Annotated in this window: 54 protein-coding genes, 1 tRNA gene and 1 pseudogene (1 of these 56 running past the window's edge); 15 read left to right on the top strand and 41 right to left on the bottom strand. The window is 52.0% G+C overall.

Annotated elements, in window-relative coordinates; all coding sequences use genetic code 11:
- The 3 genes in view from IT527_RS03445 to IT527_RS03435 are tightly spaced (at most 25 nt apart) and all read left to right on the top strand, a layout consistent with a single transcriptional unit that may run on beyond the window.
- On the top strand, nt 1-2,001 hold the 3' portion of the coding sequence (locus tag IT527_RS03445; protein WP_292966601.1) for a TonB-dependent siderophore receptor. 186 nt of this gene lie to the left of the window's left edge; the window shows 2,001 of its 2,187 coding nt (coding positions 187-2,187); its start codon lies beyond the left edge, outside the window; it ends in the stop codon at nt 1,999-2,001.
- A 25-nt stretch (nt 2,002-2,026) separates the two neighbouring features.
- On the top strand, nt 2,027-2,710 hold the full coding sequence (locus IT527_RS03440) for a Fe2+-dependent dioxygenase (protein ID WP_292966598.1): 684 nt from the start codon (nt 2,027-2,029) through the stop codon (nt 2,708-2,710).
- Nucleotides 2,711-2,730: 20 nt separating this feature from the next.
- Complete coding sequence (locus IT527_RS03435) at nt 2,731-3,819, top strand: alpha-hydroxy acid oxidase (RefSeq protein ID WP_292966595.1); 1,089 nt, start codon at nt 2,731-2,733, stop codon at nt 3,817-3,819.
- Here IT527_RS03435 and IT527_RS03430 read toward each other — a convergent pair.
- The 9 genes from IT527_RS03430 to tal all read right to left on the bottom strand — a co-directional run bounded on the left by IT527_RS03430 (nt 3,816) and on the right by tal (nt 12,330).
- Nucleotides 3,816-4,862, bottom strand: coding sequence for a sulfite exporter TauE/SafE family protein (locus IT527_RS03430; RefSeq protein WP_292966592.1), 1,047 nt, complete (start codon nt 4,860-4,862; stop codon nt 3,816-3,818). The two genes, IT527_RS03435 and IT527_RS03430, sit on opposite strands and share 4 nt — an antisense overlap.
- A gap of 27 nt (nt 4,863-4,889) precedes the next feature.
- Nucleotides 4,890-5,462 (bottom strand): CDP-diacylglycerol--glycerol-3-phosphate 3-phosphatidyltransferase, encoded by a 573-nt coding sequence (gene pgsA / locus IT527_RS03425; RefSeq protein WP_292966589.1) that lies wholly within the window; start codon nt 5,460-5,462, stop codon nt 4,890-4,892.
- 46 nt (nt 5,463-5,508) lie between these two features.
- Nucleotides 5,509-7,059 (bottom strand): glycerol kinase GlpK, encoded by a 1,551-nt coding sequence (gene glpK / locus IT527_RS03420; protein ID WP_292966586.1) that lies wholly within the window; start codon nt 7,057-7,059, stop codon nt 5,509-5,511.
- Between the two features lie 30 nt (nt 7,060-7,089).
- Nucleotides 7,090-7,503 (bottom strand): nucleoside diphosphate kinase regulator, encoded by a 414-nt coding sequence (rnk, locus tag IT527_RS03415; RefSeq protein WP_292966584.1) that lies wholly within the window; start codon nt 7,501-7,503, stop codon nt 7,090-7,092.
- 509 nt (nt 7,504-8,012) lie between these two features.
- Nucleotides 8,013-8,735, bottom strand: a complete 723-nt coding sequence (gene phoB / locus IT527_RS03410) for a phosphate regulon transcriptional regulator PhoB (protein WP_292966582.1) — start codon at nt 8,733-8,735, stop codon at nt 8,013-8,015.
- A 242-nt stretch (nt 8,736-8,977) separates the two neighbouring features.
- Nucleotides 8,978-9,070 (bottom strand) — tRNA-Ser (locus tag IT527_RS03405).
- A 45-nt stretch (nt 9,071-9,115) separates the two neighbouring features.
- Nucleotides 9,116-10,363: an aspartate kinase gene (locus IT527_RS03400; protein ID WP_292966580.1), complete on the bottom strand. Its 1,248-nt coding sequence runs from the start codon at nt 10,361-10,363 to the stop codon at nt 9,116-9,118.
- A 92-nt stretch (nt 10,364-10,455) separates the two neighbouring features.
- Nucleotides 10,456-11,019 (bottom strand): peptidoglycan-binding domain-containing protein, encoded by a 564-nt coding sequence (locus IT527_RS03395; RefSeq protein ID WP_292966577.1) that lies wholly within the window; start codon nt 11,017-11,019, stop codon nt 10,456-10,458.
- A gap of 246 nt (nt 11,020-11,265) precedes the next feature.
- Entirely contained in the window at nt 11,266-12,330 is a 1,065-nt protein-coding gene (tal, locus tag IT527_RS03390) for a transaldolase (protein ID WP_292966574.1), read from the bottom strand.
- Nucleotides 12,331-12,557: 227 nt separating this feature from the next.
- Between tal and IT527_RS03385 the strand changes: the two genes are divergently transcribed.
- Nucleotides 12,558-13,838, top strand: a complete 1,281-nt coding sequence (locus IT527_RS03385; RefSeq protein ID WP_292966571.1) for a cytochrome c peroxidase — start codon at nt 12,558-12,560, stop codon at nt 13,836-13,838.
- 122 nt (nt 13,839-13,960) lie between these two features.
- Here the strand turns inward: IT527_RS03385 and IT527_RS03380 are convergent, their stop codons facing one another.
- The 3 genes from IT527_RS03380 to pepP are packed head-to-tail and all read right to left on the bottom strand — an operon-like array spanning nt 13,961 to nt 16,158.
- The gene (locus IT527_RS03380) at nt 13,961-14,479 is read right to left on the bottom strand and encodes a DUF3617 domain-containing protein (protein WP_292966568.1); all 519 of its coding nucleotides are present in this window, start codon (nt 14,477-14,479) and stop codon (nt 13,961-13,963) included.
- 21 nt (nt 14,480-14,500) lie between these two features.
- Complete coding sequence (locus IT527_RS03375; protein WP_292966565.1) at nt 14,501-14,854, bottom strand: hypothetical protein; 354 nt, start codon at nt 14,852-14,854, stop codon at nt 14,501-14,503.
- Nucleotides 14,830-16,158: a Xaa-Pro aminopeptidase gene (pepP, locus tag IT527_RS03370; protein ID WP_292966562.1), complete on the bottom strand. Its 1,329-nt coding sequence runs from the start codon at nt 16,156-16,158 to the stop codon at nt 14,830-14,832. The genes IT527_RS03375 and pepP overlap by 25 nt, the downstream gene beginning before the upstream one ends.
- 163 nt (nt 16,159-16,321) lie before the next feature.
- On the opposite strand from pepP, the gene rpe reads away from it, so the two are divergent.
- From rpe to trpE, 3 genes are all read left to right on the top strand, one after another.
- The gene (gene rpe, locus IT527_RS03365; RefSeq protein ID WP_292966559.1) at nt 16,322-17,002 is read left to right on the top strand and encodes a ribulose-phosphate 3-epimerase; all 681 of its coding nucleotides are present in this window, start codon (nt 16,322-16,324) and stop codon (nt 17,000-17,002) included.
- A gap of 19 nt (nt 17,003-17,021) precedes the next feature.
- Nucleotides 17,022-17,750: a phosphoglycolate phosphatase gene (locus tag IT527_RS03360; RefSeq protein WP_292966556.1), complete on the top strand. Its 729-nt coding sequence runs from the start codon at nt 17,022-17,024 to the stop codon at nt 17,748-17,750.
- Nucleotides 17,751-17,847: 97 nt separating this feature from the next.
- A complete protein-coding gene (gene trpE, locus IT527_RS03355) occupies nt 17,848-19,335 on the top strand; it encodes an anthranilate synthase component I (protein ID WP_292966553.1) in 1,488 nt (495 codons plus the stop codon).
- Nucleotides 19,336-19,464: 129 nt separating this feature from the next.
- Here the strand turns inward: trpE and IT527_RS03350 are convergent, their stop codons facing one another.
- Together IT527_RS03350 and IT527_RS03345 are read right to left on the bottom strand one after the other, a co-directional pair.
- Nucleotides 19,465-19,890, bottom strand: coding sequence for a DUF2231 domain-containing protein (locus IT527_RS03350; RefSeq protein ID WP_292966550.1), 426 nt, complete (start codon nt 19,888-19,890; stop codon nt 19,465-19,467).
- A gap of 22 nt (nt 19,891-19,912) precedes the next feature.
- Entirely contained in the window at nt 19,913-20,251 is a 339-nt protein-coding gene (locus IT527_RS03345; protein WP_292966547.1) for a hypothetical protein, read from the bottom strand.
- 68 nt (nt 20,252-20,319) lie between these two features.
- Here IT527_RS03345 and IT527_RS03340 point away from each other — a divergent pair, with 68 nt between their 5' ends.
- Both IT527_RS03340 and IT527_RS03335 read left to right on the top strand, forming a co-directional pair.
- On the top strand, nt 20,320-21,006 hold the full coding sequence (locus IT527_RS03340) for a helix-turn-helix domain-containing protein (protein WP_292966544.1): 687 nt from the start codon (nt 20,320-20,322) through the stop codon (nt 21,004-21,006).
- An 81-nt stretch (nt 21,007-21,087) separates the two neighbouring features.
- A complete protein-coding gene (locus IT527_RS03335) occupies nt 21,088-22,275 on the top strand; it encodes a porin (protein ID WP_292966542.1) in 1,188 nt (395 codons plus the stop codon).
- An 82-nt stretch (nt 22,276-22,357) separates the two neighbouring features.
- Here IT527_RS03335 and lpdA read toward each other — a convergent pair whose 3' ends face one another.
- The 9 genes from lpdA to IT527_RS03290 all read right to left on the bottom strand — a co-directional run bounded on the left by lpdA (nt 22,358) and on the right by IT527_RS03290 (nt 32,675).
- The gene (gene lpdA / locus IT527_RS03330; protein ID WP_292966539.1) at nt 22,358-24,139 is read right to left on the bottom strand and encodes a dihydrolipoyl dehydrogenase; all 1,782 of its coding nucleotides are present in this window, start codon (nt 24,137-24,139) and stop codon (nt 22,358-22,360) included.
- Nucleotides 24,140-24,143: 4 nt separating this feature from the next.
- Nucleotides 24,144-25,412 carry a glutamate-5-semialdehyde dehydrogenase gene (locus IT527_RS03325; protein ID WP_292966537.1) on the bottom strand — a complete coding sequence of 423 codons (1,269 nt, stop codon included), beginning with the start codon at nt 25,410-25,412 and terminating at the stop codon, nt 24,144-24,146.
- A gap of 45 nt (nt 25,413-25,457) precedes the next feature.
- Complete coding sequence (locus IT527_RS03320) at nt 25,458-26,120, bottom strand: tetratricopeptide repeat protein (RefSeq protein WP_292966536.1); 663 nt, start codon at nt 26,118-26,120, stop codon at nt 25,458-25,460.
- A gap of 24 nt (nt 26,121-26,144) precedes the next feature.
- The gene (locus tag IT527_RS03315; RefSeq protein ID WP_292966535.1) at nt 26,145-27,401 is read right to left on the bottom strand and encodes a glycosyltransferase; all 1,257 of its coding nucleotides are present in this window, start codon (nt 27,399-27,401) and stop codon (nt 26,145-26,147) included.
- Nucleotides 27,395-28,267: a hydrolase 1, exosortase A system-associated gene (locus tag IT527_RS03310; protein ID WP_292966532.1), complete on the bottom strand. Its 873-nt coding sequence runs from the start codon at nt 28,265-28,267 to the stop codon at nt 27,395-27,397. The genes IT527_RS03315 and IT527_RS03310 overlap by 7 nt, the downstream gene beginning before the upstream one ends.
- Nucleotides 28,264-29,109, bottom strand: a complete 846-nt coding sequence (locus tag IT527_RS03305) for a hydrolase 2, exosortase A system-associated (protein ID WP_292966529.1) — start codon at nt 29,107-29,109, stop codon at nt 28,264-28,266. The genes IT527_RS03310 and IT527_RS03305 overlap by 4 nt, the downstream gene beginning before the upstream one ends.
- Before the next feature lie 6 nt (nt 29,110-29,115).
- Nucleotides 29,116-29,406 (bottom strand): acyl carrier protein, encoded by a 291-nt coding sequence (locus IT527_RS03300; protein WP_292966527.1) that lies wholly within the window; start codon nt 29,404-29,406, stop codon nt 29,116-29,118.
- A 591-nt stretch (nt 29,407-29,997) separates the two neighbouring features.
- Complete coding sequence (locus tag IT527_RS03295) at nt 29,998-31,506, bottom strand: GNAT family N-acetyltransferase (RefSeq protein ID WP_292966525.1); 1,509 nt, start codon at nt 31,504-31,506, stop codon at nt 29,998-30,000.
- On the bottom strand, nt 31,506-32,675 hold the full coding sequence (locus IT527_RS03290; RefSeq protein WP_292966523.1) for a hypothetical protein: 1,170 nt from the start codon (nt 32,673-32,675) through the stop codon (nt 31,506-31,508). The genes IT527_RS03295 and IT527_RS03290 overlap by 1 nt, the downstream gene beginning before the upstream one ends.
- 225 nt (nt 32,676-32,900) lie before the next feature.
- Here IT527_RS03290 and lpxK point away from each other — a divergent pair.
- Nucleotides 32,901-33,884, top strand: a pseudogene (gene lpxK, locus IT527_RS03285) (tetraacyldisaccharide 4'-kinase); the annotation flags it as partial.
- A gap of 24 nt (nt 33,885-33,908) precedes the next feature.
- Nucleotides 33,909-34,091: a Trm112 family protein gene (locus tag IT527_RS03280; RefSeq protein WP_292966629.1), complete on the top strand. Its 183-nt coding sequence runs from the start codon at nt 33,909-33,911 to the stop codon at nt 34,089-34,091.
- Between the two features lie 71 nt (nt 34,092-34,162).
- On the opposite strand, the gene IT527_RS03275 is transcribed toward IT527_RS03280, so the two are convergent.
- From IT527_RS03275 to IT527_RS03225, 11 genes are all read right to left on the bottom strand, one after another.
- Complete coding sequence (locus IT527_RS03275; protein ID WP_292966521.1) at nt 34,163-34,456, bottom strand: hypothetical protein; 294 nt, start codon at nt 34,454-34,456, stop codon at nt 34,163-34,165.
- A gap of 130 nt (nt 34,457-34,586) precedes the next feature.
- Entirely contained in the window at nt 34,587-38,024 is a 3,438-nt protein-coding gene (locus tag IT527_RS03270; protein WP_292966519.1) for a UvrD-helicase domain-containing protein, read from the bottom strand.
- 296 nt (nt 38,025-38,320) lie between these two features.
- Nucleotides 38,321-38,458, bottom strand: coding sequence for a hypothetical protein (locus IT527_RS03265; protein WP_292966517.1), 138 nt, complete (start codon nt 38,456-38,458; stop codon nt 38,321-38,323).
- Between the two features lie 278 nt (nt 38,459-38,736).
- On the bottom strand, nt 38,737-39,480 hold the full coding sequence (locus tag IT527_RS03260; RefSeq protein WP_292966514.1) for an HDOD domain-containing protein: 744 nt from the start codon (nt 39,478-39,480) through the stop codon (nt 38,737-38,739).
- 24 nt (nt 39,481-39,504) lie between these two features.
- A complete protein-coding gene (locus IT527_RS03255; RefSeq protein ID WP_292966512.1) occupies nt 39,505-39,978 on the bottom strand; it encodes a hypothetical protein in 474 nt (157 codons plus the stop codon).
- Nucleotides 39,978-40,802 (bottom strand): GGDEF domain-containing protein, encoded by an 825-nt coding sequence (locus IT527_RS03250; RefSeq protein WP_292966509.1) that lies wholly within the window; start codon nt 40,800-40,802, stop codon nt 39,978-39,980. The genes IT527_RS03255 and IT527_RS03250 overlap by 1 nt, the downstream gene beginning before the upstream one ends.
- A gap of 259 nt (nt 40,803-41,061) precedes the next feature.
- Complete coding sequence (locus tag IT527_RS03245; protein ID WP_292966506.1) at nt 41,062-43,431, bottom strand: GspE/PulE family protein; 2,370 nt, start codon at nt 43,429-43,431, stop codon at nt 41,062-41,064.
- Between the two features lie 11 nt (nt 43,432-43,442).
- The gene (locus IT527_RS03240) at nt 43,443-44,207 is read right to left on the bottom strand and encodes a 3',5'-cyclic-nucleotide phosphodiesterase (RefSeq protein WP_292966504.1); all 765 of its coding nucleotides are present in this window, start codon (nt 44,205-44,207) and stop codon (nt 43,443-43,445) included.
- 85 nt (nt 44,208-44,292) lie between these two features.
- Nucleotides 44,293-44,718: a universal stress protein gene (locus IT527_RS03235; RefSeq protein ID WP_292966502.1), complete on the bottom strand. Its 426-nt coding sequence runs from the start codon at nt 44,716-44,718 to the stop codon at nt 44,293-44,295.
- A gap of 82 nt (nt 44,719-44,800) precedes the next feature.
- Nucleotides 44,801-45,529: a TerC family protein gene (locus IT527_RS03230; RefSeq protein ID WP_292966501.1), complete on the bottom strand. Its 729-nt coding sequence runs from the start codon at nt 45,527-45,529 to the stop codon at nt 44,801-44,803.
- Nucleotides 45,530-45,534: 5 nt separating this feature from the next.
- The gene (locus IT527_RS03225; RefSeq protein WP_292966627.1) at nt 45,535-46,689 is read right to left on the bottom strand and encodes a patatin-like phospholipase family protein; all 1,155 of its coding nucleotides are present in this window, start codon (nt 46,687-46,689) and stop codon (nt 45,535-45,537) included.
- Between the two features lie 259 nt (nt 46,690-46,948).
- On the opposite strand from IT527_RS03225, the gene pip reads away from it, so the two are divergent.
- The gene (pip, locus tag IT527_RS03220; protein ID WP_292966624.1) at nt 46,949-47,899 is read left to right on the top strand and encodes a prolyl aminopeptidase; all 951 of its coding nucleotides are present in this window, start codon (nt 46,949-46,951) and stop codon (nt 47,897-47,899) included.
- Between the two features lie 34 nt (nt 47,900-47,933).
- Here the strand turns inward: pip and bioD are convergent, their stop codons facing one another.
- From bioD to bioB, 5 genes are read right to left on the bottom strand one after another with little or no spacing between them, the layout of a single operon-like run.
- Complete coding sequence (gene bioD / locus IT527_RS03215) at nt 47,934-48,617, bottom strand: dethiobiotin synthase (RefSeq protein ID WP_292966500.1); 684 nt, start codon at nt 48,615-48,617, stop codon at nt 47,934-47,936.
- A 25-nt stretch (nt 48,618-48,642) separates the two neighbouring features.
- The gene (gene bioC, locus IT527_RS03210) at nt 48,643-49,539 is read right to left on the bottom strand and encodes a malonyl-ACP O-methyltransferase BioC (RefSeq protein WP_292966499.1); all 897 of its coding nucleotides are present in this window, start codon (nt 49,537-49,539) and stop codon (nt 48,643-48,645) included.
- Complete coding sequence (gene bioH / locus IT527_RS03205; RefSeq protein ID WP_292966498.1) at nt 49,529-50,287, bottom strand: pimeloyl-ACP methyl ester esterase BioH; 759 nt, start codon at nt 50,285-50,287, stop codon at nt 49,529-49,531. Before bioH ends, bioC begins: the two co-directional genes overlap by 11 nt.
- A gap of 1 nt (nt 50,288) precedes the next feature.
- A complete protein-coding gene (gene bioF, locus IT527_RS03200) occupies nt 50,289-51,452 on the bottom strand; it encodes an 8-amino-7-oxononanoate synthase (protein WP_292966497.1) in 1,164 nt (387 codons plus the stop codon).
- On the bottom strand, nt 51,452-52,489 hold the full coding sequence (gene bioB / locus IT527_RS03195; protein WP_292966495.1) for a biotin synthase BioB: 1,038 nt from the start codon (nt 52,487-52,489) through the stop codon (nt 51,452-51,454). Before bioB ends, bioF begins: the two co-directional genes overlap by 1 nt.
- A 70-nt stretch (nt 52,490-52,559) precedes the next feature.
- Here bioB and IT527_RS03190 point away from each other — a divergent pair, with 70 nt between their 5' ends.
- The 3 genes from IT527_RS03190 to IT527_RS03180 are packed head-to-tail and all read left to right on the top strand — an operon-like array spanning nt 52,560 to nt 54,422.
- Nucleotides 52,560-53,342, top strand: a complete 783-nt coding sequence (locus IT527_RS03190) for a phosphoribosyltransferase family protein (protein WP_292966494.1) — start codon at nt 52,560-52,562, stop codon at nt 53,340-53,342.
- 9 nt (nt 53,343-53,351) lie between these two features.
- Nucleotides 53,352-53,822 carry a tRNA (uridine(34)/cytosine(34)/5-carboxymethylaminomethyluridine(34)-2'-O)-methyltransferase TrmL gene (gene trmL / locus IT527_RS03185; RefSeq protein ID WP_292966493.1) on the top strand — a complete coding sequence of 157 codons (471 nt, stop codon included), beginning with the start codon at nt 53,352-53,354 and terminating at the stop codon, nt 53,820-53,822.
- 51 nt (nt 53,823-53,873) lie between these two features.
- Entirely contained in the window at nt 53,874-54,422 is a 549-nt protein-coding gene (locus IT527_RS03180) for a DUF488 domain-containing protein (RefSeq protein WP_292966492.1), read from the top strand.
- An 89-nt stretch (nt 54,423-54,511) separates the two neighbouring features.
- Here IT527_RS03180 and IT527_RS03175 read toward each other — a convergent pair whose 3' ends face one another.
- Nucleotides 54,512-57,250, bottom strand: a complete 2,739-nt coding sequence (locus tag IT527_RS03175; RefSeq protein ID WP_292966491.1) for a DEAD/DEAH box helicase family protein — start codon at nt 57,248-57,250, stop codon at nt 54,512-54,514.
- On the bottom strand, nt 57,247-57,671 hold a 425-nt coding region (gene rhuM, locus IT527_RS03170; RefSeq protein ID WP_292966489.1), incomplete at its 5' end, for a RhuM family protein. The genes IT527_RS03175 and rhuM, both read right to left, overlap by 4 nt.

Below are 57,671 nucleotides of genomic sequence, written 5' to 3'. Positions count from 1 at the left end.
AAAACATTGCAGGATCCGCACGACATCCCGCAGGCAGTCACGACTGTTACCAGCCAGCTGATGCAGGATCAGCAGGTCAGCTCACTCAAGGATGCACTGCGCAACGTCGCCGGCCTGACTTTCAATGCTGCCGAAGGCGGACGTGCCGGGGACAACATGATGCTGCGCGGCTTCTATACCTTTGGTGACATGTATCTGGATGGCATCCGCGATACCGCCCAGTACAACCGTGAAACATTCTACCTGGAGCAGATTGATGTACTGCGTGGTGCCGGTGCGATGCTGTTCGGGCGTGGTCAGGCCGGCGGAGTAATCAACCAGGTCAGCAAGGTGCCACATCTGGGAGACAAGGGCAGGATCACCGGCAGCGTCGGCATGTACGGTTATTATGAGATGACCGGTGATTTCAACAAACAGATCACTGACACCATCGCCTTCCGTTTCAATGGGATGAAACGTACCGAGGGCAGCTGGCGTAAAAATCCGGCTGCCAACGACAGTCCGGGTCTGGATCGCGATGGCTTTGCCGCCAGTTTGGGGATCGGGCTCAACACCAGTAACGAATTTATTTTGAGCCACATCCGCACAACAGTGGATGACAAACCAGACTACGGTGTAAGTTTCGACAGCGCAACACGCAGACCACAGGAAAAATTCCCGGTGAAATATTACTGGGGTACCAACAACAATTTTGACAAAGGCACGGCCAATATCTCGACTGCCACTTTTACTCATCGCTTTTCACCCGCCAGTGAATGGCGCACACAGGTACGTTACGCCGATTATGAACGCAGCTACTGGGCAAAAACTCCGCAAACCACTCTCCCTCCCAGTGCATTAGCTGTCACTGGGGGCAATCAAACCCGTTACTCAGATTACAAAACAATAACCGTACAAACAGATTACAACCATCGTTTCAAGCTGTTCGGCATGAATCATGAATTTCTGGTTGGCGGGGAATACCTCAATGAAGACAGTTTTCGCAGCACCTTATTGAATTTTGGGGGAACAACCGTAGCTAACCCGCCACTGTTCCGGCCTAACAAAACTAACCCTGGCGCAGTGCCAGTCGAATTCAATTCTAATTCTTATGCGGTGTACGCACAGGATACGATCGAATTTATCCCCAAATGGAAAGTCACGCTGGGTGGGCGACGCGATCAGATGGACGCAAAATATAGCAGCACTACCTCTCCCAAACTGAATTATGGTGAATGGAGCATGCGTGGCGCTCTGTCTTACCATTTTTCAGATCAGTCACATTTCTATATCGCATACAGCGATTCATTCAGCCCAACCGCCGATCTGTATCAGCTCAGCGTTACGCCTCTCCCGCCGGAACGCAGTCAAGTCAAGGAAGTTGGCGCAAAATGGCTGCTGTTTGATGGTGATCTGGCCCTGCGTACCGCCCTGTATCGTGCCGACAAACAATGGGAACGTAATACTGACCTCGAATCTACAGCGGCCATCCTTACCAAAAAGCGCCGCACCGATGGCATCGAGCTGGAGCTGGCAGGTCGCATTACCTCAAACTGGGAAGTCTTTTCCGGTCTCGCTATAATGAACCCGGAAATCCGGGAAGTAGCTGTCAATGTCAACCCCACAACAGGTGCTCTTACCTCAGCAAACCCGGAATATAAGGGAAAACGCGCACGCAACACGCCTCCTTATGCTTTCAACCTGTGGACTACCTACAAACTGCCTTACGGCTGGAAAGTGGGAGGTGGTGTTGAGGTCAAAGGCAAGCGTTATGGTTACAGCCCGACCGGTACCGGACCGATTCCCACACTGCCGGGTGGAACCAAATTCCATCCCAATACCGCGCCTGCCTACATGCGCTGGGATGCAATGGTTGCCTACGAACAACCAAAGTGGGCCATGCGACTGAATGTGCAGAATATATTCAATACGACTTACTATGATGCCATCTATGACAACGGGCCATTTGTGATACCAGGGCTGCGTCGCAGGGTTATCATGACGGCTGAGTACAGGTTTTAATTTAACCGGAAATAGAGTCAATCAGGTGCTCCTGACTATCGACAGCGTTTTAACCGCAGAAGAACTGGCTACAGCACAAAAACTGCTGACTGAGTCTGCCTGGGTGAGTGGTCTGATAACCGCCGGCACCCAGGCGGCACAAGTCAAAAACAACCAGCAACTGCCGGAAGATGCCCCGCAAATAGCAGCGTTACGCAGACTGGTGTTAGGGGCATTGAACCGTAATGCCCTGTTCTTCACGGCAACTCTGCCAAACAAAATCATGCCGCCATTCTTCAACCGCTACAGCGGCGCAACCAACCATTATGGCTTCCATGTAGATAATGCCATGCGCATTTTGCCGGAAGATGGCGGCTATATTCGCTCAGACATCTCCGCTACCTTGTTCCTGTCTGATCCCGACACATACGAAGGTGGTGAACTGGTAGTCAACGACACCTTCGGTCAGCATGGCGTGAAGCTGCAGGCCGGCAGCATGGTGATCTACCCTTCTTCTTCTGTTCATCAGGTCACACCGGTCACGCGCGGTGAACGGATTGCCTGCTTCATGTTTATTCAAAGCATGGTGCGTGACCCCAATCAGCGCCGTCTACTGTATGAAATGGATATAGCCCTGCTGCAACTGCGCCAAAACATTGGTGAAACCGAAGCTGTTGTCAGCCTGACGGGCACCTACCACAATCTGCTACGACAATGGGCTGAAAGCTGAAAAATAATATGCCGGCCAGAATGAACGAGCTCTTACCCAAACTCTCAGCCATCCCGGACGGGATACACAGCGCAGCCGATTACCTGCCTTTAGCCAGAGAGCGCCTGCAGCCGGAAATATGGCGTTACCTGGAAGATGGCAGTGGTAATAACACAAGTCTGCAAGCCAATCTCCGGGCATTTGATCCTATTCATCTCATGCCGCGTCCGCTGGCCGATGTGCGCGGTGGCCATACCCATATCACCCTGTTTGGTCAGGCACTGGCCCACCCGATCATCCTCGCTCCCCTCGCCTATCAGCGCCTGTATCACTCACATGGAGAATCTGCCAGCGCTATGGCCGCCAGCGCACAGGAAGGGCAGTTCTGCGTCAGCAGCCTGGCCAGCCAAACACTGGAAGATATTATCAGTGCAGCCGGGCAACCTTTATGGTTTCAACTGTACTGGCAGGAAGATCGCCAGAGAACACTGAAACTGCTGCAGCGAGCCGTTGCCGCAGGCTATCGGGCAATTGTGTTTACGGTAGATGCGCCGGTCAAACAGGCTACCATCCGGCTGCCTGCCGGTGTCCGGTCGGTAAATCTGGATGATCCGGCTCCACTTCCAGCATTCTCATCCCGGCAAAGTCAGGTGTTTGATGGCTGGATGACGCAGGCACCACGCTGGGAAGATCTTGCCTGGCTACGGGAGCAAACCTCATTACCTTTGCTGGTCAAGGGCATTCTGCACCCGGAAGATGCCGAAAAAACAGTCAATCTGGGATGCGATGGACTGATCGTTTCCAACCACGGCGGACGGGTGCTGGATGGTGCCCCGGCCAGCCTTGACTGTTTACCACAAATCGCCAGCGTCGTTTCCGGCCGGGGCAAGGTTCTGTTTGACAGCGGCATCCGCAGCGGACGGGATGTCTACAAGGCACTCGCTCTGGGTGCAGATGCGGTCATGACCGGTCGCCCCTATATCTGGGGGCTGGCAGCAGCAGGGGCACTGGGTGTGGCGCACATCATCCGTTTGTTACGGGATGAACTGGAAATGACCATGGCACTGACTGGGGTTGCCAGTATCAGTGAAAAACAGATATGTCCTGATCGGAGCCAGAATCCGGCTTAACCTGGCTTGAAATCCAGTTTGGTCAGCACCCCGTCCTTATAGCAATAAAATTCATAACCTGGCGCTTCACTGGGGTTGAACACCTTTTCAATCTGTATTTCATCATACTGATGGATCAGTTCATCAAAATGCCGTTTCAGATCCTGAGGCAAATCCCCATAGCCAACTGACCATTCAATTTCCAGCTCATGATCTTTTGCATCATATTCGAATGAGAAATGGCGGTTGCGCCATGAAATTATGGCTTCATTCTTCTGGCCTCTGTCTCGCGAAACATACCTTACGTTATCCTGCTCAATAATATGCGAAGAGGTACTGAACAGCATGACAAAGCCCGAAACCACCATTGCACCGTATCCAACTTTTCTGAAAATAAAGTCGCTGACCAGCGGCAAAATGAACTTCAGGGTAAAAGAAGCAATTATGGCAGCCAGCGCAATCAGCAACCCTGTATACATGGCACTGGCTGAATACAGACCAAGCGACGCATAAACAACCAGCTTGATTGCGTGCAGATATACCTCATTGGCAGCACGGGTCGCAATGATTTCCTCTTTGCTCAATCCATACCGCAGATAAAAACGGTTAAACAACAGTCCAACGGCCCCGACTACCCCGGAGATAAAACCGGCAAAAAAGCCAGTCAGCGCCAGCATATATTTGGGGTAAGGCTTTTCATCTTTCTGCAGCTCCCGTCCTGACTGGAACATTTGTGGGATATTGAACAGGAGAAAAAGCGCCACAACAAACTGGAGATAAAGCGGATTAAGAAACCTGATCAGCCATGCCCCCATAAATACCGCCGGAATGGAGAGCGGAATAAACCAGAGAAATATTCTGGTATTGACGTGCTTTCTGAAAACAGCGATACGTGATGCCGTGCTGGCAAATGTCCCAAGCGTTAATGTAAAGGGAACCAGTGCAGCGGGAAGAAACAGGTTAAGTGCTGGAATCAGGATCAGACTGGCCCCTCCCCCGCATATTGCACTGATCCAGAAAGTCAGTACCAGACCGGGAAAGAACAGAATAACTTCCTGCGGCATGGACAATGACAGTTACGCCACAGTAAATCAGCGGTCGTGAATCACATGCGGCATGGCGGCCCGCAGGTAATAAATCATCGACCATAACGTCAGCACGGCTGCAACATAAATCAGCCAGGTGCCAGCCACTTGGGCATCAAACATATCACTGACCTGACCATGGTAAAGCAGCAGGGGTATCGCCACCATTTGTGCCGCTGTTTTAATCTTGCCCAGAAAAGAAACAGCAACACTTCTGGATTTACCGATTTGCGCCATCCATTCGCGCAATGCGGAAATTGTGATTTCACGACCAATGATAATCAGCGCGATGGGTGCATCCAGCCGATCCAGATGTACCAGAACAATCAGTGCAGCAGCCACCATCAGCTTGTCCGCTACCGGATCAAGAAAAGCACCAAATGCAGAAGTCTGGTTAAGTACGCGGGCCAGATAGCCATCCAACCAGTCGGTGAGCGCAGCGCCTGCAAATACGATAGTCGCTGCCAGATTTTGTGTAGCGGGAGGCGCCCAGTCTGTTGGCAGATAAAAAATGCCGACAAACAGAGGGATAGCCACGATACGCAGCCACGTCAGAAAATTGGGGAGGTTCATCTGCATAACCAAAAATACTCCATGTCCGGATTCATCACATCAGGTGAGTATTTTACGATTTAATAGGCAGATGAGGTTGCAGGCAGTTTTTTGTCAAAGCACCTTGGTTTCCGGGTGTGTGTAAAAGTGTCTGAATGGCTGTTTGCCAGCCGGCATACAACCGCTTTCTTTCAATTTCAGTCATTTGGGGTGTATAAACCCTGTCCCGTTGCCAGTAGCATTCAGTTGCCTCCAGCCCGGCAAACAGGCCCGCCGTCAACCCAGCCAGAATCGCCGCTCCCAGCGCCGTTGCCTCGGTCACTTTTGGCACTTCCACCGGCCTGTTCAACATATCCGCGAGAAACTGGCACATGAATCCGTTTGCCACCAGTCCACCATCTACGCGGATAATTTCAGCCTGATGGCCGCCATCTTCTTCCATCGCCGCCATCAGATCCAGAGTTTGGTAACCTTGCGCTTCCAGTGCTGCACGAACGATATGTGCCCGTGTCGTCTCACGTGACAGCCCGCTGATCATGCCGCGCACATCCGGCCGCCAGTAAGGTGCACCCAGGCCGGTGAAGGCAGGTACAAAATACACTTCATTACTGTCTGGCACACTGCGCGCCAGTGCTTCGCTCGCCGCCGCATCCCGAAAAAACTCCAATCCGTCCCGCAGCCACTGGATTGCCGCACCGGCAATAAAGATTGATCCTTCAATGGCATAAACCATCCTGCCATTCAGGCGATACGCTGGCGTGGTCAGTAAACGATGGTGCGAAGCCCTGAAATCCGGACCGATATTCATCAGTGCAAAACAACCGGTGCCGTAGGTGGACTTGACCATGCCCGGCTGGAAACACCTTTGCCCGATCAGTGCCGCATGCTGATCACCCGCCATGCCGCCGACCGGAATTTCCAGGCCAAACCAGGCCGGATCAGTCACCCCAAATTCAGCAGCATTATCATGGACTTCCGGCAGAATTGCTGCCGGAATGCTGAATAATGCCAGCAAATCCTTATCCCACTGCTGTTCGACAATGTTGAACAGCAGTGTCCGCGCCGCATTGGTCACATCAGTGGCATGCACCCGCCCGCCAGTCAGATGCCAGAGCAGGTAACAATCTATCGTGCCAAATGCCAGTTCACCCTGCTCTGCCCGGGTACGTGCCCCTTCGACGCTATCCAGTATCCAGGCAATTTTGGTTGCGGAAAAATAGGGATCAAATAACAGGCCGGTTCGAGCCGTTACCATCGGCTCGTGACCCCGCGCTCTCAATTCCCTGCAACTGGCATCAGTACGGCGATCCTGCCAGACAATGGCGTTGTAAACCGGCTTGCCAGTCTTGCGATCCCATAGAATGGTTGTTTCACGCTGATTGGTAATGCCAATAGCGGCAACCGGTTTTACTCTGCCGACAGGATGTTCCAGCACTGCACGACAAACTTCGAGCGTATCCCGCCAGATCGCTACTGCATCCTGCTCAACCCAGCCCTTATGCGGATAATGCAGCTTCAGCTCTTTCTGCTGCACTGCCAGAATATCCAGTTCAGCCGAAAACAGAATGGCACGGGTACTGGTTGTACCCTGATCAATCGCCAGAATCACCGGCTGATTACTCATCGCGGTATTCTTTGAAAAGAACCATCTGGGTTAGCGGTGAAATTCCCCGGAACGCTCGGGTTGGTAAGTCACTTCCATGATACGCACTCGCAGCACGCCGCCACCTGGCTTGGGCCATTCAATTTCATCACCTTGTGACAACCCCAGTAACGCACTCCCTACCGGCGCAAGGATCGAGATTTTCTCACCACTGGTATCCACGTCTTTCGGATATACCAATGTCAGGCAGAATTCTTCAGCAGAGGATGCTACCTTGAACCTGACGGTGGAATTCATCGTCACCACAGCAGGTGGAATTTCCTCCGGATCCACTACTTCCGCCCGGGCGAGTTCAGCTTCCAGATCATCCCTGCCCGGAAAGGCATTATGCGGAAGATCTTCCAGCAACATTTCCAGACGTTCTGCATCGAGCGTGGAAATCATAATTTTAGGTTTGATATTCATTCTAACTCCTCATATTGAATCAGCCACATGAACTGTAGCGAAAAAGATTGTTGTTTCAGGATGTTGTTTCAAGAAAGACCGTACCTTGAAACTGTACTATATGTAGAAATAACTAATCGGGGGACACTGCGGGTTAGCGAGGTACCTTCACAGGGGCCTTCTGAAGTTGAATCACAGCGTTACATGGCGCACGCCGCCCTGTCTGTCTGCTCAGGAATCCTCTGAAAAACGATACGCGCGCTGCCATCACTTCGTTAGAAGCCGGCTAAAAACACTTGCTTACTGCTGGTAAACTGCGCTTTTTCAGCCGGCTTTTACCTTACGCTGACTACTTCACCAACATTTTTCAGAAGGTCTTTAGAGATGCCTCATGAAGAACGGATGCGTTTCTTAAAAAATGAAAAGCCGGGTAACCCTTTGCGGTTACTCGCCACACAACCCGCAAGAACCCGGTACCTGCCGGTAAAGTATAGCCCACCCCCCTGCCATTGACCAGCACAGGCCGGTTCTCAGATCTCGCTCTCATTGCGAATGGAAAAACGATAGCCCGCTCCCCGGACCGTCTGCACCAGATCGGCCTTTCCCGCCACCTCCAGCGCCTTGCGCAACCGGCGTATATGCACATCAACTGTCCGGTCTTCGACAAAAACATGATCCCCCCATACCCGATCAAGCAACTGGGCTCGGGTATGTACGCGCTCGGCATGTGCCATCAGAAAATGCAGTAAACGGTATTCAGTCGGGCTGAGCAGCAATTCCTTTTCGTGAATACCATCGTCCGGATCAGTCACAGTGACACGATGCATTATCGGGTTGAGCTTTACACCCCCGACATCCAGAATGTCATCGGTGGCTTCGGGCAGGCTCCGGCGCAACACTGCTTTTATCCGCGCAATGAGCTCTCGCGGGGAAAACGGCTTGGTTATGTAATCATCCGCCCCCGATTCCAGCCCGGCCACCTTGTCACTTTCATCCACCCGTGCAGTCAGCATGATGACAGGAACTGATTTGGTACGAAGATCCCGGCGTAATGATCGGGCGAACTCAACACCACTTCTGCCGGGAAGCATCCAGTCCAGTAACACCAGATCCGGCAATACTTCGTTAATATGTTTTGCAGCCTGCTCCGCACTGCTCGCACACACAACGATATAACCGGCGTTACGCAGACTATAAGCAACCAGTTCCTGAATTGCCAATTCATCTTCCACCACCAGAACTGTTGCAGACACCTTCTACCTCGATCAAAAAACCCTGTCAGATAACCTGAATCATACAAGGCAAAGATGACATCAGGATGACAAATTGAAAATCATGCAGAAGGTGAGCTTGAGTGAAGGCTGCGGAACACACTGCCGGATTGCACTGACCGTAGTCTTTATACTGTACGAAGAAGACTGTACGGCATTGAGCAATGTCAGAAAGGAGTTAACTGCAGGGGGAAATTATCGCCAACCTGGACATGCCGGCATTTTGGCGGAGAGAGAGGGATTCGAACCCTCGATAAGCTTTTTGAGCCTATACTCCCTTAGCAGGGGAGCGCCTTCGACCACTCGGCCATCTCTCCGTAAATGATACTTTTAGATGACTTACATTTAAACAGCCGACTATACTAACATGTTTTTGTGCTGGTGTTATTCGCCCGATCCAGATCAAAAGCCTTGTGTAACACCCGCACTGCCAGCTCCATATACTTTTCATCTACTACGACAGAAATTTTGATTTCTGAAGTCGCAATCATCCGAATGTTAATCCCTTCTTCTGCCAGCACACGGAACATTTTGCTGGCAATACCGGCATACGAACGCATTCCCACGCCAATCACCGAAACCTTGGCAATTTTATCCCCGCCGATTACTTCTCGTGCACCAATGTGGGGCAACACCTGCTGATTCAACACCTCCATCGTGCGGACGTATTCATTCCGGTTGACCGTGAATGAAAAATCAGTAGTACCGTCATGCCCTACGTTCTGGATGATCATATCAACATCGATATTGGCATCGGCTACGGGTCCCAGTATCTGATAGGCAATACCGGGATGGTCCGGTACACCCACCACTGTAATTTTTGCTTCGTCGCGATTAAATGCAATCCCCGAGATTATGGGCTGTTCCATCTTGTTATTTTCCTCAAACGTGATCAGCGTACCATCGCCTTCTTCAAAACTGGAAAGAACCCTGAGCTTGACCCTGTATTTACCGGCAAATTCCACTGAACGTATCTGCAGTACTTTGGATCCCAGACTGGCCATCTCAAGCATTTCTTCGAATGTAATGGTATCCAGCTTCCGTGCTTCCGGCACCACACGCGGATCCGTGGTGTAAATACCGTTAACATCAGTGTAAATCTGGCATTCATCCGCCTTGAGTGCAGCCGCAAGCGCTACTGCCGTCGTATCTGAACCACCACGTCCCAGTGTTGTGATATCGCCCGCTTCATCCACACCCTGGAACCCGGCAACGATAACAACATAACCGGCCGCCAGATCCTCACGCACAGGATGTTCATCAATCTTCAGGATACGCGCCTTGGTATGAGCGTTATCCGTTGTAATGCTGACCTGAGAGCCGGTATAGCTTTTTGCTTTGATACCCAGCTCCTGCAAAGCCATCGCCAGCAGCCCGATTGTTACCTGCTCGCCAGTGGACAGAATCACATCCAGCTCACGGGGATCAGGGTTGGGCTGAACCTCTTTTGCCAGGGAAATCAGGCGATTGGTTTCTCCGCTCATGGCGGACAGAACCACAACCAGATCATGCCCCTGCGCCCGAAACTCAGCCACACGACGCGCAACCTGTTTAATGCGCTCGGTACTGCCTACCGAGGTACCACCATATTTTTGGACAAGGAAGGTCACAAATTTTTCTCAGAAATAAATGATCAAACAGCCCGAACGGCGGTGAATTCTACACATTTCCCCCAGAAAATACCATTTCCATATCAGGGAAATCAGAAGGCGATTCCCAGCTCACGCAATGTTTCTCTGGTTATTTTCCCCACAGCCAAGCCATGTTTTTTCTGGAATTCAGCCAATGCATTTTTGCTGCGCGGGCCCATCTTTCCATCAGCCGTTCCCGGATTCAGACCGGCGTCTGCCAGAGCCTGCTGAATTTTGCGAATGATATCCGGAGTTACTTTGACTGTTTCTTTACCATTATCCGCGGTTTCTGTGCTCTTTTTAGGTGTGGTCGCCACGATAGCTCCCGTTTCTTCAACGGCATTTTCAGCACTTTTTTTCGATTCAGACTTTACATCACCATTTACCGCACTGGTTCGCTGAATAATTTCATCTGCTTTTGCCAGAATTGATTCCAATGACTCTTCTGCGATATCACCCGACTCATCCGGCACGGATTCAGTTACGACTTCTTCACTTTGCATAATTTTTGCAGTTGCTCCAGGCTGTTTCTGTTTGGCAGCCTCCTCGGACTTATCACCACAACCCGCTGCAAACACGGCCAGAGACAGTACCAGAACGCTCTTTGCAAAACGATCAAGCTTTATAATTTTCATTCCCGAACTCCCTTGTAAAAAGAATAAACAGATTTTCCAGCATCTGAGTCAAAACTGACAGCTCATCCCCGGGCCCGCTAAACCATACCTCAGCCCGGGCAGCGCAGACAGCCGGATGTATTCAACATACACCCCCTTGCAACAGGGTTATTTTACTACGTGATTACACAAGGGCAGCCGATTTGTTACTGTCAGAAACAGGCTCTGTCCTCACAAATCAGCGCGTTGCTTTTACTGTACGCCCCTTTATTTGGAAGCAATTACCTCCAGCAATCCCTGCCAGGAGGTCACGAATCCCCTGGCACCTTCATCCTGAAGCCGGATCGCCAGGGCATCAATATCAATTCCCGCTCTGGAAAACTGCTCCAGCACCTGCTCACAATCTCCACCATCAGCCGGCATACATTCAAAACCCGGGTCATTCTGACCGGCCAGCGTTTTCAAGGTGGCTTCCGGTATCGTATTGACAGTAAAGGGAGCAGCAAGCGCCGCCACATACAGAACGGGTGAAGCAGCAGGATCTTTGGTCCCCGTACTCGCCCATAGCAGGCGTTGCGGCCGGGCACCGGCATTGTAGATTCGCAGCCAGCGGGGTGCATCAAAAAGATCACGGGCAGCTTTATAGGTGCGCCCGGCAATCGCAATACCCAGCCTGTTGCACAATTCCTCCGGAACCTTACCTGCCACCGCAACATCCCACCGGCTGACAAACAGGGAAGCCACCGATACCACATCAGGATTGAGACCGGCATCGATACGCCGTTCAATACCGCGCAAATAGGCTTCAGCCGCAGCCACATACTGTTCACGGCTGAACAGTAAAGTCACATTGATCGGTATCCCCGCAAAAATGGCTTCTTCAATGGCAGGCACTCCCTCCCTGGTTCCCGGAATCTTGATTAACAGATTCGGCCGGGCCGCCTGATTGTAAATCTCCTTTGCAGCAGCAACGGTGCTGGCTGTGTCGTAAGCCAGCAGAGGAGACACTTCCATCGACACCCATCCGTCGATGCCATTGGTCCGATCGTAAACCGGCCTTAACAAATCTGCTGCCTGTGTCAGATCTTCCAGTGCCAGATCAATAAAAATTGCCTCACCCGGTTTACCCTGCGCCAGGCCGGCGCGGATTGCCGCATCATAAGCGCCGCTGTTCCTGATCGCGTGGTTGAATATACTCGGATTGGAAGTCAGCCCTGTTACAGAGAATTCATCGATATAGCGTTTCAGCGTACCGTTGATTAACAGATCCCGCGTAATATTGTCGAGCCAGAGACTCTGGCCGAGATTATGCAAAAGTTGTGTCGTTTTCATGATTCTGCTCCTTGAAAAATCAGCCGGACTGATGCCATACACCGACTATATCCAGTATACGCGCCCCGGATAACTCTGACTGCCAGCTGTTTGATCACGCCCGTAAACCCGGTAACGGCTTGCCACCCCCCGCTCGCCCCCTGCGACAATTTGTCACATTCTCATTTCTGCTTACTGTCTGGATAATTCGGCCGCAATTATTATTCCGGCAAGAGGTTATTGAGTTCATGAAAAAAATTCTTTTTATTTTGATGCTGTTCCACACAAGCCTGAATTTTGCAGATGATGGAAAAATGGCGCAGGCCGAAGAAATCATGCTCGGGAAACTGATTTTCAGGGATAAAAATTTATCCCTGAACAGGAATCAGTCTTGCGAAACCTGCCACAGCCTGAGCCCTGCCATCAAACCAGGCCTGCCGGCCGTACCGGGTTTCGTCGATCCTGACAATGTTGCCACAGGCTCTCCCGTATCGAACGGCTCCGATATCAACCCCGAAACCGGCCTGCCTTTCAGCGGTACACTGAATACACCCAGTGTCGGCTATGCGGCCTTCAGCCCGAAGTTCAAATGGGACAAGAATCTGAACACTTATATTGGTGGATTCTTCTGGAATGGTCGCGCCAGAAATCTCGCAGAACAGGCAAAACAGCCCTTCCTGAATCCGGTTGAAATGGCTATGCCCAACGCTGCTGACGTTGTTAACCGCCTAAGTGAAAATGCCACCTACCGCAAACTGTTTAAAAAGATTTACAGCATTTCGTTGCCACTCAAGAAACCATCAGACAAGATGGTGGAGAAAGTTTTTCAGAGCATGGCCCAGGCTGTTGCCGCCTTCGAACGAGACAGATCATTCAGCAAATTCAATTCCAAATTTGATTACGTCCTGACCGGAGCAACATCATTCACCCCTGTCGAACAACAGGGGTTTGATCTTTTCAAAGATCCGCTAAAAGGTAACTGTGCGGTTTGTCATCCCGTGGATAGCACGCTCGATAAAAAAGGGAATATCGTTGTTCCACCCTTATTCACCAACTTTAGCTACGAAAATATCGGCGCCCCCCGCAACATGAAAATCTCCGGATTACCCGAGCCCGATCCGGGTCTTGGCGGGCGGGCAGACATCCGGAAGCAGGATGAACAGGGCCTGCAGATCGGTAAACATAAAGTCATGACCCTGCGTAACGTGGCGGTTACTGCCCCTTATGGCCATAATGGTGTTTTTGCATCTTTACAAATGATTGTGCATTTTTACAATACACGGGATGCATTGCCGCACGATTGCGACAGCACTTCGCCGCGCTTCCCTTCTCAATGCTGGCCTGTTCCTGAAATTGAACAAAACGTCAGTGACAAATTCGGCAACCTGAATTTAACAGCGGCAGAAAGAACGGCACTCATCGCATTCATGAACACGCTGACAGACGACTATCCCGACTGGGGCAATGACTCGCTGGTACCGCCCGGAACGCCTTCTCCCTATCCGTATATCCGGATGCCGTCCGAGTAAGTCATGACACGGTTCAAGTTTGAAGTAAATTTGATTAACAGGCGGACGGTCCGGAGTATGTCAACATTCTGATCTGTCCGCTGCCCAATCAAGGCTGTCCAAATAGTACTTACCGCCGTGATCTACCGTACAGGCTGCACCGCTTCACACTGCCCGCCAATCCACCGGCCACTTGTATCAGCCTCAATATAAAGCGGGGCGCCCTGCACCGTGCTGTTGAATTCCGTTTTTCCAGTAAAACTCTCAGGGGTGGAAAAAACACCTTCAGCGTGACCATTCCCTTTGAAACGGGGATTATCACAAACAAGTTCCACCTGATAGCGATTCCCGGATCGGCTGGCGTTTACGACCGCGCATCCGGACTGGTTTTCGTAAAAACGGGAGGGAATATCCTGTGCTGCCATCTCCGGGGTGATACACACTTTTGAAATGGCAGCCCCCTCCTGAATACGGGGCATTCTCAACCCGTATTGCCTGGCCAGACTGGTGATCTGCTGCATCTGTTCATGCGGAACATGCGCAACCAGCCCGAGCAGATCCGATCGGGTTGTAACTTCCCACAAGCCGGGCCGGATAGTGTCCTGACACCAGCCGGGGGCACCAATCATTGAGAACACGATAACTGCTATGAGCTTGCGCATGGCTGCCCCGGTCAATAATGTTTAGCGATGTTTGCGGTCGTTTTTACCATCTTCCTTGATTTCAATAATCTCGGCATCTTCTATCAGTTCATTGTTTTTCCCGGCAGCAGCGGACATCGCCTGCCTGAACTTGCGCCGCAACCACCACAGCCGCGCCCCAATCACACTGGCGACGGCCACAAATATCGCCAGCACGATTGAAAAGAAGAATGCACCCAGCACTACTACTACGACCACTGCCGGTATGAGTGTCAGGTAAAACATCCACTTGTTGGCCAATGGCGTTTTCCGGGATTCCCCTGATCCCCCTTCCGGGCCAGGCTGCCCCTGATACACAATTCGCCTGATGATTATCTTTCTGAGATCATCGTACATTGCATCCACTCCTCTATTTCAGCCACATTTTTAGGTGCCAGCGCAGTCAATACCTCACAACCGGCCAGGGTAACCGCCACATCATCCTCAATCCTTATGCCTGTATTCCAGAAATGCTCCGGAACATCTTCGGCCGGGCGAATGTAGCAGCCCGGTTCAACCGTCAACACCATCCCGGGCACCAGTTCACGCCACTGACCGGCCTGTTTGTATTCCCCGGCATCATGCACATCCAGCCCCAGCCAGTGCCCGGTCCGGTGCATGTAAAAACGCTTGTAGGATTCTGTTTCGATGACCGCCTCCGGGCTGCCCTGGCATAGATTCAAATCAATGAAGCCCTGTACCAGCACCTGCAAGGCCGCCTGATGCGGTGAATCCCAGTTATTACCGGGCCTGACCGCATTAATTGCTGCGGTCTGCGCCGCGAGTACCAGCTGATAAATCTCTCTTTGCGCACCGGAAAATTTACCGTTGACCGGAAAGGTACGTGTGATGTCCGCCGCATAACCGTGCAGCTCGCAGGCCGCATCAATCAGCAGCAAATCCCCGTCCTTAAGTCGGGTATCATTCTGGATATAGTGCAACACACAGGCATTGGCCCCTCCCGCCACGATCGATGTATAAGCGGGAGATTCAGCACCCTGCCGGCGAAATTCATACAGCAGTTCAGCTTCTATTTCATACTCATGTCTGCCGGGACGGGTTGCCCGCATGGCGCGCTTGTGCGCTTCGGCTGAAATTCTGCCAGCCTCACGCATTACCGCCAGTTCAGCATCATCCTTGACCAGACGCATTTCATCGAGCACATGGCGAATATCCCGAATTTCAGCAGGCGCTGACACCCCTTTCCTCACCTGCTCCCGTACCCGGTTAATCCATCCCACCACACGCTGATCCCAGGCTGCATCATGGCCGAACGCATGAAATACCACGGGTTGATTAGCCAGCAGCTCACCTGCCAGCTCATCCAGCCGGGTAATGGAATACGCGGCATCAAAACCAAAGGTTTCCCGCGCGGCCTCCGACCCATAACGGAATCCATCCCAGATTTCGCGCTCGGCATCCTTGTCCCGGCAAAATAAAATCTGCTGCGAAGCAGTCCCATCCCCGGCTGCAACCAGCATAAGAACAGCCTCGGGTTCACGGAAACCTGTCAGATAGTAGAAGTAACTGTCGAAGCGATAAGGATATTGCGTATCCCTGTTACGGTATCTTTCCGGCGAAGTGGCAATGATCGCCACACCCTGTTTTATTCGGGACAGCAGATGCTTTCTCCGATTAACGAAAGTCTCAACTGAAATCATACTGCCAGCTTGCCGGTAACAAAAAACCGGCTGCAGATCAACGAACCGGCCCGATCTCTTTCAACCCTTTTTCTCACAAAAAACTGATATACACCCAAAAGCATTATTAACTCCCATTTCCATTTATGGTTAAAATGTGTAATTTCCTTATTGAGGCTAAATCATGTACCGCATTGCTCCGAGTATACTTTCCGCCAATTTTGCCAGACTGGGTGAAGAAGTCACACAAGTCCTGAACTCCGGCGCAGACATCATTCACTTCGATGTCATGGATAACCATTATGTTCCCAATCTGACAATCGGCCCACTGGTATGCGAAGCGATTCGCCCTTTGACAAAAGCAATGATCGATGTACACCTGATGGTTGAGCCGGTTGATCGCATCATCCCTGATTTTGCCAAAGCTGGCGCCAATATCATCTCCTTTCATCCGGAAGCTTCACGTCATATTGACCGCACTATCGGGCTTATCAAAGAACAAGGCTGCAAAGCCGGGCTGGTTTTCAACCCTGCCACTCCACTTTCGTATCTCGATCACGTCATCAATAAGCTTGACCTGATCCTGATCATGTCAGTCAACCCCGGTTTTGGCGGACAGGCCTTTATTCCCGAAGCACTGAATAAACTGCGCCTGGCAAGAGAACGTATCAGTGCAAGCGGGCGCGATATTCTGCTGGAAATCGACGGTGGCGTAAAAACAGACAATATCGCGGAAATCGCCCGTGCAGGTGCAGATACCTTCGTTGCCGGTTCCGCCATTTACGGCGCGGGCAAGGACAGCGATCCCCACCGCTACGACAGTATCATTGCTGCCATGCGTGCAGAACTGGCAAAAGTTGCCTGATCGGGAGCAGATGACGTTTATGACTCAATCCAATATACGGCCATCTGGCCCGATACAATTTCCGCTCCCGCTCCAGGCGGTCATTATTGATCTGGATGGGACACTGCTTGATACTGCAGGAGATCTGGCGCTTGCGGCCAATGAAATGTTGCGTGAGTTACGCATGACTGAGCTGCCGGTATCGACCATACAAACCTTCATCGGCAAAGGTGTTCCCAAGCTTGTCAAACGTGCACTTACCAACAGCCCGGACGGGGAACCTGATCCGGAACTTTTTGAGCAGGCATTGCCGATATATGAACGCTGTTACGCGGAAAACCTGTATGTGCACACACGCCCTTATCCTGGCGTTGTCGAAGGGCTTGATCAGCTCAAACAGGCCGGTTTTCGTCTGGTTTGCATCACTAACAAAACTGAAATATTCACTCTGCCGTTGCTGCGTAAAACCGGCCTGTTTGATTACTTCGAACTGATATTGTCAGGTGACAGCCTGCCAAAAAGGAAACCGGATCCGCTGCCGTTACTGCATGCCTGTCAGTATTTTAACGTGCCGCCCAAAGCAGCATTGCTGATCGGTGATTCATCCAACGATGCCATCGCGGCGCGTGCAGCAGGCTGCCATATCTTCTGCGTACCTTACGGATATAACGAAGGGCACGATGTCCGTAAACTGGATTGCGATGCAGTGGTGGATACCATCGTCGATGCTGCCGGATTAATCACCTGTCAGCACGATATCAGCCGGTAGCGCAGCAACGCTCCGCTGGCATGCAACTGCAATCAGTTCAGATCGACCGGTAGCGTTTCATCCCATTAACCCGACCATCTCAGCAGCCCTGCTTTCTATGAATTGTTGCATAACTGAAAGTGAATTCAGCGCCCTGGCAGCACAGGGGTATAACCGCATCCCCCTGGTGCTGGAAACCTTCGCTGATCTGGATACCCCCCTCTCCATTTATCTCAAACTGGCAAACCAGCCTTATTCCTATTTACTGGAATCGGTAGTGGGAGGAGAACGGTTCGGTCGTTATTCGGTCATCGGACTGCCTGCAAAAACGCGACTGGAAGCCTGCTCCAGCCATATCCGCATCATCAGTGACGATAAAACTGAAGAAGCAGTCGATAGCAGTGATGTGCCAGGCTTTATCGGTAATTTCCTTAACCGGTTCAAAGTAGCCCCCCTTGCAGGCCTGCCTCGCTTCAACGGGGGGCTTGCCGGATATTTTTCCTACGACACCGTTCGTTATATTGAACCAAGGCTGGCCGGGCACGCCCGCCCGGATACGCTAAAGACACCGGATATTCTGCTGCTGCTGTCAGAAGAACTGGTTGTCATGGATAACCTTTCCGGCAAACTCTATCTGATTATTTATACCGATCCGGCGCTGGAGACCGCCTATCAGACTGGCAAAAGCCGGATCAGGGAACTGCTGCAAAAACTGCGGGAGCCGGTTTCGATTCCGGTAGAAAAACCAGCCCCCTCCGGAGCGGCTGTCAGCGAATTTCCCGAAGCTGATTTCATGGCTGCTGTAGAAAAAGCCAAGCGTTACATTCTGGAGGGTGACATCATGCAGGTTGTCCTTTCACAGCGTACCAGCAAGCCCTATTCCGCATCACCACTCGCACTGTACCGTGCACTGCGCAGTCTCAACCCATCCCCTTACATGTTTAACTACCATCTGGGAGATTTCCACGTTGTTGGCGCTTCACCGGAAATTCTGGTCAGACTGGAAAAAGATACGGTTACGGTCCGCCCTATTGCCGGCACGCGTCCACGCGGCGCGGATATCCGGGCTGACCAGGCGCTGGCTGCTGATCTGCTGGCCGATCCCAAGGAATGTGCTGAACACATCATGCTGATGGATTTAGGACGCAATGATATAGGCCGGGTGGCCCGAACCGGCAGCGTAAAGGTTACCGAAAACATGCAAATAGAGTATTACTCGCACGTTATGCATATCGTTTCCAATGTTGAAGGGAAGCTCAAGCCCGGTTTGAATGCGATTGATGTACTGCGTGCCACCTTCCCCGCCGGTACGGTCAGTGGAGCTCCCAAAGTCAGGGCAATGGAAATCATTGACGAACTGGAAATTTCCAAACGGGGTGTTTATGCCGGAGCGGTTGGTTATCTGGGGTTTGACGGCAACATGGACCTGGCCATCGCCATCCGGACCGGCCTCATCAAGGATGGCATGCTGCACGTACAGGCGGGTGCTGGTATTGTGGCCGACTCTGTCCCGCAAAATGAATGGATTGAAACCTGTAATAAAGCAAAAGCACTCATGCGGGCGGCAGAAATTGCCGAAAGCGGGTTAGACAGTAAAATCGATTAATAAAATTCTGATTAACAAAACTGCCTGGCAAGACCGGCCGGCTTAATCGGCTCAGCCGGCTCGACTGACAGCGTCAGACAAACTTGCCACTACCAGCCAGAAACAAAACCGATACAGTAACCTTTCCTTTCAGGAAGGGTCAGAACGCCCCCCTACCCCATATTCGTAGACCAGTTTACCTCCCAGCCAGCCGGCAATACAGAGAACGATCAACCCGGCAACGGATAACGCAATCGCAACCATGCCCGGCTGGCCCAGGCGGGTCCCATCCAGCCGCAGAAACAGACTGACAGCATAAAGTGACCAGCTGGTCATCATCAGCATCATGTGCTGATTGGCAACTTTCATAGCGGGACTCTGCTGGTCAATTTTTCCCAGCTCCAGCATGCCTGCCACCATGGCGAGCAACGCTGTGGTTGTTCCAATAACGAGTAGCACCCCAGCCACCCAGCTTGTCTGCTCATGGGTGAACAGGCCCGCAATATCGCCCAGTGTCGAAAGAAACCAGGTTGCCACCGGGAAATGAACCAGCATCGGATGAATGGGGTGTCTCATATCAGCATCTCCTTTCAGAAACTTACAACACTACGCTCAGCAGCGTCAGAAAACCTGCAACGGCTACGCCTGCGTGAATAATCACAACGCCCTTCGGCGCCACATTACCTTTTGCATGGACTGAAGCGAGATAAAACCCGCCCAAAGCAGCCACTACCAGCAGACCCAGTGCTGCCGTCAGACGACTGTTTCCTGAATCCTGCATCACGGTTAGTATCAGTGTTACCAGACCGGCGGCACCCAGCAGAGCATGTACAATGGAAACCGCCCACGGCGCCAGCTTACCGGTAAGTACTTTAGAAGCCAGGAACACGCCCCCTACTGCAGCAATTGCAAAAATCAGAATCGATGTATTTAACACTTTAACCCCCTTCTTTTGTTGAAAGGATTTCACTATACTGCAAGTTAAAATACTTTTGCAATACAAATATGTCAAAACTTGAAACGAATTCTTCTGCTATGAAAGCAGCCTTGTCATTACTGGGTGAGCGCCAGCAATCCCTGCTCACCGCCCTGTTGCATCATCGTGAAGGGTTAACAGTAGAAGAATTGTCCAGCCAGCTGACCATTTCTCGCAATGCTGTTAACCAGCATCTCACCCAGCTGGGCAGCAGCGGTTTCATTCACAGCACCTTGCAGGAAAGTACCGGTGGCAGACCGGGCCGGATATACACACTGACACCCAACGGCCTGGAACTTTTCCAGCGACGCTATTCATTTCTGGCAAAACTGCTGCTTTCCTGGATAGATAAAAACAGGGGAGAAGAAGAGCTCAATGCCTGCCTGACCGAACTGGGCAAAGAAATGGCAAACGGATTAGCGCACCGTCTCGCACAGCACACCTCCCGCAGCGATAAACTTCAGGAAGCTGCCACCATCATGAGTGAACTTGGTTACGATACTGAGATACATCAGTTATCTGAGAATCAGGCAGAAATCGTTGCCAATAATTGTGTTTTCCAGGAACTTGCTCAACAGCATAGCGAGTTTTGCAAACTCGATATCAGTTTCCTCAAGCATCTGTTGAAAGCAGATATCGAACACACAGAATGTATCGTCAAAGATGGAAAATACTGTCGCTTCAGAATAACCAATTCTGATGAATCTCAGTCCTGATCGCTATATTTACAGCGTTATAATTCCCTCCGCAGCATTTATAACCTTAATTATCAGACCTCCATTTCTCGCGATCCAATCATGCCATCCCGATACAACAAAATTGGCTGCTCTGTTTTTCTGATATTCAACCTGCTTTCCGCCATGCCGGCTCTGGCAGAAGGGGCAGCAGGAACCGGGCTAATCAACACATTGACCGGCTACAACATTAATGAAATTACCCCGGCACCTGCTATCAGACTGAAATTAGGTGGATGGGTGGAGACTGGCGTTAGCGGCAATCCACGCGAGCCGCGCGACAGGTCAAATTATCCGGTGTCATTCAACGACAAGGCTAACCGGGTCAGATTACATCAGGTTTACGGCTACATTGAGAAGGAAATGGATACCAGCGGAGATACCTGGGATATTGGAATGCGTGCTGACCTTCTGTATGGTACGGATGCAAAATTTTCAGCTACCACCAACTTTGATACGACTATTCTTGGGGATACTCCCAAGCACCAGCTGGTATTTCCGCAACTGTATGCAAGCCTGTACGCACCAATCGGGAATGGCGTCAGCCTGACAATCGGCCATTTCTACACCCTCATCGGCTATGAGTCCGTGATGTCCCCCAACAACTTCTTTTTTTCACATGCCTATACCATGCGCTACGGCGAACCTTTTACCCACATGGGCATGCTGCTCTCCTACCCGGTTAACAGCAATCTGACTGTCAAAAGCGGGGTTGTCACCGGTTGGGACAGCCTTTCCCGCCACATTCCAAATTATCTGGGTAGCGTAAATTATGTGACCGATGATGGAAAAACCAACCTGGCAGTAGCGCTGATTACAGGCGATGCACGAACCACTGAACTGCATGAAAACCACAATCGAACCATGTACAGCGTCGTGATGGAACATCATTTCTCTGAAAGATTGCGCTACGTGTTTCAGCACGATTTTGCAATCGAAGCCAAAACAGCTGAATCTCCTTCCGCTGCATGGTACGGCATCAACCAGTATTTGCTGTACGACATTTCAAACCGGCTGGGTGCAGGGCTGCGTTTTGAGTGGTTTCACGACAAAAATGGCAGTCGCGTTATGGTCGATGGCAAAGATCAGGATTTTATCGGTGTGACTGCGGGGTTAAACTACAAGCCGATTGCCGGGCTCACATTACGCTCTGAAGTTCGCTACGATGTGGCAACCCGCCATGAAGTATTCAGGGATAACAGAGACAGCGATCAGATACTGCTCTCAGCCAGCGCCATCCTGCATTTCTGATCCTTCGGGTGTTTTTTATATGGCGACCGGCTGGTTGACTGAACAGGAAAAACAGTCAACCAGCTGCTGCGTTACATTGCTGTTACTTTTTCGGCACGTAAAGATCCGTAATCGTACCTTCGGCCAGCTCAGCAGCAAAAAAAACGGTCTCGGATAAAGTGGGGTGGGGGTGGACAGTCAGCCCGATGTCCTGCATATCCGCTCCCATTTCCAGTGCCAGCACGGTTTCCGCAATCAGTTCCCCTGCATGCGATCCAACCATGCCGGCCCCCACAATTCTTTTTGTATCCTTATCGAAAAGCAGCTTGGTCATACCTTCATCACGCGCCATAGTAATAGCACGACCACTGGCAGCCCACGGAAATACCGCTTTCTCATAAGCGATACCCTGCTTTTCAGCCTCAGTTTCAGTTAGCCCCATCCAGGCAATTTCAGGATCGGTATAGGCAACTGAAGGAATGGTGCGTGCATCAAACGCCACCTTGTGCCCGGCAATCACTTCTGCTGCAATTTTGCCTTCGTACGAGGCTTTATGTGCCAGCATGGGATTTCCGACAATATCGCCAATGGCAAAAATATGTGGCACATTGGTTCGCATCTGCTCATCCACAGCGATGAATCCACGTTCATCCACACTGACACCTGCCGCTCCGGCATTGATCAGCATCCCGTTAGGCCGCCGCCCGACCGCAACCAGCACCCGGTCATAGCGTTGTGGCTCTGGTGCCTGCTCACCTTCGAAAAACACCTGCAAGCCCTCATTATCCGCCTCAATCCGGCTGACACTGGTATTGAGGTAAATTGCTTCACATTCTGTTTTCAGTTTTTTGGTGAGCGGCCTGACCAGATCAGCATCGGCTCCCGGTATAAGCTGCGCCATCCGCTCCACAATGCTGATTCTGCTACCCAGTGCATGATAGACCGTGGCCATCTCCAGTCCGATGATCCCCCCTCCCAGAATAAGCATACGTTCAGGAATTTCTGTCAATGCCAGCGCCCCGGTGGAATCAATAATACGTTCATCATCGGGAAAACCGGGAATACGCACTGCACTGGAGCCGGCAGCAATAATGCAATGATCGAACGAAACTGTTTTGATTCCTTCCGGTGTTTCAATCTTGATCAGATGAGGATTAACGAACTCCCCCGTACCATGAAGGGTAGTTACCCTGCGCTGCCGGGCAAGCGCTGATAAGCCTTTGGTCAGTTTCCCGACCACCGATTCTTTCCAGGCGCGCAGCTTGCTGATATCAATTTCAGGCTGACCAAAACGGATACCGTACAGACTGGCTTCTTTTGCTTCTGTCAGTGTTTTTGCAGCATGTAACAGCGCCTTGGAGGGAATACAGCCCACATTCAGGCAAACCCCGCCCAATATGGAATAGCGCTCGATCAATACAACCTGCCTGCCCAGATCAGCAGCACGAAATGCCGCTGTATAACCACCCGGCCCGGCACCCAGCACAACAACATCGGCATGTATTTCACCACGGCCGGTTAGAGGAGCTGGAGCAGGGGTATTTTTACTGACTGGCACTTTGTCCGCATTTATTACAGCAGGCTGAGCATCTGTTTTTGCCACCACTCCGGGTGATGACGGTAATGCTGCCGGGTTATCCGCCCCCTTTGTTTCCAGTGTAACAATAAGCGAACCTTGCGAAATTTTGTCCCCTACTTTGACATGCAGCTTCCGCACAATGCCCGCCTGCGGTGCAGGCACTTCCAGCGTTGCTTTATCCGTCTCAAGCACCAGCAACGATGCTTCCTGCTCAACCTCATCGCCCGGACTGATGAGAATCTCTACGACCGGGACATCCCTGAAATCACCAATATCAGGCAAAGTTACTTCTGTCAGTTGCGTCATGTTTTTATTCTCTGATATGGCCATCACCCAGCACGATGAATTTCTGGCTGGTTAACCCTTCCAGTCCCACCGGACCGCGTGCATGCAGTTTATCTGTGGAAATACCGATTTCCGCACCCAACCCGTATTCAAATCCGTCCGCAAAACGCGTCGAAGCATTCACCATCACTGAACTGGAATCCACTTCACGCAGAAATTGCCGCGCACGGGAATAATCCTCAGTCACGATGGCATCCGTGTGCTGCGATCCATAAGTGGCAATATGGGTAATAGCCTGGTCGATACCGGCTACGATACGAATACTCAGGACAGGTGCAAGATATTCCGCATACCAGTCTTCCTCCACTGCCGGCTTCATCCCGGTAACAAGTGCACGAGCGGCCTCATCTCCGCGCAGCTCCACTCCTTTCTCCACAAATATTCTGCAGATACGCGGCAGAAACTGCTCAGCGATTCCGGTATGTACCAGCAGCGTTTCCATCGTGTTGCATGTGCCATAACGCTGTGTTTTGGCGTTATCAGCAACACGCACGGCTTTTTCCAGATCGGCCGATAAATCAACATACACATGGCACACACCATCCAGATGTTTGATAACCGGGACACGTGCCTCATTGGCAATCCGTTCGATTAACCCCTTGCCACCGCGCGGAACAATCACATCCACATACTCATTCATGGTAATCAGTGCGCTTACTGCCGCGCGATCCGTCGTCTCCACCACCTGCACCGCCTGCTCGGGCAACCCGGCTGATCTGAGCCCTTCTTTCACGCAGGCAGCAATGGCCTGATTACTTCGTATGGCTTCAGACCCTCCACGCAAAATCGCTGCATTGCCCGCTTTCAGACACAAACCGGCCGCATCCGCCGTCACATTCGGACGTGCTTCATAAATAATACCAATCACTCCCAGCGGCACCCGCATTTTACCCACCTGAATACCGGACGGGCGGTAATCCAGATCTGTCACTGCCCCAATCGGATCAGGCAACGTGGCAATCTGTTCCAGGCCGGCAGCCATATTGGCAACCCCCTTCGAAGTTAAAGTCAGGCGATCAATCATGGCTGATTCGATGCCTTTGTCTCTGGCCCGGATCACATCTGCCGCATTAGCCGCCAGCAACAACACCTCATCACGACGAACAGCCTGAGCCATGGCAATCAGCGCGTGATTCCTGGCCGCCGTATCTGCTTTTACAACTGTGCGAGCCGCTGCACGTGCCGCTCGCCCGAGCGCCTGCATGTCAGCGTGTATTTTTTCGTCTCTTTCCATATCGCTTTAACGGTAATTGAATAATTCAGGCGACCCGGCAACCGGTTACTCGCCGGAATTTTTTGCTGCCCCCCCTTTCCATTTACCTGCCTGAATCAGCTTGTTTCTGAGACCCGGCAACGGATAACCGAGTGCATAAGCCTGCCCGGCATAATGACTGGCCTTTTCGTAGTTTTTCTGCTTGAAATACAGCAACCCGAGGTTATAGAGAAATGTTGCGTTATCTGGCTCTAAATTGACGGCTACCTGCAGCTGTTCGAGTGCTTCTTTATTTCTGTTGTGATGGGATAAAAATGCGCTATAGATCGAGCGAACCTGTGCATCTTTGGCATTCATACGAATCGCCCGGTCGAAGTAACACTCCACCGGATATTTCAATCCTTGAATACGGGTGGATTTTTCCCTGATTGAGTATTTGACAAGTGTTGCCAAAGCACGGTGATGATTGGGCCAGGCATTAAGCGTGTAGCTAAGATCCCCGGCGGGAGTTGTGCTTGTATTTCCGCTGATCAGATTCTCCACATCAGGAGTAAAGTGAGCAATTTCTACAATATCCAGATTATCCTTTAAATTAAACCTCTCCAGATAATCATACGGGCCATACCATGGCCCCTTCAACTCACCGCAATAAATTTTATTTCTGGCCGCTCCCGCCGATGAAGACAGGAAAAAAAATACCATTACAATAAAAATCGTCAGAATCTTCATAGATGTTCCGTACCTCATCAGAGTTCACTGTTTCCCGGCCGTTTCCCTGATACCATCCAGCAACCCGGCCAGTACTTCAGTCCCCGCTTTCCGGGAATTGGATAATATTTTATCCATTGGAGCAACCGGCGCCCTGTTTGCCTTCAATAATGCAAGAAACCGGTTCAGTCCTTCCATGATTGCTTCCTTTGAATCCAGAGGAGCGATCGTATCAATCCCCACATTTTTGAGCTTTTCTGCCGTATCACCGATTGGATCTGTCAACGCCAGAATAGGTCGTTGCGCACGCAAATACTCATACAATTTGGCAGGAATCTGATTGTTACAGTTTGCCGCCTGCAGAATCAGCAATCCGTCAACAGTTAGCATTTCTGCCAGTGCCTTATTGTAAGAAATTGGAGGTGCAAGTGAAACAATGGCTCCAATTTCAAAACGATCAATCAGGGATTGCAGATACGCTTCATGATGTGAAGCACGCAGGATAATATGCAAGCTTTCGGCGCTAATAATCTTCTGCTTCAGCAAAGTGGCCAGTGCTTCAAACAAGCAGGTTGGATCACGCTCCGATGGATAAATAATGCCGCTGTGCAGTAAGGTAATCCGGCCGGTTTGGGCAGTCTGGCTCACAGAACGGGTGACAGCCGTAAAACTGGATTCGTCATACCCGTTTTCTATTAAATGAAACCGGGACGCCGGAGTATGCGGAAACCTGACCTGATAATCCCTTAACGTACCGGGTGTCGTAAAAACCGCACCGGAGCAATATTCAATCGTTTTATTTTCCACCCATTCATAAGCACGATAAGTCAGGGGATGAGGTGGGTAATCCGGTTGTACCATGGGATCTCTGAAATCAGCCACCCATGGAATGCCTGTCAAACGGTGCAGACTCAATCCGATCAGATGCGCTGTTGCAATAGGGTAAGTCGACCAGATGACATCTGGTTTGTATTTTTTAATCAGATACCACCCTGCAGGCACAGCGCCCAGCCACCAGCTCACCCAGCGATCCGGCTGAGCCAGCAGCAGCGGATATCGCCCTTTCAACGAAAGATGTCTCGCCGTATCCAGCGCAAAAGCACGATAGACTCGCACCTGTTCCGGAATATCCGCCAGCTGACCGGAATCCGTCTGCTGATAAGCGCGCGGTGAAGGCGCCAGAACAATCGGTTCCCAGCCGTGATCAGGCAGATACCGGGCAAAACGCAGCGTGCGCTGCATCCCGCTGCTGCCGTGCAAAGGCGGGAAATGGTAGGCAATCATCAATACACGTTTTACCATGACAGCACCCGGTTTCCGGTCAGTTCCGCCACCTGGTCACGCCATTCGCGTGTGGAAAACGTATGGTTGGCGCCTTCCATGTGGAAAAGCTCTGCCTGCTTTGCTCTCATTGTTTCCTGCCAGTCTGCCGATGAATCAATCAAATCCAGAAATTCGCGTGCTGTCAGATCATTTCCACTGGTAATAATCAGTGTTTTTCCCTGAAAATACTTCAGGCCATCCAGCATACGCTCCGGCAAAGGCGCGGCCGGATCGCACGATGAACCGGCCTTCTCTTCTGAAACAACCGCTTCTTTTCTGCTCTGTACGCTGCTCCTGCCAAATTCGTACAGAGACCGGATGGAAGCCAGCAGGTTGAATTGTCCCCCCAGTAACTTCTTCCAGAACGCCGGTTCAGACAAACGCTCCAGGTAATAATGTTTCAGGTACGCCCTGGCAATACCCTGTTCTGTTCGAACCCAGGGATTCAGCAACACCAGCCCGCTCACCCGCTGATCCTGATGGGCATAAAATAAAGCAGCTGATGCGGCATCACACAACCCCCAGATAACAACATCCTCCAGAAAAGGACATTCGCTAAAGAAAAAATCGGTGGCACCGCGCAAATCTTCTTCAACATGTTCAAATGTCCGTATCTCGCCGTCACTGTCTCCCATCCCCCGGCAATCAAATCGCATTACAGGAATGCCACGTTCCGCCAGATAACGTGCAAGCAAAACAAACTGCCGGTGACTGCCGGCACGATATTGCGGCCCGCCAACCACGATCAGCACACCTCGTGTAACCGGTTGCTGCGGCAGATGTAAAATCCCGTAAAGCCAGTCGTGATGGCAGCAGAAACGTACCGCCTGTTCCTGAAAATTCATGGCTGGGTTCCGGCAAATGGCCTGGCAGTGGCTGTCAGCAGTGCCGGACATTCACTGATTTCCTGTGTCGCCCAGAATGGCAGACCGGGGATACACGTTACTTCCGGGTAAATACCGGACTGATTCCAGGCCTCCACGACTGAAACACCGGCTGGAGAGAGTCCGCGCCCGGCATCAGGTGTAATTTCAAACCAGTATACTTCGCTGTTTTTGACGGTAAGCCGACTTAATTTCAATTTATCAATTGCAGCTGCCATCGCAGATGAGAGAACATAACCCGCTACCTCCAGCGGTTTGCCTGTTGCCAGTTTTTCACGAAAAACCTGAACACTCGAGGTTTTTTCCATATCATCCGACAGGAGTTCATTTACCAGCTTCAAACGTAAAAACTGGGTCAACAATGATTTACCGTTGACGACGGGCTGCCAGAGTACAAATTTTGCCGGATCAGTCCTCGTTTTTTTACTTGCTGCATAATCCAGTGCCAGCAGGGCTCCCAGCCGTAATCCCCAAAAATGAACCGATGTAAATCCCTGTTGTATTAACCATCGGTAAGCAGATTCAACATCGTTTTTCCAGATCTCCCAGGTAGCCTCGCCAAAATCCCCTTCACTGTCTCCGCAACCATACAAATCGATCTGCAACACGCCCGCTCCGGCTGCTGCAAACGCTTTGGCCTGCAGCGCAGCCATGCGCCGGGATTTATTCATTTCCTCAGCGAATGGATGAAGATAAATAAATGCCTGATTAAGTAACGTATTCCCGACAGGAGAATGGTAAAGACAAAAACGCTTACCCGGCGAAGCATCCAGAAAAAAAGGTTCAGCCGGTGGACTCAGCATAAGGACTCAGTGTGATAATTTATGTTCGACGAACAGCGCCAAACTTCCAAGTGTTTCAAACGTCTGCGCACTGATTTCATCGTCATCCACTGAAAAATCGAAGTAATCTTCCAGCGCAGTAATTACGTTGACCACCGCCATCGAATCCAGCTCCGGGATATTTCCGAGTAAAACAGAACTGGCTGTCAGTGTGTACTTTCTCTCTCCGAGATTCAGCACATCACCCAAAATATTTCTGACTGCTTCAAGATGCTGCATAATCACTCCATAAAAACCATTATTTAATGTTAGCGGCATTTTAAGGCAGTTTCTTAAAACGTGCCGGCTATTGGGTCTGTATAGTCGCCCCTGAAAAACTCACATTGCTGATTATTATTTTTGGAATCAAACCAGATTTTCTGTTGTTCATTCAGATCAACTTGCATGAACTGAGGCCTTTATCAGAAAACAGAGGTGATTTCTGTATTTTCCGCCCGGGGAAAACAGCCAGAAAATGGCCAATGATGGGTTCAATGGTTGCACGTCTTTTGCACTGCTTGTGTTTTGTCCCGCTGGTAACACAGTTTCGTGCCAGGGAATTACCCTTGCCAGTTGCAGCAGAGAATCTGCAGGATCAGGCTGCCACAAAAGATCGACCGTCAACAGATTGCGCTGATGGAAAGTTTTACTCGGAGTGAGCATTGTCAATCACCATTTCGACCGGGAAAATAACACTAATTTTATCATTCCCAGTCGATTTGATCAGAACAGACAGCGATATATTCCACTAAAATCAGATGCTTAATATGTTTTTCAGGGGAGATCACATAGCAGTGAAACAAAACGGGCACAGAAAGTTGCGCGGTTGATTCTTCAACCAATACAGCAATGTGAGCCCAAATTCAGAGGTCATCGAAACCGTCGCCAGATGACTTGCCGTCGAGTCAGCGGGAGAGTAATCAAGATGGCCGATCCCACCCGCTTCAACCCTGCCTTTTCGATACCTGACTGTGACGCCCGGTTGCCGGACAACGTTTTCATAAAGACACGCTGTACACCGTTTTCGCGTGCTAATCCAAGAAGATTTCGGATGGCAAAACCGTAAATCCCGCGACCACGGAACTCGGACAAAGTCTCACATGCAGTAATCTCTGCTACATCTTCACTCGCACAGATAACGCGCGGCAAATCCTTATTCATCGCTGCAGCCGGCAGAAGCCAGGATACGTGAGCAATTTGGCCGTCAGCAAATACACCGTAGGCATAACTGCATCCGAATCGCTCCAAGCGACCCATCTGACGAGTACGAAATAATGGATCCGTCGTTGTAATATTACGCAGATCCTCATCTGTAAGTGCACGAAACTCCCAATCAACCGACTCCAAGGTACTGCTGGCAGCAGCATCTGCGGCGTAGATCAACATGCGCGACCAGCCACCAGCAAACAGGTGCAATAGCATCTTTCGGTCTGAACGAATCAGTTCCAGCACTCTACCAATACCGTACCGCCAGTCGGGGCCGACATAACAACTGGCGGAAAACAGCGGTATATGAGAAGCGCCAAACCCCTTCTTGAATCGCCCAAGTGTCGAATCTTCATCTGCGCCACCGAGGTTGAATATGTAAGCCCCTTCCGACTTCAACTTAATGGTAATACTGTGAATTAGGAAGTGTGATGCACCTACCGCCATGCCATCCGGTGACGTTCCTGCAGACTGGTAGTAACTTCCTCCCGCAGCTTGCAGAACCAAAATACTGGAGAGAACGCTCCCTTCGTGAATTGCCTGAAACAGTTCTCCAGCACCAGATTTGAGAATCGCTGCAATCTCAGGAGATGGGCCATCAAGGGAGATCTTTTCACCCCGGGATCGCCGTCGATCCATTGACTGGTTCATCAGCTCATGATGTACAACCGCTGCCTCAGCCGACCGTGTTTGCTTCACGACAATACCCGCTTTCTGCGCCTTCTTCACATTCCGTCGGTGGTTACTGCTCAGCATCTCGGCAAGATCGCCGGAGATATCAAGGATAAACTCACAGCGTTTTTTCCGCGTACAACGCCGATCAAACAGTGGTGGGTCAGTTCCGTATGGTGATGCGTATGTGCCTAATTCCAGCTGCGTAATACCACCTCGGCGTGAGAAGTCACGCAAGCCCTGCCAAAATACATGACTGTCCACGCCCAGATTTGGAAGTGAAGTAATCTGAAGCGTGCTATTTAACTTTCCCTTCTTGATAAAAGCCCCACAACCATACACAAGCTTACTGGCTGAGTCCTGCAAGCCCACTACCCATATCGAATAACCGAGTAACCGCATCGATTCGAAATAAGCAACCGTTGCAAACGGATTGGCTGGCTGAAGCTTTTCCAGTACTGCGATTACATCACCTTCAGCAGGGCAAGCAATGAACTTCATCACCTCGACATCCTCTGTTCACGACTGAGTGCATCCACAAAAAACTTGGTAGCCCAATTCAAAATACTTAGCCGACCATAGTCACCCCAGACAGGCCATGACCCAGCGACACCTCCACGTAACCGAATATCAGGATTTCGAATATCATGCCGTGCCATCAGATAACGATTTACCAGGTGAGCTGCTTCACGATATTTTTCTTCCCCGGTAAGAGAGTAAAGTTCGTTCCAAACTATCGATGTCTGTGCTGATCCTGTCAGGCAACACCAGTCAACCGCGGCGGAAAAATCTTCTCGCTGGCGCCCGGGAAGAAACCCGTCAGCATGCATAATCCCAATCTCTGCATCTGCGAGTAAACGTGCACCTTCAATTAAATCCTTGCGGCTGGTCAGGTTCCCGATCCAGAGCAGGCCTTGCATTGCATACGCCAAGGTATGCAAAAGCGGTGCATATGCATCTGACAAACAGCAATCAGGCAACCAGCCATTCGAGCGCTGTCGAAAAAGACAATTCTCCGCATTACGCAACGCTGCAGATATATAACGCTCCTCGCCAAGAGCGAAACCTGCCTCACACAACCCCCAGGCAGCCTTCACGTTGTACAGCGCCATACCGGGAGTGGCAAATTGTGAATGACCACGTATCCATGTACCATCAGGCTCTTGAATAGACACCAGCCAGTCGGAGGCACGGCGTGCAGCTTGTTTGAAACGTTCCTCACCCGTACGATGAATCAATGCGCTCCAGCCGAGGAGAACCATGCCGGTGTTGAATACTGCCGGCGTAGGCTCCAGATTGAACTTACCTCCCATCACAGCACCGGTTGGAAGCTGAACAGCAATCTCCCAATCAGCCATAGCAACTGCACGATCAAGTAAATCTGTATCCCCCGTCAACTTTTCCTGTTCAACAAAAGTCTGACAGATGTAGCCTGTAGTCTCTGGGTAACTAACATCAAAATCCTGTCCGAAAACCACACCGTAGGAAACACCCCGGTCGGTACCAGTATCCTGAGCACGTTTCAGCCATGCAATAGCCTCTTGGAGATGGCGCTCAAGATCAAGGTCGTATTCATCTGGAGAATATAGTGGAGCACGCTGAACTCTCTCACGGTGATGTTTCCACACTGTTAAAATTTCCCGCGCCACTCTTCTAATAAGCCTGGGCATAGTTCAAACTTTCTCCATCTGTAAATAGAAAAATCTGATCAGCTTTCTTGTCGCATAAACAAAGTGTACACAGTCGCAACCCGAGATCGGGTAAATTGTAATTTAATTATTAAGGCTTACCCAATACAACTAACAGTGATCTCTTTTCATAATTACTTTAAGCCGAAGACTTTCAGTACTACATTTATTCATAAGTAGCTCTAACAACACTTCAATCACCTCATTATGAACTGGTCTGAACTTTACTGGCAGCGCATTACTCCGCTGCACCTTTTTCTGTGGCCACTCAGCCGGCTGTTTGTTTCGTTTCAGGCCATCCGGCGTACTCTTTACCGGCGTGCGGTACTCACCCCGGTTCGCTTACCCGTTCCAGTCATCGTTATAGACGGCATTACCACTAAAAGTACAGTCAAGGCGCCACTCATCATTCAGGTTGTCAACACCCTGAAAGCAGCCGGACTGCGGCCCGGGATCATCAGTCGGGGTCATCCCGATAACCACCTCCCGCCCGTGAGAGTGACTCTCAATAAATCACCTCATATCGCCGGCGTAAAAGCACTGTTACTCGCCTATCATTTACGTGAAACCTGTCCCATCTGGATTGGTTATGACCGGATTGAAACAGCAAAGGCTTTACTCAATGCTCACAGGGAATGCAACGTACTGATCTGTGATGACGGTTTACAGGATTTTCGTTTGTTGCGTGATTTTGAAGCCATTATCGTTGACACCGGTGTCATCAACTCGGGAAACGGCCTGATCATGCCGGCCGGCCCGCTGCGGGACAGTTTTACACGCTTGCAGCATACGGATGCGGTCGTGCTGGCCGGACATCAGAAGCAACTGCCGGATATTGAAGAAAAAGTCAGAAAAATAGGTATCTATCCTCTGAAAGAACGCTTTTTTAATCTGTTGCAGCCGCAGCAGACAGTCAGTGCGGCTGAGCTGGCGAACAAACGTATTCACGCCATTGTCTGCAGCTCAGAGATGCAAAATTTTCTGGATGATCTTGAATTTCTAAAACTGGCCGTCACTCCCTGTGTATTTCCGGAAGAGCATCACTTTACTGCAGCAGATTTCCAGCCGGATGAAGCTGAAATCATCCTGGTATCCGAAGAAGATGCAGTAAAATGCCTGAATTTACACGATGAACGCATCTGGGTCTTGCAGCAGGAATATCGTATTGACCTCGGGTTGCGCGAAATCATACTTAACAAGCTGAGAGAAAAATTTATGGATCCAAAACTGCTGGATATTCTGGTTTGTCCGTTATGCAAAAGCCCGCTTATCTATAAAAAAGACCAGAGGGAACTGATCTGCAAGGCAGATCGGCTGGCGTATCCCATTCGGGATGGCATCCCCGTCATGCTGGAAGATGAAGCCAGAAAACTGCCTGACGAAGAAGAAATCAAATAGCGCCACGCTCTTTCATACCCCTTTCCATTCAGAAAATTATTTACACGGCGGATATCCGTCGTGTCTGCCTCTCAGCCCTGAATTTTCCATCGGCTCATAGGCCGATCCCTGTTTCCGGCGGCTTCAATATCCCGGTCATAGCGTCCGCCACCCATAAGTATGGAGCCTGTCTTACAAGGTAATACGATCCTGGCCACCGAATAACAGGGAATTTCCAGAGCTCCCTGGTGATAATACTGATCCAGTCCACCCGGCTCGATACGATCAAACAGTACGGCAGCCGGACCTCTTAGCGCCTCGATGCTCTCCAGATTGGCAGTGTCTAACTCACCTGGCGAACCGCCAAAACCTCCAACCCGGCCCATGACGAAAGATACGGGAACCACTGGAAAACTCGCTTCCGATCACAGATCGCACATCGACAAAATTCAGATGGGTTGGAAAGACTGTTTTTACTGCCGTCAGATTCTGGTGAGAAATCTGAGGAACCTCCGATTAGACGGATCCCCGGGGTAGAATCCATTCCCGCCATTTTCCCAGTAACGGGAAATAAATCGCCAGGCGGATGGGGCGATTTTCCATACGCTGCAACGCTTGAGCATAGCGCTCCAGTTGCGGACGATAGCGCTGCTGCTCCCGGTCAAGAAATTCCTCGAGCCCGCCACCCGAATGGGATCCTGTCTTGTAGTCAATGACCCAGCGCACACCTGCTGTATCCACAAATGTTCGATCAATGATGCTAATGGATGTTGAACCGCCCGCCGCAACCAGCAGCGCCCATTCACAGTGCGCCTCCTGATGCCGGCTGCTCAGAATCCAGCGGCCCGTCTCATCTTCCACGCACATTACCCTGAGTGTTTTCGTAATTTGCTGCACAGCCGTTTCCAGATCCTGAGGGGCAATACCGGACTGCATAAGTAATGATCGCCCGGTCTGTATGAAACCATCCAGATCCTGCTGATTTATGTTCTCAATACCAGCCAGCCCGATACGGTGCAGCAGACGGTGCACCACCACGCCCACCAGCCGGGCCGGCTCTCCCGCCCAGTCAAAATCGACCGGCTCTTCTGTCATACCGGCCTCATGCGCGTGCATGGCAACTGCCACGGCTTCTGGTAACGGCGGGGGTTGCCAGGCAGGTACCAGACGCTTTCGACTGACAAACAGTGGGCTGCTCGCCCTCCCGTTCGATACAGGCAAATTTTCAACCCCGGTTTCACGCAGCCGCTTCTGAAAATCTGCCGCCACCGCGGGCCATAACTTTGCCAGTAACGTATCTGATGGCGGACTAAGCCTATCGCCCCCCTCCAGCGTTCCTGAATCAGCTTTCAGATGTCCCAGCAAATGCAGGCTGTGTTTCGCCCGGGTAACCGCCACATACAGCAGGCGCGCCTCTTCCAGTGCAGTCCGTTTCTTTTCTTCAGACAGAATGTAGGCGGAAATCGGGTTTTTTTCACCCCCTGCTGCACTGATCGGGGCACACAACAAAGCGGATTGCCGTGACTGATCACGAAACACCAGCCAGTTGAGCAGCTTCTCCTGATCCCCCCGGGGCGATTTCCCCAGCCCCGGCAAAATCACTGTATCAAACTCCAGCCCTTTGGCCTTGTGCAGAGTCATGAGCTGTAACGAATCATCTGCGGCCACGTCCGGCAGGGCAAACAACTGTATCAGCCGTTCATCCAGTTCCTGGATATCGGGTCGATAACCGATCACATCGAAATTTTCCAGCAACTGAAAATAGACTTCAGCATCCGCCAGATCTGTTTCATCCTGCACACAGGCCGGCCCGCCCAGGCTGGTCCATGCTCCCTCCACACACCTTCTCAAAGACATCCTGTCGTAGAGCGTCAATGCACATTCCAGAACCGGCAGCACCCTGTTCACCCGCTGACCGCCTTCTTCACTCAAAACACCTGAACCAGCACAGGTACGCAATGCATCGATCAGTACATGCTGTGGCAGCGTATTGGCAACGGTATGTAAATCCTGCAGGGAAAGCCCGCAAAACGGGGCACGCAATAATGCCAGCCAGGCGATACGATCAGCCGGATGTACCAGTGCCCGGGTTAATACCATCAAATCCCGGATCACTGCGCGCTGCGCCAGTTGTTCAATTTCCACCGCCTGGAAACGCAATTTTTTTTGTCTTAGACTGGCAACAATACTTACCAGATGGCTGCGATTACGCACGAGCACAGCAGTTCTGCCATTCGGTCGCGTGGCTCTTGCCTGCTCAATAATCGCCACCACCTGCTTTGCCTCGGCCGGATCATCTCTTTGCAAACAAGGATAAACCCTGACCGCCTCCTGCCCGGAAGCCGCATGGGAAGCCACGGATGGTGCATATGAAACCGCACCGAGGTCCACTTTGTCCGTATCCGGCAATATCTGCGGAAAATAGCGGTTTACCCAGTCGACTATTCCACCCTGCGAACGGAAATTGACTGAAAGACGTAAAAACTTCATCTGAATCTGGCCAAAACAGCCACTATCACGAATATCCAGAAACAGCCCGACTTCCGCCTGCCGGAAGCGGTAAATCGACTGCATCGGATCTCCTACCAGAAACAGCGTCCGTCCATCTCCGGTTTGCCAACCGGCAGTCAATCGCTGCAGCAGCTCTGCCTGGTTGGAGGAGGTATCCTGGAATTCATCCACCAGGATGTGGCGGATACGATAATCCAGTGCCAGCGCCAGATCGGTCGGCGTTTCCGGTTCACCCAGCGCACGGACAGCCGCCATGGCAATTTCGGAAAAATCCACCTGACCATGTTGCCGAAAAACCAGCAGCAAATACCCGGCAGCCACCTTGAGCAGGCTGAACAGGGCCTGCAGTGTTTCCCATTCTTCATCGGTATACCGTTCCGGGGGCAGTTGCCTGAGTAAGCACAACTGCTGACGAAATGTCTCCTCATTCTGCAAAGCCGCCAGCAGCTCACTCATCCGCTGCTTCATTCCGTTCAGATATTCTTTTACGTCAGCATCACGTACTGATGATGGTGCCGGGAACCCGTTTGCCTTCGTTACCTGTTTACGCCAGTCTCCCGTTTGGGTGAGCAGGAAATCCGCTATGCTCTCCCAGGCAAGACGATCTTCAAGTGCGTTACCCGGCCAGTGGACTGTATTGCTGTCGGCGGATTCTGCCTCTGACAGATTGACCGCGGCAAACTGCATCAGCTCGATAATTTCCGGTTGGCAGCCGGCAGGAACAGCATCAGCCAATCGCTCTATTGCTTCCGCAACCCGGCCAGACAGCACGGATTCCAGACGATCACGCATACCATCCGAATTAGCGGCATCAACCACACCGTGCAACCATAAATCGCGCCGCGCCAGCATATCGGCAATCAACTGCTGCAATCTGTCCAGACGGTTGTCCAGATGACCGATCAGATGTTCGATTGCTGCAGTCCACTCACCCTCTTCCTCCAGTGCCTCGACTGTCAAACGGGCTGCTTCCAGATACAATCTGTCCGCATCCTCTGCCACTGATGACAAAGCACCCTGCCGGGAACATACCGGCATACGATCGACCAGCCAGGCACACAAGGAATCAATCGTCCGGATACGTAAACGTGACGGATTTTGCAGCAACTGCCAACCCCGCGCCTGATCATGTGCCAGCACCCGGTTTGCCAGCTCCCGCAACTGGCGCTGGTAGGCATCCTTCGCTACCTCCCTCTCATCAGCCGCTGCACGCAAAGCCTGCAAAATCCGATGCTTCATTTCACTGGCCGCCTTGCGGGTGAAGGTAATCGCAATGATCTCTTCCGGTTCATCCACTGTCGCAAGCAGTACCAGAAACCGCTGCGTCAGCAATCCCGTCTTACCTGATCCAGCGGGTGCCTGAATGATGAAGGAATGCTGTGGATCAAGCGCCTGCAGGCGCTCTACCTGATCTGGAATATCCTGTTGCAAGACTGTGTTCATCGTTCCAGTCCGGATAAAAAGAACGCAGCAAAACAGCTTTTATACATTTTTATGAAACAGACAGAAATGGAAAAAATCCATTCACTCAGAGAAAAGCTTAACGCGATGAAATCCGCTCCAGATCAGGAACAGGCGCGACAGACGAAGTCAATAACGGGACAAACTGGAGGGTGGCGATCATTTAGCAGGCATCTACAAAATTAAGTGACTGCTTTATTTTGCTGCCCCATAAAAAAATAAGGCAACCTGGATTCATAACCCAGGTTGCCTGATATGGTACAGGAGGTCGATTAGAATTAGTATTTACCGCCGATCCCACCAAACCAGATGACACAGCCCAGTGCAATAAAGACTGCTGTAGTGATCAGGGTTACTTTCCAAGCTGCTTTATTTTTTTCGTTTTCTCTCTGTGTTGTCGCTGCATCGTATCCCATGCTTTATCCTCCTAATATAGTTAAACGCTTTATCCTACCTCAGATAAACTCCCATTCGCGCGGGAAACTGATGGTGACTTACTTTTTAGTCCAGATACCCGGCATTACCCGCTTTATACGTTCTTCAAACCCATAAAGCTGAGGGGGATTCTAACCCAGATTTTTTTACAATGGAAGCAAAACTATTTTGGCAACAACGTGGTCTGGCCCGGCCTGAAAAACTGTCATTCCACATACCACACAGGGCATATCAGACAAACAGCAATACACTGTCCCGATCACGACAAGGCTGACTGATTGACCTGACTGGCCCAATTCAGAGCGTCAAGCTCCACTTTCAGCAAATCGGTCTGAGCAAGAAATTCAAGTTCTGCCATGGCTTTCCCGGCCTGTTCCATATCCTTTCTTTCTCTGGACTCGATCAACCGCAATTTACAGCCGAGCCGGCCTTCACGATGTACCAGCGCACGGATAACTTCATCCGGCATTTCCAGCTTATCCACAATCTGCCGGATTTCCATACCAAACAGCGTATCCAGTAAAGACATGATCCCGGTCATAAAGGCCCGATCCTGGTAATTTTTGTCATGCGGGCGGTCAATGATTGCAATCAGCTCCATCGTCCTGCCACGGATGGCGGCAGTCTGCATCAGCGCATTGACCTCGCCCGACCCGCCGGAAGGAGCGGTGGCATACAGCAGCAGCTGGATCCATCTTTTTAAAGGCTGATATCCCATTGCGATGATGGCCTGCCGTATGGAACCGATTTTCTGCGGCAATGCCGCCGCCACGGAATTGATCATGCGCAAAAGACTGTAGCTTAAACCCGGCTCGCGCTTGAGCAACTGCTCAACTTCATCGATCTCCGCGTCGCGCATGATCAGTGACAGTAATCGCAGAAGGGATAACTTGCCTGATTCAATTTTGTTACCGGAAACAATAACCGGTCTGGCAAAAAAATACCCCTGGAACATCTCGAACCCCAAGCTCATGCATATTTTCGCACGTTCCGGATTATCCACTTTCTCCGCCAGCAGAATAACCGGCTACGCTTTCAGCTCATGGACCAATCCTTCGATTTCAGTGTCACTCAATGCCAGCACATCGATCTTGACTACATTGACGATTGACAGTAACGGCCTGATTCTGTCATCAATCCGCGTGACATCATCCAGCGCAAGCTGATATCCCGCCTGTTTCAGTTCGATACAACGCTGCACCACCTCGGGAGTGGCAGCAATCGTCTCCAGCAGCTCCAATACGACATGTTTAGCAGGCAACAGCAGGATCGTATCATCCAGGAGCAACTCATTATTCACATTGATGAATCCACGCAGACTGCCCAGCACCTGCTGGATGCCCAAGTGTCCATAAGCATTTACCACCACATTGGCTGAAGCATGCACATCATCGGAAACCTCTGCCATATTTTCATCTCCTGACCGGAACAGGAGCTCGTATGCGACCAGGTTCTGATTACGATCCAGAATGGGCTGTTTACCAAAAAAAGTGTTTTCCATTAAATATACTCACTGACAGGAGCAATCATTACACGACTTTTACCGGATTTTTTGGCCTGATAAAGCACATCATCCGCACGTTTGAGCAGAGACTTCTGGTTTTCATGAAACTGCCGGGCAGCCACGCCCCCGCTAAAAGTAACCGGAACAGGATTACCCTCGATATCCGGCAACGCCTTCCTGGAAAAATTATTCTGTAAGCGCTGCAGCACCCAGACTGCTGATTCCAGCGTGGTATCCGGCAACAGAATGACAAATTCTTCACCACCGTAGCGAGCGATCACATCACTTGACCGCAGCGATCTTTTCGCAACTTTTACAAGATGGATCAGGACATCATCACCAAACTGGTGACCGTAGGTATCATTGATCTGCTTGAAATTATCCAGATCCAGCACCGCCGCGCACAGCGTATTCTCGTTCCGGTCAGCACGCGCCGCCTCCCGCAGATAAATGGCATCCAGACCACGCCGATTAAAGGCGCCGGTCATCGGATCGTAATGTATCAGCTCCCGCATCTGTTCCAGCTCCAGCTTGAGTGATTCGATCTGCCTCTCAGCCTGACGCACCTGTTCCTGGGCACTGTAAATTTCATTGCTGTAACGAAGATTCCGGGTATCACCCAGCACAGTATCCAGAATATTGATGATCTCGTTTACATCGCTGGTTTCCCGGATACGGCGCGCGTACTGCTCAACCTGCCGGCTGTATTCACCCGCACCGGCCACCGGTTTCTGATCCCCGGCTGCTCCTCTGGTTCTTTTCTTGCCAGCAGCCGAAGGTTTGACCAGCCGCAATACTTTTTCATCATCTGAATTCCGCATGATCGCCCTCCTGGAACTTCGCTGTAATTACTGTGTTCATCATAAAAACCCCGGCAGGTTGCCCAAAAAGCATAACCTGCCCAATCAGCTGAATCTCAATGCCCGCTTTCTGCAGCAGCAAGATTAGCCGATTCCGAACAAAATAAAAGGAAGAATAAAAGGAGGAAAACCATGCCAGTTACAAGACACAGCATAGCAAAAATGAAAGAAAGATCCGGTTGTGAATCATGCGGTACAGCGCGCGTAATAATTCACAACCTTATTTGATGCAAACTGCCCGCACCTGGTGGATATCGGTGATTCCCTGCAGCACCTTCTCGATCCCGTCCTGCTTTAAGGTACGCATACCGTCATGCAGTGCGGTTACCAGCATTTCAGCAACCCGCGCATGTTCCTGAATGTTTTTCTTGAGGGCATCGGTGGCCGTCAGTAATTCATGCAATCCGACCCGGCCGGCATACCCCGTTTCCGAACAATGTTCACAGCCAACCGCTTCATACAGGGTAATTTGCCCGTTTTCATCACCATACTGCTGAATCCAGCGGGATTCTATTTCACGGTAAGCCGCATCCGGATCAGCCTTGAAATCCCCGATATTCTTCAGCTCCTCACAGTATTCCACCAGCAGTGCATGGATTTCTTCCCGGCCGGCAACATGCGGTTTTTTACATTTGCATAACCGCTTCGCCAGACGCTGCGCCAGAATACCAAGCAAGGCATCAGCAAAATTGAACGGGTCCATCCCCATATCCAGCAAACGGATGACAGATTCCGGTGCACTGTTGGTATGCAGGGTTGCAAAAACCAGATGGCCGGTAAGCGAAGCCTCAATCCCGATACTGGTTGTTTCCTTGTCACGCATCTCGCCCACCATAATGATGTCAGGATCTGCCCGCAGGAAGGATTTCATGATTGTGGCAAATGTCAGCCCGGCTTTAGGGTTGATCTGCACCTGGCGCAATCCTTTCTGCGTAATTTCGACCGGATCTTCCGCCGTCCAGATTTTGGTTTCCGGCCGGTTCAGATGCTTGAGAATAGAATGCAGCGTCGTTGTTTTACCGGAGCCTGTCGGCCCGCAAACGAAAAACAAACCGTAAGGTTTACTGATGATGGATTTCAGTTGCGCCAGATTGGCAGGAGTAAACCCCATTTTCTCCAGCGGAATCGGCTCACCTGCTGCCAGAATACGCATCACCACATCTTCCACACCACCGGCTGAAGGAATTGTCGCCACCCGAAGCTCAATATCAAGCGGTGCAAATTTACGGAATTTGATCTTGCCATCCTGTGGTTTGCGCTTTTCTGAAATATCCAGATCACACATGATCTTGATACGTGTCACCAGCGGATTGCGATAACTGGCAGGGACTTCAATATAGGGCGTCAATGACCCATCTTTGCGAAAGCGAATGCCGGTTTTTCCTTTTCCGGGCAGGGGTTCGATATGAATATCAGAAACACCCATTTTGTAGGCATCCATGATGACACGGTTCACCAGCTTCACCAGCTCGTTATCAGCAGCTGCAGAGGCCTCATCTGCTTCTGCCTCCTTTGTCTCCTCCCCTCCTTCATCCAGATTGGAGAGCATTTCATCAATACTGCTGCCAATGTTTTCGGTTTTATTATCGCCATAAAACAAATCCAGCGTTGCCTGAAATTCGTGCCGGGTACAAACCGTATAGACCACCTTGCGCTTTGGGAAAATCTGATTGACGATACGCAGTGCCTTAATGCGCTCCGGATCCAGCGTCAGTACCACCAGTCCGTCAACACCATCATCAATCGGTAACCAGCTGTTGCTTGCAACAAACTCACGCTTGAGATTCTTGAGCAGATCCAGCGGCTTGATCCGATCCGGCCGATAGCGCTCATATCCAACCCCGTAGAAAATCGCCAGCGCCTCACCCACTTGCGCCACGCTTACGCTGAATTCATCAATCAGTACATCCTCCAGGTCACAACCTGATTCACGTGCCTGTCTGGTCGCCAGTTCAAATTCACTGGCACTGATTAAATTATTAATGATCAGCGCATCGTAGCGTGTCCTGCCCAGCAACTGCTGCATCTGACGCTGTTTAAGCGCGGCCGCCAGCACGTGACAGATTTCACCCAGATCCTCCACAACCTTTTGCGCAAAAGGCGCATCTGCCTTGTCCCGGTTATTGATAAGCTGCACCACGCCCAGCAGATCATTGTCACCCGCATTCAGAATCGGCACTACCAGCATTTGCCGGGTGCGATATCCGGTTCGCTTATCCACCTCCTGCAGAAAACGCAAGTGTTCACCCTGCTCCCTGAGTTCATTCCGGTCATAAACATCCCTGAAATTAACAAGTTTTTTATGCAGCGCCACAAAACCGGCAATGCTGTGTTCATTGATTGGCAGTTTCAGATCCTGCCAGGAATCCAGCCCGGTCTTGACGCGTGATGTCAGGCTGACTTTATCCTCACTCAGGGTATAAACAGTCAGACGTTCCGCACTGAAAATATCGCAAATATCCCGACTTACCTCAAATATAACTTCATCCACATTTCCGGCAGCCTGGATCCTGTCAATCACGGATCGCAAACGCCCGGCAGCCTCTGCAGCAACGCCGGGATCGGCTTCAAAAGCCAGAGATATACTCATTTTTCTTCACCTTAAAATTCAAATAACTGATTACTTGCCAATCTGCGCAGATCAAAACGGCTGACTCTGGCGAGAATCTCCCGCATGGTTATGTCTGCCTCATTCTGACGCAAATGAGTAATGTATATTTCGGCATCCTGCTGCAGTTTATTCAGCTCATCTGCGAGCAGGGCAGGATGGAAATGCCCGGCGCGCCCCGCAATATCACGCTGGGCATCACTGAAGGCGGATTCGATAATCAGATAACGCAGGCTGGTAATCCGGTTGAGTGCTTCCCACAATGCCTCACTGGCAGTGGTATCCCCGGTAAATACCAGGCTGGCCCGGCCGGAATCCAGCTGAAAACCGGTGGCAGGAACGGCATGACATGCCGGCAGTGGCGTGATCCTGCGTGAATCCAGCACCACTGTCTCTCCCACCGCAAGCGGCTCATAACGCATGTAAGGATGAACGGCATCAGGAATGCAGGAAAAATCCGGCCAGATATGCCAGTTGAAAATATGCTTCTGCAGGCATTCCAGCGTCTCCGGCAGCGCATGTACGATCAGCGGACGATCGCGCAGGCTGCCAGCCGTATCAACCAGAAAAGGGATGAATGCAATATGGTCGAGGTGAGAATGTGTGACAAAGACATGATCGATTTTCAGCAGATCACCCAGTGCAAGCGTACCCACCCCGGAGCCGGCATCAATCAGAATATCGTCATCCAGCAATAATGCAGTAGTATGGGAGTTGCTCCCTATCCCACCGCTACAGCCCAATACTTTTAATTTCAAGTTTAAAAATCCTCCATCCCGGACTTAACGGCAACTTACCGCAAATCCTTTGCTGTAACAGATGGAGAATTACAGCTGATTCCCGCTATTTGAGCAGTAACACAGGAACAGTCGAAAGCTGAATCAGCTTGCTGGCAACCGAACCGAGCAGCAAACCCTTGATTGCACCCAGCCCGCGCGGGCCAATGACAATCTGATCACACTGTATTTCTTCAGCAAATTGCAGAATCATGGGCACAATCTCACCTGCAACAATATGGTGCCGGTAGGTAATCCCCTTTTTTTCCAGATAATCACGCGCCTGCTGCAGACTTCTGAGACCTTCCTCGCGGTAGTAATCACCGATCTCGTCCTTGTTGACAAACATGGAAACATTGCCGGTTAGTGGCATACGTACGTTCAGCAAATGAATTTCCGGTGTTTCACGATACCAGTCGAGCCTGTTCACAAATTCCTCAACCGCCCGCCCGGAAGCTTCCGAACCATCAACCGGCAATACTATTTTCAACATAACGCCCTCTCCCTCTTATACATACATACCTGTGTTTCATCATAAACCGCGCTCAGTGTACAAACGCTATCAGGTGCCAGCCTCATTCTTTTTTCAGCAAATCCACGGTTAATCGCGCTTTTTTCTGTATCCGGGCTGTCAGCCATTTTCCGGTAACGATCACCCCAAACGAACAGACTGCCGGCACCAGCCACTGCAGATAGGCTGGCTGCGCATCAACCCACTCCCGGCTGACAGTATCACCTGTCAGCAAACCACCGGCAACCCAGCCGAGAAAACCGGCACCGATGACGATAATCACGGGAAAACGTTCAATCCATTTCATCACCAGCTTGCTGCCCCAGACGATGACAGGGACACTGAACAGCAGACCGAATATCACCAGCATAAGATCATCTCTGGCCGCACCGGCAATCCCCATCACATTGTCCAGACTCATCACCGTATCGGCGATGATGATAGTCTTGATCACGCCCGGCAGAGTTGTCGCCCCCCCCTTCACCATCGATTCACCCTCACCCGCCGGGCCGGCCGGCTCCGGCAGCAGCAGTTTAACGCCGATCCACAGCAACAACAAACCGCCGGTAATTTTCAGATAAGGCAGGGTCAACAGCTTGAGTGCAAAAAAGACCAGCAGGATTCGTATCCCGATCGCCCCTGCTGCTCCCCAGAATATTCCCTGATTACGCTTGTGTTCCGGCAGATGCCGGCATGCCAGCGCTATCACCACGGCATTATCGGCGCCCAGTGCAATATCAATGACAACAATCTGAAAAACAGCAACCCAGAACTGCGGATCGGTTACCTCCATGTCTTCTACTCCTGTCGCTCGGAAATGAATGCAAGCACTTCATCCTGCCGCCGTAAGGTATCCCGGTAGCCCAGATCGATCAGTGCCTGGCAGAAAGGTGCTTCAAACAATACATAACTGAGCATGGCAGAACCTTTCGGTCCCATCGCCCCGGCAGCATGAAAAAAATAGCGGATCGTACGCGGTAAACTGCTGGCGTAAGCCTGTGTCAGCTCATCAATTCTTTCGCTGGGTGTAATTACCATGCTGGCAACCGTGCGCAATGAAGAAATATTTCCCGTCTGCATGTCCGGAATCAGGCTCAATGTCTGGTTGATACGTTGCAAACGTTCAATATCAACATCCAGACTGTCAACGAAAATGCTGCTCATCACATGCCCGGCAATCTGTGCCAGTGGCGGATAACCGGTTACCTTGACACGCTCGCATTCAGTCTCTTTTTTCTCATTTACACCAATCACCAGCAAACGGTCTGCCCCCAGATGCAATGCGGAACTGAGCGGCGTCAGCTGCCGCATGGAGCCATCGCCAAAATACTCCCGGTTAATCCGGATTGCCGGAAAAATGAATGGAATCGAAGCCGACGCCACCAGATGCTGGATGCCAATACGTGCCGGAACGCCAATGCGTTGTGCCCGTTTCCAGGGGGTAACACTGGGATTGGCCTGGTAGAAAGTAACCGACTGCCCGGAAGCATATCCCCAGGCTGTTATTCCGAGCGCGTGCAATGTGCCTGCGTGAATGCTTCTGCGTATCCCCCTGAAAGGCAGGTGACAGGCCAGTAACTGCCGAAGTGGCGTGTTATCCAGCAGCGAAACCGGTTTATCCGCCATTTTGCTTGACACGATCGAGCCAAGATAGCGCAGTGTGTTATGCAGCACTCCGACCAGATCAGAGCGGTAGATCTGGCCGGTATGCAGATTGCCCCATACCGCTTCCAGTCGCTTGACGCCTGTGGAAAAATGCGTCGCCGCCATGGCCAGGCCGGCTGCATTGATAGCTCCGGCAGAAGTGCCGCAAATCACAGGAAAGGGGCTGCGCGCATGCGGGGGCAGCATTTCAGCAATCGCCCGCAGCACTCCGATCTGATAAGCAGCCCGTGCACCGCCACCAGTCAAAACCAGACCCAGTCTCGATGGTTGAGGATCCTGTGGAACCATCTCATTTACAGACAATGCACGCCACTCCGTTTTCTACCAGTATCAATGCCAATGCCTCCGCTCCTGCTCAGTTTCGCACCCGCGCGACTATACAGTATCTCCAATTTACACGAGATATTTTCGCTTCCCGACAAAGGCACTCCTGCACGGATCCCTGCGGAAATTCCCAAACACAACCCTGACATGCCATAGTGCTAAAATGCCACTAAAAAAGCACAGCAGTGGATGTTCTCCCTATAACCACAACACATCAATCACCATGACACATACCGGCCTTTTTCCTCCTGTCGAACCTTATGATCACGGCATGCTTCCGCTGGATAACACGCACACCATGTACTGGGAGCAATCGGGTAACCGTAACGGTATTCCCGTTCTGTTTCTGCACGGCGGACCCGGTGCGGGCGCCACACCTGCTCATCGCCGGTTTTTTGACCCCGCCCGTTACCGGATTATTATTTTTGACCAGCGCGGTGCCGGACGTTCCACCCCGCTGGGCGAAGTTAAAGACAACACCACACCGCTGCTGATCGGGGATATTGAAACCCTGCGGCAACATCTCGGTATTGAACAATGGCTGGTTTTTGGAGGATCGTGGGGCAGTACGCTGGCACTTGCCTATGGCGAGGCACACCCTGATCGTTGCCTGGGCTTCATTCTGCGCGGTATTTTTCTTTGCCGGCCCGGTGAAATCAACTGGTTTCTGTATGGTCTGCGCAACCTCTTCCCCGAAGTCTGGCGTGAATTTGTCGCACCTCTTTCTCCTATCGAACAGTGCGATATTCTTTCCTCTTACTATCGCCTGCTGATGGATCCCGATCCTGCTGTTCACATGCCCGCTGCAAAAGCATGGGGGCGTTATGAAGGAAGCTGCTCAACGCTGCTGCCCAATCCTGACACAGTGAATTATTTCACCAGTGATACGGTTGCACTGGGGCTGGCGAGAATGGAAGCCCATTATTTCCGGCACAATATTTTCCTGCCGGAAAACAGCCTGCTTGAGAACATACATAAAATCCAGCACCTGCCGGCGGTTATCGTACAGGGGCGTTATGATGCCGTCTGTCCGATCGCCAGCGCACATGATCTGCATCTGGCCTGGCCGCAGGCAGACTATATCGTCGTCAGCGATGCCGGCCATTCAGCCTGGGAACCCGGCATTCTGACCGAACTTGTCAAGGCTGCCGAAAAATTCAAGCTGATGCTGTAACAAAATACCATGCTGTTCCGATTCTGTTCCGGCCTCATCCCAGGCGGGACAGATCGATCAGCCCGGCCAGCTGTCGTACATCCAGCTGCTCCTGAAACGGTAATACACCCAGTAACGGACAGTCCAGCCATTCAGCCAGCGTTTGCAGGTTGATCTCCAGCTGCAGCATGGCCGGGTCGATGACATTTGCCACCCAGCCTGCCAGCTTCAGCCCTGTTGACTCAATCGCACGAGCTGTCAGTAACGCATGATTGAGGCAGCCCAGCCGCATCCCCACTGCCAGAATTACCGGCAGCCCCAGCACGCTGGCGAGATCGCCGGTATCGTAGCGGCAGTCCGGGATGCCTGCCAATGATAGCGGTACCCTGAATCCACCCACACCCTCAACGATCGTGACTTCTGCAGCCGCCTGCAGCTGCTCACAAGCTTGCCGGATCACTTCCGGATCAATCGTAATACCTGTCTGTTGAGCAGCAATATGCGGCGCTACCGGTTCCACGAAAGCGTAGGGATTGATGAGCGATTGCGGCATGCTGATATTGCTGGCAGCTTTCAGATTTTCCACATCCTGCCAGACACCGTTTTCACGGCCGGCTGCCACCGGCTTCATTCCGATCACCGTATGGCCCTGCGCTGCAAAAGCGTGCAGCAGCGCACAACTCACCACAGTTTTACCGATCCCGGTATCCGTACCCGTAACAAAAAAACCGATTGCCATTACATCAGGATCAGTATTGTCACGGTTACGGCTCCAGCCCCAGCTTGCGCCGCGTTTCCGGTTTTAACCGGGTCTGGCGTGATTCGGGTTTCCAGGCGTGGCCGTAAACCACTTCGTAAGTGGCCGGTAACCTGCCATCCTGACGCAGCATTTCATACTGATCGATCACCTGTTGCCATGCCGCCTTACCGGTCAATCCGCGCCGGCGCCCCTGTGTCACATTACGCGCACCGATCGCCTTGAGATCCAGCATCACACTCCTGACATCCTCGTAAGTCAGCGTGATGTATTCCATATCCATCACCGGCAGCGAAAAACCGCAACTCACCAGCACATCACCAATATCATGCATATCCGTGAAACGGTTGACATGACTGAACGGATCTGCTGATCTGAACGCCTGCCGCAGCTCTTTCAGCGTATCCGGCCCGAATGTACTGAACATCAGCAGCCCGCCATTCTCCAGCACACGGTGCGCTTCTGTAAAAGTTTGTCTGAGATCGTTGCACCACTGGATCGCCAGATTGGACCAGATCATCCCGATGCTGCCTTCACACAGCGGCAGCTGCTCAATATCAGCACAAATATAGCGCCCGGGCTGATGTCGTTTGAACGGCAGCCAGCGCTGCCAGCCGGCTACTTGCCCGGAAATGGCGGTACGCGCACAGGTATGCATGGTCAATGCAATATCCATCGGTATGATCTCTGCCGCGGGATAGCGTTCGCTCAGCCTGCGCGTGCCGTAACCGGTTCCGCTACCCGCATCAAGTATCCTGGCGGGAACATATTTGATGTATTCCAGGCGGGACAGCATGCGATCACCTATCTCCCGCTGCAACACGGCGGACTGATCGTAACCGGCCGCCGCCCGCTCGAACGATCGGCGCAGCATACGCTTGTCAAGTACATGGTCATAATGCATCGAAACAGCTCACAAATTGTTCAGGAAAAGAAAGAAACGGCGCATGGCCGCAATGAGGAAACAGGGTCAACCGCGCCCGCGACAAATGCTGCTGCATCCAGTCTGCCGCACCAACCGGGGTAATCACATCATTCCGGCCGTGAATCAGCAGCACGGGCTGCTCTATCTGGCTCAATTCCGCTCTCAGATCACTGGTTTGCAGAATCTTCAGTCCAGCCTGGAGGGTGATCGGATCCGGTGACTGATCGCACAAAACACGCTTGCGCAACTGTGCCAGCACCCGGGTTTGATCCTCGCTGCCGCTGACCTGTAATGTCAGAAACCGGTTAAGTGTCTGAGCATAATCACGCGCCAGATTCTCCATAAATAAAGTCAGCGTGGCAGCATCCATGCCCCACGGCCAGTCTGCCCGTTTGACAAAACAGGGCGTGCTGGCCACCAGCACCAGTTGCTGTACACGCTCAGGCACCCGCAATGCCAGTCGAATTGCCACCTGCCCGCCAAGCGACCAGCCGCATACGCTATAACGATCAGGCAGCCGGGCAGCGATCATTTCTGTCATCTGCTCCAGTGTACCCAAGGCACAATCACGGCTGGCACCATGCCCCGGCAAATCAACCAAGTGAAGACGAAAACGCTGCGACAGCAGCTCCACAACGCTGTCCCACACGCCACTGTGCATGGCCCAGCCATGCAACATCACCCAATCAGGACCATTTCCGACGGTTTTGATATGGACTCCCGCCATATCAGCACCCGGCCAGCTCATGCAGGGCCACACTCAGCTGTTCCACATCCGCTTCGGTATGCGCGGCAGACAGACTGATGCGCAATCGCGCCATCCCCTGCGGCACAGTTGGAGGGCGGATCGCCGGCACCCGGATACCTCTCTCGCACAACGCCCTGTCGAGCCGGACAGCTTCCTGATTCTCCCCCGCCAGTAACGGCTGGATCGGTGTTTCGGATGGCAGTAACGGCCAGGGAAGGGTTTGCAGCTTTTGCCGCAACAACGCTATCAGCCGGACAAGCCGTTCCCGGCGCCAGACATCCTGGCGGATCAGCTGTAAACTGGTCAGCAGGGTGTGTGCCAGTAAAGGTGGCGCCGCTGTAGTGTAGCCATAGGTGCGGCCATGCTGGATAAGTGTTTCAATCACGGGCGCCTGTGCCGCCACAAATGCACCGGACACGCCGGCCGCCTTGCCCAGGGTCGCCATATAAATCAGGTTGGGCACATCCCGTTCCACCTGCTGCGGATAATACAAACAGCCCCTGCCCTGTTCACCCAGCACACCAAATCCATGCGCATCATCCACCAGCAGCCAGGCATCAAAGCGCCGGCACAATGCCAGTAATTCGGCAACCGGTGCTGTATCACCATCCATACTGAATACAGCATCGGTAATCACCAGCCGGTACCGGGCAGTGGTTGCCTCCAGCTGCCGTGCCAGCACATCGAGATCGAGATGCGGATAGCGGATGAAACGGGCTCGCGTCAGCAGGGCGGCATCGTTGAGCGAGGCATGGTTGAGACGGTCAGCAAAAATTGCATCTTCGCGTCCTGCCAGTGCTGTCACCACTGCCATATTGGCCATATAGCCGGTGGAAAACAGTAAAGCACGCGGCAATCCGACAAATGCCGCCAGCGCCTCCTCCAGCTCGTGGTGCGCACGGGAATGGCCGCTGATCAGATGAGAAGCGCCGGAACCGACACCATAGCGCTGTGCCCCTTCTGCAACAGCTGCAATCAGTGCCGGGTGATTGGCCAGCCCCAGGTAATCATTACTGCAGAATGCCAGAAAATCCCTGCCCTCAATAGTGACATGCGGCGATTGCGGCCCTTCCAGCACCGGACGTAAACGGTACAGCCCCGCCTGTTTACGTTGCTGCAGTGCCTCGGTTAAATCCGGCAGCATTATGGCTGAAGTGCGTGCAATCCCAGTTTTTCAAGCAAAGCCATATCCTGTTCCGTATCCGGATTACCGGTCGTCAGCAGTTTATCGCCATAAAAAATGGAATTTGCTCCAGCCAGAAAACACAATGCCTGAATCGCTTCCGGCATCTGGCGGCGGCCGGCAGATAGCCTGACTTTTGCTGTTGGCATGGTAATACGTGCTGCCGCGATGGTACGGACAAACTCGAGTGGATCGAGCTCAGGCGTCCCGTACAAAGGCGTGCCTTCCACCTGAACCAGATAATTGATCGGGACTGAATCAGGATAAGGATCCAGGTTGGCCAGCTGTGCGATCAGCCCGGCACGGGCAGTACGCGATTCACCCATCCCGACGATGCCACCACAGCAGACATTGATATTGGCACCGCGCACTTCTTCCAGCGTATCCAGCCGGTCCTGATATTCGCGCGTGGTGATGATTTCACCGTAAAACTCGGGAGACGTATCAAGATTGTGGTTGTAGTAATCCAGCCCGGCCTGTCTGAGTTGAGCTGCCTGGCCGGGTTTCAGAATTCCCAGCGTGGCACAGGTTTCCATCCCCAGTCCCTTGACGGCACTGATGATTTCAGTCATGTATTCAATATCACGCTGTTTGGGTCCGCGCCACGCCGCCCCCATGCAGAAACGGGTTGCCCCGCTCTCTTTAGCCTTAGTCGCGGCAGCCACCACCTCCTCGCGCGACAGGATGGTCTGATTCTCCACCCCGGTATGGTAACGCGCCGCCTGCGGACAATAGGCACAATCCTCGGAACATCCGCCGGTCTTCACGGAAATCAGCGTGGACAGTTGCACGGCATTGGCATCGTGATACTGGCGATGTACTGTCTGTGCCCGAAAAATCAGGTCATTAAACGGCAGTCCCAGCAGCGACTCAATCGCCGCAACCGACCAGCGTGGCGATGCTTCCTGCTGCAATACTCCCTGTTGTACTGCCAAATCCGTGCTGTTATGCGCACACCCGCAATGTGTTTCAGAAGTTAAACCGGTTTCGTGTTCCATGATCCTCCTCGGCAAAAGCCTGCTCCAAGCTATAATGAACAGCAGGCGATCATCACGGATAACTCTAAAGTTGTCAATTTTTCCTTCTGTAATTCTGAACAGTCGATTAAATTTCACGCAGCTGTTCAATCATAAATACTGTGTATTGTGTCTTGCACCCGGTCATCAGGCTATCTGTCATGCCTGCCTGCAGGATCTGCCCGGGTTGCCGCCAGCGCATTGCCCCTCCTGCCTGTTACCCACGCCTTCGTCCGAGATTTGCGGAACCTGTCTGCGCAATCCCCCCGCCTGGAATCATATCAGAGCCGCTTTGCGCTATACCTTCCCGGTGGATGCGCTGGTGCAGGCATTGAAATACCGCGCTGATCTGCCACTGGCACCAGTACTGGCCAATCTGCTGCTTACCCGGCTCCAGGGAGATTCTCTGCCCGATTACATTATTCCGGTACCACTCCATCCGGACAGGCTGCGAGAAAGAGGGTTCAACCAGGCGCTTGAAATCAGCCGATACCTGAGCAAACAGACCGGCTGCCGATTGCTGCCCGCCGCCTGTATCCGCACGCGCCGCACACCGTCACAAACCGAGCTGCCGCTTAAAAAACGGCTGCAAAACGTACGCAATGCTTTCAGCTGCGGGCGTGATTTTTCCGGAAAACGGGTAGCAATCGTGGATGATGTCATGACCAGCGGCTCCACCTTAAATGAGCTCGCCGGGGTGATACGCCGCCAGGGAGCAGCTGAAGTCTATGCCTGGGCAGTTGCCCGCGCGTTTCCGGGTAAACCATTCTCCGGCACAAAAACAGATTTGCCAGAAAATTTGCCAAAGAACCAGACAGCCGGAAAAATCACTTAACCAATCTATATGTTCCAGGTCATTCTCCACCAGCCCGAAATTCCGCCCAACACTGGCAACATTATTCGCCTCTGCGCCAATACCGGCGCACAGCTGCACCTGATCAAACCACTGGGATTCAGTCTGAGTGATCGGCAACTGCGCCGTGCCGGGCTGGATTATCACGAATGGGCCAGTCTCACTGTGCATGAAGACCTGGCATCCTGCCTGAAACTTATGGCAGAACGACGAATATTTGCGGTCACCACCCGGGCAATCCAGCACCACACTCAGGCAAACTACACCAGCAATGACGTATTCCTGTTCGGCTCTGAAAGCCGCGGATTACCCGTTGACGTGCTGGAAAGTTTTCCGCAGGATCGCCGTATCCGCATCCCCATGCGCCCCGCCTCCCGCAGCCTGAACCTCTCTAACGCAGCTGCAGTTATCATCTACGAAGCCTGGCGGCAGGCCGGGTCTGATGATGGTGCTCTGGCCTGACACTCCCTGACACCAATCACACAATAACGGTGCTGCTATACGACCCAAGAAATGAATCTGCCTTTTTACACCATTGGACACTCCACCCGCACGCTGGAAGAATTCGTTGCACTGCTGCGTGCAGCTGAAGTGGAACTGATCGTTGACGTACGCACTGTGCCACGATCACGCACCAATCCGCAGTACAACCGGGAAACACTCCCCGGCAGCCTGGCGCCATTCCGGATTGATTACGAGCCCCTCCCGCAGCTGGGCGGTCTGCGCGGCAAATCCAAAACTATCGCTCCCGATGTAAACGATTTCTGGGAAAATCAGAGCTTCCACAATTTTGCTGATTACGCACTGAGTGATATTTTTCACGAGGGCTTTGAAAAACTGATCACACTGGGACGAAAACGCAGATGTGCAATCATGTGTTCCGAAGCAGTCTGGTGGCGCTGTCACCGCCGCATCATTTCTGATTACCTGCTGATACACGGCGAAACCGTTTTTCACCTGATGGGGCATAACAAAATAGAAATCGCCCATGTAACGGAAAGTGCCTGCCCCCAACCGTCAGGTGCAGTGACCTATTCATCACACAATTCCCTGGCTGACTAAGGCTTTTTCTGTCCACAGGCCAGACAATCAGATCCGGGCTGATTCTGAAGCCAGCGCCTTCATTCATTCTGTTCACAGAAAAAGCATCATCAATCCTTTACCTCGAACCGCAGAAAATCGATGAACCGCCGCGACTCACTGATCTCATCATGGGGTACCAGCAGATATTTCCAAGGCTTATTGCCAATCGTTTTTGCATAATCAGATGCTTGTTGGCACCAGCGGACTGCCGCATTCGCCTTGATTTTAACCTCCTGAGTTTCCATGTCGGTACGCGCTTTGGTTTCGACCATCAAGATTGCTGAATCGGTTTCAGCAACGAAATCGGGAATATATTCGGGTTGTTCGGTGCCCAGTTTGTAATAGATCTGGAACTGCCCCTTCGCCGGTTTAATCCACTTAAGAGCGTCACGCTCCAGAATAATGGCGAAGCGCCGCTCGGTGTCTGAATCGAACTTCTGCAGCGGATACAGGCAACGTGCAAAGCCGCCAAACAGCATCGTCTTGATGCGGCTGGTTTCGGTAACGGTTTCGCGGAAATGGTGCGCGGTCTGTCCGGCAATCGCCGTATAGTTGCAGGGCTTGAGTTCGGTAAAACCACGGCTGACCTGTACTTCGTAATCTGCCGCTTTCTCCCAGAAGTGCGCCATCATTTGTGCGTGAATTTCCCGCGCGATCAGCCGGCGATCTCGATCCAGCACACTAATTGCCTCATCCGCCGTCAGGTAGCTTTGCAGGTGCCTCACCATTTGATCCGCCAAATCGTAGAGCAAATCGGCATGGGTAAAGTAGTCGATATCGTCGAAATCCACCAGCGCATGAACGATATAGTCTTCCGGGCGCTGCTCCTTCAGGCCGATCTCTGCCGCCAGCGTAAACTGCTCGTTGGTGCGCAGCATTTGACCGACGATTTCGCGCTCACCGGGCTGGAGATGGAGCTGGCTCACATCCAGCTTGAAGGCGTGGAAGCCGGTCGTGACCTCGCCAGTCGGCACCACGGCGATGCGCGGGATATCGATGGTTTGTTGCACCACGATTTCGGTGGTCTTGTCCACCACGGAAGACAGATCAATCGCCGGTGCTCCACCGTCCACGCCCGCCAGCAAACTGCCCCGCATCGGGCGCAAAAGCTCCGCCACCTCCGCCAGAAGTACCGATCGCACCTCCGGCTTGAGCAATGCACTGCTGGTCGGTACCAAATCGTGCCTGACCTCATATTTGCCAATGACATCCATCACCACACGCGCCGCCTGCTTTTCAGCCTCGGTCGTGAAGATCGGCGCTGGCGCAGGGGCAAATTCACCGCCGCCACGGGCCGCTGCCGAGGCAGGATCGACCGCCGGGGTGTCCACAAGCCCAAGGCGCGCCGCCGCCCCGGACTCAACCCGCACGCTGACCTTCTTGTCATCGGCACCCGGTGCTTCGAGGATCACCTGCTTCAGCCGGATCGGCGAATCGCCACGATTGGCTTCGTCGATGATTTCCTGAAACTTGTCATGAGCGACGATGTTCAGCCGATCCACCGCCGCCACACCAGTGCGTTTGCCATAAGGCAGGCGCAGGCCGCGACCGATGCTCTGCTCGATCAGCGTGCGCGCATTGGCCGCTCGCAGCGGCACAATGGTATAGAGATTGGTCACATCCCAACCTTCCTTAAGCATGTTGACGTGAATCACGATCTCGGTCGGCTCATCCACACTCTCCACTGCCAGCAGGCGTGAGATCATTGCTTCCTCTTGAGCGCCTGTTTGGCTGGAATCGACCTGAATCACCTTGCCCGCATAGCGGCCATCAAAAAAAGCATCAGACTCCAGCAACGTCAGCAATTGCCCGGCATGAGTTGTATCGCGCGCAATCACCAGCATGAAAGGCTTGACCGCCTGCAAACCATTTTCACGAGCGTAGGTCAGCAGCTCTACCTTGGTGGTTTCGTGCAGGCGCACACCATCTTCCAGCTTGATCTTCTCGATTTCCTCCGGCGTATGTGCCTTCGCATCAAAATTACGCTGGGTGACAACGGCAGGCTCCTTGACAAAACCGTCTTCCATCGCCCGCGCCAACGGGTAGTCCACAACGACATTCTTGAACGGGATCGGCTTTGGGTTTGCTTCTACGAACGGTGTAGCCGTCAGCTCCAGCCCGAACAAAGGCTGTAATTCATTGATCGCCCGCATGCCGGCCTGGGCGCGATAGCGGTGCGATTCATCCATCAGCAACACCAGATCGGGCAAATTCGCCAGATGGTTGAAGTAGCTGTCGCCCAGCACCTCACGCATCCGCTTGATGCGTGGCTCCCTGCCACCGCGCACCTCGGAATTGATCTTGGAGATGTTGAAGATGTTGATGCGCACATCGTGCGCAAAGCCCATCGACTGATTGTCCACCGCTGCACCGGTTTGGTCGTAGTTGTCGCCCGTGATGATCAGTGGCGATTGCTGGGCAAACTCGGCGATGCCTTTGAACACATACTTCGGTGTGTTGCGCGTGAAGTCCGCAATCAGCTTGTTGTAAATCGTCAGATTGGGAGCGAGCACGAAGAAATTGTTGATCCCGTGCGCCAAATGCAGGTAGGCGATAAATGCGCCCATCAGCCGCGTCTTGCCCACGCCCGTGGCCAGCGCGAAGCACAGCGAGGGGAATTCGCGCTCGAAATCCGCAAGCGTCGGAAACTCGGCCTTCAGCGTGGCAAGAATGGCAGCAATATCACGTTCATGGCCGAGCATTTCCGGCGCGGCATCCAGCGCTTGCTTCAATCTGGCAAGGGATTCCGCCTGCGGCGCGCGTAGCGACAAGCGGCCCGTAACATGGTTCTGTACGCGGGCGCTCATTTGTCACCGTCCTCTTTGTTTTTTTCTAATTGCAATATCAAACGATCAAAATCGCTTTGAAATAACCTGTCCTGCACGATACGGTATTGCTCGAATTCGCTTTCGGCGTGCAGCTTTACCTGCTCCTGCGATACCTTACCCGGCCCCATCAATATCTCATTGCCATTGAACTCCAGGAACCCATCCAGTCGCTTGGCCCAATCCTGCATGGACATGGGGATTTTGCGCATCGCCTGGAGTTCAGCAAAATCCAGATAAATCGACACAATGCGCTCCAGATACTCCGTCTCTTGTACATTCAGATAATTCTTGGCGATGGAAACATCCGATTTGATAATTTTTCCCTGTGGCGCAGCGGCCCAATGCGTCAGCCCCATATTCGTTCTACCCGCATCAGCGCGTGACACAATCAGCTCGGCTG

The organism is Nitrosomonas sp., assembly GCF_020852615.1.
Lineage (GTDB): Bacteria > Pseudomonadota > Gammaproteobacteria > Burkholderiales > Nitrosomonadaceae > Nitrosomonas.
This window is presented reverse-complemented; position numbering and strand designations above follow the sequence as displayed.

Excerpts from the sequence above, each read along its gene's own strand:
- IT527_RS03225 (WP_292966627.1), bottom strand. The coding sequence starts at position 46,689 with ATGGTTCCACAGGATCCTCAACCATCGAGACTGGGTCTGGTTTTGACT.
- IT527_RS03320 (WP_292966536.1), bottom strand. The coding sequence starts at position 26,120 with ATGAAGATTCTGACGATTTTTATTGTAATGGTATTTTTTTTCCTGTCT.
- pepP (WP_292966562.1), bottom strand. The coding sequence starts at position 16,158 with ATGATTTCAGTTGAGACTTTCGTTAATCGGAGAAAGCATCTGCTGTCC.
- IT527_RS03230 (WP_292966501.1), bottom strand. The coding sequence starts at position 45,529 with ATGGAGGTAACCGATCCGCAGTTCTGGGTTGCTGTTTTTCAGATTGTT.
- glpK (WP_292966586.1), bottom strand. The coding sequence starts at position 7,059 with ATGAGTAATCAGCCGGTGATTCTGGCGATTGATCAGGGTACAACCAGT.
- bioF (WP_292966497.1), bottom strand. The coding sequence starts at position 51,452 with ATGCTGCCGGATTTAACCGAGGCACTGCAGCAACGTAAACAGGCGGGG.
- IT527_RS03375 (WP_292966565.1), bottom strand. The coding sequence starts at position 14,854 with ATGTACGATGATCTCAGAAAGATAATCATCAGGCGAATTGTGTATCAG.
- IT527_RS03350 (WP_292966550.1), bottom strand. The coding sequence starts at position 19,890 with ATGAGACACCCCATTCATCCGATGCTGGTTCATTTCCCGGTGGCAACC.
- IT527_RS03315 (WP_292966535.1), bottom strand. The coding sequence starts at position 27,401 with ATGGTAAAACGTGTATTGATGATTGCCTACCATTTCCCGCCTTTGCAC.
- IT527_RS03180 (WP_292966492.1), top strand. The coding sequence starts at position 53,874 with ATGAATCTGCCTTTTTACACCATTGGACACTCCACCCGCACGCTGGAA.
- bioB (WP_292966495.1), bottom strand. The coding sequence starts at position 52,489 with ATGGAACACGAAACCGGTTTAACTTCTGAAACACATTGCGGGTGTGCG.
- lpdA (WP_292966539.1), bottom strand. The coding sequence starts at position 24,139 with ATGACGCAACTGACAGAAGTAACTTTGCCTGATATTGGTGATTTCAGG.
- IT527_RS03310 (WP_292966532.1), bottom strand. The coding sequence starts at position 28,267 with ATGAATTTTCAGGAACAGGCGGTACGTTTCTGCTGCCATCACGACTGG.
- bioD (WP_292966500.1), bottom strand. The coding sequence starts at position 48,617 with ATGGCAATCGGTTTTTTTGTTACGGGTACGGATACCGGGATCGGTAAA.
- rnk (WP_292966584.1), bottom strand. The coding sequence starts at position 7,503 with ATGAATATCAAACCTAAAATTATGATTTCCACGCTCGATGCAGAACGT.
- IT527_RS03250 (WP_292966509.1), bottom strand. The coding sequence starts at position 40,802 with ATGCGGAATTCAGATGATGAAAAAGTATTGCGGCTGGTCAAACCTTCG.
- IT527_RS03385 (WP_292966571.1), top strand. The coding sequence starts at position 12,558 with ATGAAAAAAATTCTTTTTATTTTGATGCTGTTCCACACAAGCCTGAAT.
- IT527_RS03340 (WP_292966544.1), top strand. The coding sequence starts at position 20,320 with ATGTCAAAACTTGAAACGAATTCTTCTGCTATGAAAGCAGCCTTGTCA.
- IT527_RS03305 (WP_292966529.1), bottom strand. The coding sequence starts at position 29,109 with ATGCTGAGTCCACCGGCTGAACCTTTTTTTCTGGATGCTTCGCCGGGT.
- IT527_RS03235 (WP_292966502.1), bottom strand. The coding sequence starts at position 44,718 with ATGTTGAAAATAGTATTGCCGGTTGATGGTTCGGAAGCTTCCGGGCGG.
- IT527_RS03430 (WP_292966592.1), bottom strand. The coding sequence starts at position 4,862 with ATGCCGCAGGAAGTTATTCTGTTCTTTCCCGGTCTGGTACTGACTTTC.
- tal (WP_292966574.1), bottom strand. The coding sequence starts at position 12,330 with ATGAAAACGACACAACTTTTGCATAATCTCGGCCAGAGTCTCTGGCTC.
- IT527_RS03300 (WP_292966527.1), bottom strand. The coding sequence starts at position 29,406 with ATGCCGCTAACATTAAATAATGGTTTTTATGGAGTGATTATGCAGCAT.
- pgsA (WP_292966589.1), bottom strand. The coding sequence starts at position 5,462 with ATGCAGATGAACCTCCCCAATTTTCTGACGTGGCTGCGTATCGTGGCT.
- IT527_RS03325 (WP_292966537.1), bottom strand. The coding sequence starts at position 25,412 with ATGGAAAGAGACGAAAAAATACACGCTGACATGCAGGCGCTCGGGCGA.
- IT527_RS03265 (WP_292966517.1), bottom strand. The coding sequence starts at position 38,458 with ATGGGATACGATGCAGCGACAACACAGAGAGAAAACGAAAAAAATAAA.
- IT527_RS03175 (WP_292966491.1), bottom strand. The coding sequence starts at position 57,250 with ATGAGCGCCCGCGTACAGAACCATGTTACGGGCCGCTTGTCGCTACGC.
- IT527_RS03255 (WP_292966512.1), bottom strand. The coding sequence starts at position 39,978 with ATGGAAAACACTTTTTTTGGTAAACAGCCCATTCTGGATCGTAATCAG.
- IT527_RS03245 (WP_292966506.1), bottom strand. The coding sequence starts at position 43,431 with ATGAGTATATCTCTGGCTTTTGAAGCCGATCCCGGCGTTGCTGCAGAG.
- IT527_RS03335 (WP_292966542.1), top strand. The coding sequence starts at position 21,088 with ATGCCATCCCGATACAACAAAATTGGCTGCTCTGTTTTTCTGATATTC.
- IT527_RS03275 (WP_292966521.1), bottom strand. The coding sequence starts at position 34,456 with ATGGGCCGGGTTGGAGGTTTTGGCGGTTCGCCAGGTGAGTTAGACACT.
- IT527_RS03280 (WP_292966629.1), top strand. The coding sequence starts at position 33,909 with ATGGATCCAAAACTGCTGGATATTCTGGTTTGTCCGTTATGCAAAAGC.
- IT527_RS03380 (WP_292966568.1), bottom strand. The coding sequence starts at position 14,479 with ATGCGCAAGCTCATAGCAGTTATCGTGTTCTCAATGATTGGTGCCCCC.
- IT527_RS03270 (WP_292966519.1), bottom strand. The coding sequence starts at position 38,024 with ATGAACACAGTCTTGCAACAGGATATTCCAGATCAGGTAGAGCGCCTG.
- IT527_RS03360 (WP_292966556.1), top strand. The coding sequence starts at position 17,022 with ATGACTCAATCCAATATACGGCCATCTGGCCCGATACAATTTCCGCTC.
- trmL (WP_292966493.1), top strand. The coding sequence starts at position 53,352 with ATGTTCCAGGTCATTCTCCACCAGCCCGAAATTCCGCCCAACACTGGC.
- IT527_RS03395 (WP_292966577.1), bottom strand. The coding sequence starts at position 11,019 with ATGAAAATTATAAAGCTTGATCGTTTTGCAAAGAGCGTTCTGGTACTG.
- rpe (WP_292966559.1), top strand. The coding sequence starts at position 16,322 with ATGTACCGCATTGCTCCGAGTATACTTTCCGCCAATTTTGCCAGACTG.
- trpE (WP_292966553.1), top strand. The coding sequence starts at position 17,848 with ATGAATTGTTGCATAACTGAAAGTGAATTCAGCGCCCTGGCAGCACAG.
- bioC (WP_292966499.1), bottom strand. The coding sequence starts at position 49,539 with ATGCATTATGACCATGTACTTGACAAGCGTATGCTGCGCCGATCGTTC.
- IT527_RS03435 (WP_292966595.1), top strand. The coding sequence starts at position 2,731 with ATGAACGAGCTCTTACCCAAACTCTCAGCCATCCCGGACGGGATACAC.
- pip (WP_292966624.1), top strand. The coding sequence starts at position 46,949 with ATGACACATACCGGCCTTTTTCCTCCTGTCGAACCTTATGATCACGGC.
- IT527_RS03290 (WP_292966523.1), bottom strand. The coding sequence starts at position 32,675 with ATGCCCAGGCTTATTAGAAGAGTGGCGCGGGAAATTTTAACAGTGTGG.
- bioH (WP_292966498.1), bottom strand. The coding sequence starts at position 50,287 with ATGGCGGGAGTCCATATCAAAACCGTCGGAAATGGTCCTGATTGGGTG.
- IT527_RS03295 (WP_292966525.1), bottom strand. The coding sequence starts at position 31,506 with ATGAAGTTCATTGCTTGCCCTGCTGAAGGTGATGTAATCGCAGTACTG.